At 65.0% G+C, this 55,949-nt stretch carries 55 protein-coding genes (2 of these 55 running past the window's edge); 14 read left to right on the top strand and 41 right to left on the bottom strand.

All coding sequences use genetic code 11. From position 1 onward, the window contains the following. Window positions 1–221, bottom strand: partial view of a hypothetical protein gene (locus Q0894_RS04195; RefSeq protein ID WP_299231802.1) — the 5' portion only. Its footprint begins 403 nt before the window's first position; the window shows 221 of its 624 coding nt (coding positions 1–221); it begins with the start codon at window positions 219–221; the stop codon falls past the left edge of the window. A 164-nt stretch (window positions 222–385) separates the two neighbouring features. Between Q0894_RS04195 and yejK the strand changes: the two genes are divergently transcribed. Further along, window positions 386–1,399, top strand: coding sequence for a nucleoid-associated protein YejK (yejK, locus tag Q0894_RS04190; RefSeq protein WP_299231800.1), 1,014 nt, complete (start codon window positions 386–388; stop codon window positions 1,397–1,399). Between the two features lie 10 nt (window positions 1,400–1,409). After that, window positions 1,410–3,185, top strand: a complete 1,776-nt coding sequence (locus tag Q0894_RS04185; RefSeq protein WP_299231798.1) for an ABC transporter transmembrane domain-containing protein — start codon at window positions 1,410–1,412, stop codon at window positions 3,183–3,185. 12 nt (window positions 3,186–3,197) lie between these two features. Here Q0894_RS04185 and Q0894_RS04180 read toward each other — a convergent pair whose 3' ends face one another. Continuing rightward, window positions 3,198–3,968, bottom strand: a complete 771-nt coding sequence (locus Q0894_RS04180; RefSeq protein ID WP_299231797.1) for a metallophosphoesterase family protein — start codon at window positions 3,966–3,968, stop codon at window positions 3,198–3,200. Window positions 3,969–4,049: 81 nt separating this feature from the next. Beyond that, a complete protein-coding gene (locus Q0894_RS04175; RefSeq protein ID WP_299231795.1) occupies window positions 4,050–4,370 on the bottom strand; it encodes a cupin domain-containing protein in 321 nt (106 codons plus the stop codon). A 185-nt stretch (window positions 4,371–4,555) separates the two neighbouring features. On the opposite strand from Q0894_RS04175, the gene Q0894_RS04170 reads away from it, so the two are divergent. From Q0894_RS04170 to Q0894_RS04155, 4 genes are all read left to right on the top strand, one after another. Next, complete coding sequence (locus tag Q0894_RS04170) at window positions 4,556–5,410, top strand: MoxR family ATPase (RefSeq protein WP_195687661.1); 855 nt, start codon at window positions 4,556–4,558, stop codon at window positions 5,408–5,410. Window positions 5,411–5,413: 3 nt separating this feature from the next. After that, window positions 5,414–6,604 (top strand): VWA domain-containing protein, encoded by a 1,191-nt coding sequence (locus Q0894_RS04165; protein WP_299231792.1) that lies wholly within the window; start codon window positions 5,414–5,416, stop codon window positions 6,602–6,604. A 101-nt stretch (window positions 6,605–6,705) separates the two neighbouring features. Then, window positions 6,706–7,368: a hypothetical protein gene (locus tag Q0894_RS04160; protein ID WP_299231791.1), complete on the top strand. Its 663-nt coding sequence runs from the start codon at window positions 6,706–6,708 to the stop codon at window positions 7,366–7,368. 2 nt (window positions 7,369–7,370) lie between these two features. Beyond that, window positions 7,371–8,132, top strand: a complete 762-nt coding sequence (locus Q0894_RS04155; RefSeq protein WP_299231789.1) for a DUF3307 domain-containing protein — start codon at window positions 7,371–7,373, stop codon at window positions 8,130–8,132. Between the two features lie 48 nt (window positions 8,133–8,180). On the opposite strand, the gene Q0894_RS04150 is transcribed toward Q0894_RS04155, so the two are convergent. Continuing rightward, window positions 8,181–9,725: an acetyl-CoA hydrolase/transferase family protein gene (locus tag Q0894_RS04150; protein WP_299231787.1), complete on the bottom strand. Its 1,545-nt coding sequence runs from the start codon at window positions 9,723–9,725 to the stop codon at window positions 8,181–8,183. Window positions 9,726–9,966: 241 nt separating this feature from the next. Here Q0894_RS04150 and Q0894_RS04145 point away from each other — a divergent pair, with 241 nt between their 5' ends. Then, a complete protein-coding gene (locus Q0894_RS04145) occupies window positions 9,967–11,691 on the top strand; it encodes a proline--tRNA ligase (RefSeq protein WP_299231785.1) in 1,725 nt (574 codons plus the stop codon). Between the two features lie 109 nt (window positions 11,692–11,800). After that, on the top strand, window positions 11,801–12,340 hold the full coding sequence (locus tag Q0894_RS04140) for a lytic transglycosylase domain-containing protein (RefSeq protein ID WP_299231806.1): 540 nt from the start codon (window positions 11,801–11,803) through the stop codon (window positions 12,338–12,340). Between the two features lie 107 nt (window positions 12,341–12,447). On the opposite strand, the gene ccoM is transcribed toward Q0894_RS04140, so the two are convergent. The 3 genes from ccoM to rfaH form a co-directional block, all read right to left on the bottom strand. After that, a complete protein-coding gene (gene ccoM, locus Q0894_RS04135) occupies window positions 12,448–12,558 on the bottom strand; it encodes a cytochrome c oxidase subunit CcoM (RefSeq protein ID WP_299231783.1) in 111 nt (36 codons plus the stop codon). A gap of 129 nt (window positions 12,559–12,687) precedes the next feature. Beyond that, window positions 12,688–13,194: a peptidylprolyl isomerase gene (locus Q0894_RS04130; protein ID WP_299231781.1), complete on the bottom strand. Its 507-nt coding sequence runs from the start codon at window positions 13,192–13,194 to the stop codon at window positions 12,688–12,690. 47 nt (window positions 13,195–13,241) lie between these two features. Then, on the bottom strand, window positions 13,242–13,775 hold the full coding sequence (rfaH, locus tag Q0894_RS04125) for a transcription/translation regulatory transformer protein RfaH (RefSeq protein WP_132043956.1): 534 nt from the start codon (window positions 13,773–13,775) through the stop codon (window positions 13,242–13,244). Between the two features lie 137 nt (window positions 13,776–13,912). On the opposite strand from rfaH, the gene Q0894_RS04120 reads away from it, so the two are divergent. After that, on the top strand, window positions 13,913–15,280 hold the full coding sequence (locus Q0894_RS04120) for an MFS transporter (protein WP_299231776.1): 1,368 nt from the start codon (window positions 13,913–13,915) through the stop codon (window positions 15,278–15,280). Between the two features lie 62 nt (window positions 15,281–15,342). Here the strand turns inward: Q0894_RS04120 and Q0894_RS04115 are convergent, their stop codons facing one another. Then, window positions 15,343–17,175 carry an SEC-C domain-containing protein gene (locus tag Q0894_RS04115; RefSeq protein ID WP_299231774.1) on the bottom strand — a complete coding sequence of 611 codons (1,833 nt, stop codon included), beginning with the start codon at window positions 17,173–17,175 and terminating at the stop codon, window positions 15,343–15,345. 238 nt (window positions 17,176–17,413) lie between these two features. After that, window positions 17,414–18,664: an AarF/ABC1/UbiB kinase family protein gene (locus Q0894_RS04110; protein WP_299231771.1), complete on the bottom strand. Its 1,251-nt coding sequence runs from the start codon at window positions 18,662–18,664 to the stop codon at window positions 17,414–17,416. A 119-nt stretch (window positions 18,665–18,783) separates the two neighbouring features. Between Q0894_RS04110 and Q0894_RS04105 the strand changes: the two genes are divergently transcribed. From Q0894_RS04105 to Q0894_RS04095, 3 genes are all read left to right on the top strand, one after another. Beyond that, the gene (locus Q0894_RS04105; RefSeq protein ID WP_299231769.1) at window positions 18,784–20,715 is read left to right on the top strand and encodes a DNA topoisomerase III; all 1,932 of its coding nucleotides are present in this window, start codon (window positions 18,784–18,786) and stop codon (window positions 20,713–20,715) included. Next, the gene (locus tag Q0894_RS04100; RefSeq protein ID WP_299231767.1) at window positions 20,715–21,620 is read left to right on the top strand and encodes a 2-dehydropantoate 2-reductase; all 906 of its coding nucleotides are present in this window, start codon (window positions 20,715–20,717) and stop codon (window positions 21,618–21,620) included. Before Q0894_RS04105 ends, Q0894_RS04100 begins: the two co-directional genes overlap by 1 nt. A 266-nt stretch (window positions 21,621–21,886) precedes the next feature. Further along, window positions 21,887–22,513 (top strand): hypothetical protein, encoded by a 627-nt coding sequence (locus Q0894_RS04095; protein ID WP_299231765.1) that lies wholly within the window; start codon window positions 21,887–21,889, stop codon window positions 22,511–22,513. Window positions 22,514–22,747: 234 nt separating this feature from the next. Here the strand turns inward: Q0894_RS04095 and ppc are convergent, their stop codons facing one another. Genes ppc through cysM form a run of 5 tightly spaced genes read right to left on the bottom strand, consistent with a single transcriptional unit; the run spans window position 22,748 to window position 30,960 of the window. Beyond that, window positions 22,748–25,396, bottom strand: coding sequence for a phosphoenolpyruvate carboxylase (ppc, locus tag Q0894_RS04090; protein ID WP_299231763.1), 2,649 nt, complete (start codon window positions 25,394–25,396; stop codon window positions 22,748–22,750). Continuing rightward, window positions 25,393–26,316, bottom strand: a complete 924-nt coding sequence (mazG, locus tag Q0894_RS04085; protein WP_299231761.1) for a nucleoside triphosphate pyrophosphohydrolase — start codon at window positions 26,314–26,316, stop codon at window positions 25,393–25,395. The genes ppc and mazG overlap by 4 nt, the downstream gene beginning before the upstream one ends. Further along, on the bottom strand, window positions 26,313–28,595 hold the full coding sequence (gene relA, locus Q0894_RS04080) for a GTP diphosphokinase (RefSeq protein WP_299231759.1): 2,283 nt from the start codon (window positions 28,593–28,595) through the stop codon (window positions 26,313–26,315). The genes mazG and relA overlap by 4 nt, the downstream gene beginning before the upstream one ends. Beyond that, entirely contained in the window at window positions 28,588–30,060 is a 1,473-nt protein-coding gene (locus Q0894_RS04075) for a TRAM domain-containing protein (protein WP_299231757.1), read from the bottom strand. The genes relA and Q0894_RS04075 overlap by 8 nt, the downstream gene beginning before the upstream one ends. A gap of 3 nt (window positions 30,061–30,063) precedes the next feature. Beyond that, window positions 30,064–30,960 carry a cysteine synthase CysM gene (gene cysM / locus Q0894_RS04070; protein WP_299231755.1) on the bottom strand — a complete coding sequence of 299 codons (897 nt, stop codon included), beginning with the start codon at window positions 30,958–30,960 and terminating at the stop codon, window positions 30,064–30,066. A gap of 110 nt (window positions 30,961–31,070) precedes the next feature. On the opposite strand from cysM, the gene Q0894_RS04065 reads away from it, so the two are divergent. Beyond that, window positions 31,071–33,791 carry an ATP-binding protein gene (locus Q0894_RS04065; RefSeq protein WP_299231753.1) on the top strand — a complete coding sequence of 907 codons (2,721 nt, stop codon included), beginning with the start codon at window positions 31,071–31,073 and terminating at the stop codon, window positions 33,789–33,791. Here the strand turns inward: Q0894_RS04065 and acpS are convergent. The 13 genes from acpS to Q0894_RS04000 form a co-directional block, all read right to left on the bottom strand. After that, the gene (gene acpS, locus Q0894_RS04060) at window positions 33,731–34,108 is read right to left on the bottom strand and encodes a holo-ACP synthase (protein WP_195687687.1); all 378 of its coding nucleotides are present in this window, start codon (window positions 34,106–34,108) and stop codon (window positions 33,731–33,733) included. The genes Q0894_RS04065 and acpS overlap by 61 nt on opposite strands. 3 nt (window positions 34,109–34,111) lie before the next feature. Continuing rightward, window positions 34,112–34,909, bottom strand: coding sequence for a pyridoxine 5'-phosphate synthase (gene pdxJ, locus Q0894_RS04055; RefSeq protein WP_299231748.1), 798 nt, complete (start codon window positions 34,907–34,909; stop codon window positions 34,112–34,114). Window positions 34,910–35,059: 150 nt separating this feature from the next. Then, window positions 35,060–35,761: a DNA repair protein RecO gene (gene recO, locus Q0894_RS04050; RefSeq protein ID WP_299231745.1), complete on the bottom strand. Its 702-nt coding sequence runs from the start codon at window positions 35,759–35,761 to the stop codon at window positions 35,060–35,062. A gap of 6 nt (window positions 35,762–35,767) precedes the next feature. Then, complete coding sequence (gene era, locus Q0894_RS04045; protein WP_299231743.1) at window positions 35,768–36,667, bottom strand: GTPase Era; 900 nt, start codon at window positions 36,665–36,667, stop codon at window positions 35,768–35,770. After that, window positions 36,664–37,353 carry a ribonuclease III gene (gene rnc / locus Q0894_RS04040; RefSeq protein WP_299231741.1) on the bottom strand — a complete coding sequence of 230 codons (690 nt, stop codon included), beginning with the start codon at window positions 37,351–37,353 and terminating at the stop codon, window positions 36,664–36,666. Before rnc ends, era begins: the two co-directional genes overlap by 4 nt. A gap of 48 nt (window positions 37,354–37,401) precedes the next feature. After that, a complete protein-coding gene (lepB, locus tag Q0894_RS04035) occupies window positions 37,402–38,205 on the bottom strand; it encodes a signal peptidase I (RefSeq protein WP_299231739.1) in 804 nt (267 codons plus the stop codon). 28 nt (window positions 38,206–38,233) lie between these two features. Further along, window positions 38,234–40,051: a translation elongation factor 4 gene (gene lepA / locus Q0894_RS04030; RefSeq protein ID WP_299231737.1), complete on the bottom strand. Its 1,818-nt coding sequence runs from the start codon at window positions 40,049–40,051 to the stop codon at window positions 38,234–38,236. A 315-nt stretch (window positions 40,052–40,366) separates the two neighbouring features. After that, window positions 40,367–41,362, bottom strand: coding sequence for a hypothetical protein (locus Q0894_RS04025; protein WP_299231735.1), 996 nt, complete (start codon window positions 41,360–41,362; stop codon window positions 40,367–40,369). Window positions 41,363–41,379: 17 nt separating this feature from the next. Further along, window positions 41,380–42,132: a DUF1566 domain-containing protein gene (locus Q0894_RS04020; protein WP_299231733.1), complete on the bottom strand. Its 753-nt coding sequence runs from the start codon at window positions 42,130–42,132 to the stop codon at window positions 41,380–41,382. Further along, window positions 42,132–44,132, bottom strand: coding sequence for a hypothetical protein (locus Q0894_RS04015; RefSeq protein WP_299231731.1), 2,001 nt, complete (start codon window positions 44,130–44,132; stop codon window positions 42,132–42,134). The genes Q0894_RS04020 and Q0894_RS04015 overlap by 1 nt, the downstream gene beginning before the upstream one ends. Window positions 44,133–44,141: 9 nt before the next feature. After that, window positions 44,142–44,609: a hypothetical protein gene (locus tag Q0894_RS04010; RefSeq protein ID WP_299231729.1), complete on the bottom strand. Its 468-nt coding sequence runs from the start codon at window positions 44,607–44,609 to the stop codon at window positions 44,142–44,144. 95 nt (window positions 44,610–44,704) lie between these two features. Further along, a complete protein-coding gene (locus Q0894_RS04005) occupies window positions 44,705–45,226 on the bottom strand; it encodes a hypothetical protein (protein ID WP_299231727.1) in 522 nt (173 codons plus the stop codon). Between the two features lie 57 nt (window positions 45,227–45,283). Continuing rightward, window positions 45,284–45,514 carry a hypothetical protein gene (locus Q0894_RS04000; RefSeq protein WP_299231725.1) on the bottom strand — a complete coding sequence of 77 codons (231 nt, stop codon included), beginning with the start codon at window positions 45,512–45,514 and terminating at the stop codon, window positions 45,284–45,286. A 31-nt stretch (window positions 45,515–45,545) separates the two neighbouring features. Between Q0894_RS04000 and Q0894_RS03995 the strand changes: the two genes are divergently transcribed. Continuing rightward, window positions 45,546–45,845 (top strand): hypothetical protein, encoded by a 300-nt coding sequence (locus Q0894_RS03995; protein WP_299231723.1) that lies wholly within the window; start codon window positions 45,546–45,548, stop codon window positions 45,843–45,845. Here Q0894_RS03995 and Q0894_RS03990 read toward each other — a convergent pair. The 14 genes from Q0894_RS03990 to Q0894_RS03925 form a co-directional block, all read right to left on the bottom strand. Further along, the gene (locus Q0894_RS03990) at window positions 45,842–48,190 is read right to left on the bottom strand and encodes a phage tail tape measure protein (RefSeq protein WP_299231721.1); all 2,349 of its coding nucleotides are present in this window, start codon (window positions 48,188–48,190) and stop codon (window positions 45,842–45,844) included. The two genes, Q0894_RS03995 and Q0894_RS03990, sit on opposite strands and share 4 nt — an antisense overlap. Before the next feature lie 8 nt (window positions 48,191–48,198). Further along, the gene (locus tag Q0894_RS03985; protein ID WP_299231719.1) at window positions 48,199–48,387 is read right to left on the bottom strand and encodes a hypothetical protein; all 189 of its coding nucleotides are present in this window, start codon (window positions 48,385–48,387) and stop codon (window positions 48,199–48,201) included. 53 nt (window positions 48,388–48,440) lie between these two features. After that, entirely contained in the window at window positions 48,441–48,794 is a 354-nt protein-coding gene (locus tag Q0894_RS03980) for a hypothetical protein (protein WP_299231717.1), read from the bottom strand. Window positions 48,795–48,834: 40 nt separating this feature from the next. Continuing rightward, entirely contained in the window at window positions 48,835–49,251 is a 417-nt protein-coding gene (locus Q0894_RS03975; protein WP_299231715.1) for a phage tail tube protein, read from the bottom strand. A gap of 66 nt (window positions 49,252–49,317) precedes the next feature. Beyond that, entirely contained in the window at window positions 49,318–49,710 is a 393-nt protein-coding gene (locus Q0894_RS03970) for a phage tail terminator-like protein (RefSeq protein WP_299231713.1), read from the bottom strand. Then, window positions 49,707–50,135, bottom strand: coding sequence for a hypothetical protein (locus tag Q0894_RS03965; protein WP_299231711.1), 429 nt, complete (start codon window positions 50,133–50,135; stop codon window positions 49,707–49,709). Before Q0894_RS03965 ends, Q0894_RS03970 begins: the two co-directional genes overlap by 4 nt. After that, a complete protein-coding gene (locus Q0894_RS03960) occupies window positions 50,135–50,491 on the bottom strand; it encodes a glutamate 5-kinase (protein WP_299231709.1) in 357 nt (118 codons plus the stop codon). The genes Q0894_RS03965 and Q0894_RS03960 overlap by 1 nt, the downstream gene beginning before the upstream one ends. 1 nt (window position 50,492) lies before the next feature. Next, window positions 50,493–50,876 carry a DnaT-like ssDNA-binding protein gene (locus Q0894_RS03955; RefSeq protein ID WP_299231708.1) on the bottom strand — a complete coding sequence of 128 codons (384 nt, stop codon included), beginning with the start codon at window positions 50,874–50,876 and terminating at the stop codon, window positions 50,493–50,495. A 171-nt stretch (window positions 50,877–51,047) separates the two neighbouring features. Further along, window positions 51,048–51,209, bottom strand: coding sequence for a hypothetical protein (locus Q0894_RS03950; RefSeq protein WP_299231707.1), 162 nt, complete (start codon window positions 51,207–51,209; stop codon window positions 51,048–51,050). Between the two features lie 48 nt (window positions 51,210–51,257). Beyond that, window positions 51,258–52,265, bottom strand: coding sequence for a major capsid protein (locus Q0894_RS03945; RefSeq protein WP_299231706.1), 1,008 nt, complete (start codon window positions 52,263–52,265; stop codon window positions 51,258–51,260). Window positions 52,266–52,288: 23 nt separating this feature from the next. Continuing rightward, complete coding sequence (locus tag Q0894_RS03940; RefSeq protein WP_299231703.1) at window positions 52,289–52,942, bottom strand: hypothetical protein; 654 nt, start codon at window positions 52,940–52,942, stop codon at window positions 52,289–52,291. Between the two features lie 89 nt (window positions 52,943–53,031). After that, window positions 53,032–54,048 carry a phage minor head protein gene (locus Q0894_RS03935; RefSeq protein ID WP_299231702.1) on the bottom strand — a complete coding sequence of 339 codons (1,017 nt, stop codon included), beginning with the start codon at window positions 54,046–54,048 and terminating at the stop codon, window positions 53,032–53,034. Then, entirely contained in the window at window positions 54,048–55,445 is a 1,398-nt protein-coding gene (locus tag Q0894_RS03930; RefSeq protein ID WP_299231701.1) for a DUF4055 domain-containing protein, read from the bottom strand. Before Q0894_RS03930 ends, Q0894_RS03935 begins: the two co-directional genes overlap by 1 nt. A 9-nt stretch (window positions 55,446–55,454) precedes the next feature. Further along, window positions 55,455–55,949, bottom strand: the final stretch of a protein-coding gene (locus Q0894_RS03925; protein WP_299231700.1) for a terminase family protein. It continues 822 nt past the right edge of the window; only the last 495 of its 1,317 coding nucleotides appear in the window; the start codon falls outside the window, past its right edge; the stop codon is at window positions 55,455–55,457.

Below are 55,949 nucleotides of genomic sequence, written 5' to 3'. Positions count from 1 at the left end.
TCGGGAGGGTCGGGAAAGGTCTCGGCGATTCGCGACGACATCAGCTTGCGGATATCGCTGATGGCGAACTCAAGCTCGGTGATCGCCGCGCCATACTCGTCACCCTGGTAGAGCTCCAGGCCCAGCTCGATCTGCTCCGTGACCTCATCGGCCAGGGCCTGTGTCGCCCAGCCACTCAGGCTCAGCGCACCTGCTGCAAAGAGTGTCATGCTGCGTTTCATTTTGGTTTCCTCGTCCATGCGGGGCCCATGCTATCGATATTGAGGGTAGCTCACCCACGGCTCGATGACCGCCTGCCTCGACGGACGCTGGCGGGTGGTCGCCTATCGGCAGAAGGCAGTGGCGGGTATCATGCCTGCCCTCGTCCACCATCGCGGGAGGTCCCATGCCCATCCTCAACGCCATCGTTCATCGCATCGAAAAGAGCGGTGACACACCGGCCCGCCTGCTGCCGGCAAGCGCCCCCCTGCCCGAGTCGGAGGCCCTGGAGTCCATGCTCGAGGGGCTGACCCGCGCCTACCACGCCAAGAACAAGGCATGGGGTCATTTCGCGGAGAGCGACCAGGTCGATGAGGGTAATGCGGGCCCCTCAGCACTGGCGACGGAGCTCACCGCCTACCTCGAGGAGCAGCACGACTTCGTTGCCTTGACACGAGACCTCGCCGAACGTCTCGCCAGGCTGCTGGATGCCCACCTCTCCGTTTCCGGTGACCTGATGGTGCTGGACACGCGTTTCGGCGATGCTCGCTTCCTGACCCTGGCCGTGCTGCACCATCGAGAGGGATTCGCCATCGACGACGACCTGCAGCCGACGCCGGCGCGCCAGCTCAATATGACCCAGATGAGCCTGGCCGCTCGGCTCGATATCAGCCAGTGGCAGCGCGGCGACTCCCGACAGTATCTCTCCTGGAGCCGTGAGCGCGGCGGCAAGGCGCTGGCCGAGGGCTTCGCGGCCCTGCTGGGTGCCGTGGAGGGCGTCGATGCCCCGGGGGAGACCCGCACCCTGCTCAAGGCCTTCAGCGACTACGTGGAGCAAGAGGACCTGCCCGAAGAGAGCAGCCGAGAGAAGACCGAGACCCTGGTGGACTATGCCAGCGAGCAGGCCAGCCGGGGCGAGCCGATCACCCTGGAGGAGCTCTCGGGGCTGCTCGACGAGCAGCAGCCCAAGGCCTTCTACGACCATATCCGCAATGCCGACTACGGGCTGTCGCCGGAGATCCCGCCGGATCGCAAGACCCTGAACCAGTTCAAGCGCTTTACCGGGCGCGCCGGCGGCGTCTCGATCAGCTTCGACTCCCATCTGCTGGGTTCCAGCGTCGAGTACGACGAGACAAGCGACCGCCTGATCATCAAGCAGGTGCCCAAGCAGCTCAAGGAGCAGCTCAAGGGTCAGGGCTAGGGAGGCTGTGATGTCATCACGTCCCGACCCTCGCGTACTGCTGCGCCTGCTGGGCCTGCTGGCCCCCTACCGATGGCGCCTGCTGCTCGCCGCCCTGGCCCTGCTGCTGGCCTCGGGCAGCGTGCTGCTGCTGGGCCAGGGGCTGCGCCTGGTGATCGACCGCGGCTTCATGGATGCCGACAGCGCCGCCCTGGGACGCACCCTGGGCATGATGCTGGTCGTGGTCACGGTGCTGGCGATGGCCTCGGCACTACGCTACTACCTGGTGTCCTGGATCGGTGAGCGACTTGCCGCGGACCTGCGCCGTCGGGTCTTCGACCACCTGTTGACCCTGGAGCCCGGCTTCTTCGAGAGTGCCCAGGCACCGGGCCAGGCCGCCGGCGAGATCACCTCGCGACTCACCGCCGATACCAGCGTGTTGCAGAGCCTGTTCGGCTCCTCGATCTCCCTGGCCCTGCGCAACCTGCTGATGCTGATCGGTGCCGTCATGCTGATGCTGGCGACCCAGCCATGGCTGTCGGCCATCGTGTTGGTGGGCATCCCGGCCACGGTGCTGCCGATCCTATGGTTCGGCAGGCGGGTGCGGGGGCTCTCCCGGGCCAGCCAGGACCGGGTGGCGGAACTCGGCCGCTATGCCGACGAGGCGCTCTCCGGCATCCGTACCATCCAGGCCTTTACCCATGAGCGGCTCGATCGGCGCGACTATGCGGGCCGCGTCGAAGAGGCCTTTGCCAGCGCCATCGCGCGCACCCGCCAACGCGCCTGGCTGACCGGCATCGCCATGCTGGTGGTCTTTGCGGCGGTGGGCCTTATGCTATGGCAGGGCGGCCTGGCGGTGCTCGCCGGTGAGATGAGCGCCGGCGAGCTCTCGGCCTTCGTCTTCTATGCCGTCCTGGCGGCCGGCGCCGTGGCCACACTCGCCGAGGTGGCCGGTGATGTGCAGCGCGCGGCGGGGGCCGCCGAGCGACTGCTGGAGCTGCTCGACACCCGCCCTGGCATCGCACCACCGAGTCGGCCGACACCCCTGCCTCGGCCACTGGCCGGGGAGATTCGCCTGGAGGGAGTGAGCTTCACCTATCCGGGCCGGGAGACCCCGGCGCTCGAGGCCATCGACCTGACCATCCGCCCGGGCGAGCGGGTGGCGCTGGTCGGCCCCTCGGGTGCCGGCAAGAGCACCCTGCTCGCGCTGCTGCTGCGCTTCCATGACCCGGACCGCGGCACCCTGCGCCTCGACGGCATCGACCTTCGCGACCTGGCCCCCTTCGAGCTGCGTTCGGCCCTGGGCCTGGTGGCCCAGGAGCCGGTGCTGTTTACCGGCAGCGTGGCCGACAACCTGCGTTACGGGGACCCCGACGCCTCTAACCAGGCCCTGCGCACGGCGACCGAGGCGGCCAATGCCCTGGCCTTTATCGAGGCGCTACCCAAGGGCTTCGACACCCCGCTGGGTCCCGGGGGCGTGCAGCTCTCCGGCGGCCAGCGCCAGCGCCTGGCGATTGCCCGGGCGCTGCTCAAGGATCCCCGGGTGCTGTTGCTGGACGAGGCGACCAGCGCCCTGGATGCCGAGAGCGAGCGCCTGGTACAGCAGGCCCTGGACCGGCTGATGGTGGGACGCACGAGCCTCGTGATCGCCCACCGCCTGGCCACGGTGGTCGCCGCCGACCGACTCCTGGTGATCGACGAGGGACGCCTGGTGGCCGCCGGGAGCCATGATGAACTGCTCGACTCGAGCCCGCTCTATCGCCACCTGGCCGAGCTGCAGTTCGGACGGCAGGCAGCACAGGAGTGACGTGCGACAGCCTCATGCCCCCGGCACCTCGACGACCAGATGAGGATTAAAGAGCGGCGGGTCGAACTCTCCCGGGTAGCCGCCTGGGTTGGCGATAACGCGGGTCCCCGCGATTTCGATATCGACCGGCTCGTGGACGTGGCCGTGGATCCAGAGGTCCATGCGCCCCATCAGCTCGGGCAGATGAGACGCGAAGGCCGGCGAGGCCGCATCGCCCCGATAGCCGGGCGGAATGCACTCGGCCAGCGGCGCATGGTGGCTGATCACCACCCGGGGGCCACCGAAGGGCTCGGCGAGCGCCGACTCCAGCCAGCCCCGTGCCTGGGCATGCAGGCGGCGGCTCTCCGCCGGGGTGAACACCACGCCTTCCGGCTGCTCGACGATGCGAAAGTCCGGCATAAAGGCCAGTACCCTCTCCTCGGTAAGCGCCGGGTCATGATCGGGCTCTCCGGCGTAAAGGTCGAAGTCGGTCCACAGGGTGGTGCCATAGAAGCGCACGCCGTCCAGGGTCAGTGAGCGGTTGTCGAGCAGGTGGATGCCGAGCCTTGCCGCCTCGTCGGCCAGCTCCTGGCGTAGCACCGGCATGCGGGTCCGGTAGAACTCATGGTTGCCGGGGACATAGAGAATCGGCGTGCCGGCGAAGCGCTTGGCCGCCCACTCGAGCCCTCGGGTCCTGCGCGAGACATCACCGGCCAGAATCACCGCGTCACACTCCACATCCGGCAGCTCTCGCCCTTCATCGAAGCACTCGAGGTGCAGATCGGAGAGTATCCTCAATCGCATGGTTCAGATCCCTTTGTGGCACGCCATTTCGGACACAGTTTGATACAGGCTCCAGGCGAAGGCCATGCACCCAGACGAAGGCTATCCCTCATAGTGCACCGCCAGCCAGATGGTCGTCTGCTCCGGATCCGACCACGTCACGCGGTGTCGGCAGTGTGCCGGAATCACCAGATGATCGCCCGGGCCGAGCTCTCGCTCCTCGCCCGTCGCGAAGGCCAGTACCGCACGCCCCTGCAGCACCGCTACCCACTCGTGCTGGGGCTGATCGTACCATCCCTCTTCAGGCGAACTGTGGCCGCGCGAGACGATGCGCTCGATGCGCACCCCCTGGCCGGCGGCCAACTCATCGAACTGCTCTTCTTCCAGCTTATCGGGAAGTGATGCATAGAGGTTGCGAAGCATGTTTCCTCCCTTGAAGATTCCTGGGCCACCCTTTCACAAGTCTACAGATAAACCATGAAACCCTGGCCTGGCTGTTAACTTGGTAATCCTTCTTGCATAACAGTGCTGGGTTTGTCCCTGCTGGCGCCCTTCCGTACACTTGTTTGATCCCTTTACCCCTCTGATGACAAGTCGAGGCATGACTCATGGCGTTTGATTCCACTTCCACCTATGTGGCTACCGAGGCACTCAAGCAGGCGGTCAACGCCGCGGTGACCCTGGAGCGTCCGCTGCTGATCAAGGGTGAGCCGGGTACCGGCAAGACCCTGCTCGCCGAGGAGCTGGCGGCCTCGCTGGGCACCGAGCTGCACACCTGGCATATCAAGTCCTCCACCAAGGCCGCCCAGGGGCTCTACGAGTACGATGCGGTAAGCCGCCTGCGTGACTCCCAGCTGGGCGTCGAGGGCGTGGAGAACGTCGCCAACTACATCAAGCCCGGCAAGCTGTGGGACGCCTTTACCGCCGACAAGCGGGTGGTACTGCTGATCGACGAGATCGACAAGGCGGATATCGAGTTCCCTAACGATCTGCTCCAGGAGCTGGATCGCATGGAGTTCCATGTCTACGAGACCGGCGAGACCATCACCGCCCGCCACCGCCCGATCATCATCATCACCTCCAACAACGAGAAGGAGCTGCCCGACGCCTTCCTGCGCCGCTGCTTCTTCCACTACATCGAGTTTCCCGACCGCGACACCATGCAGGCGATCGTCGATGTGCACTTCCCCGATATCGCCCCAAAGCTGGTCAGCGAGGCGCTGGAGGTGTTCTTCGACCTGCGTCAGGCCCCGGGCCTCAAGAAGAAGCCCTCCACCTCGGAGCTGGTCGACTGGCTGAAGCTGCTGATGAGCGACGAGCTGGCACGCGAGGCGCTCTATCAGCGCGACCCGGTCAAGGCGATCCCACCGCTGGCAGGCGCGCTGGTCAAGAACGAACAGGATACCCAGTTACTGGAGCGGTTGGCCTTCATGATGCGCCGCCAGGGCAACCAGAGGCGCTGAACCATGTTTATCGGCCTGTTCGAGACCCTCAAGCGTGCCGGCGTCCCGGTATCGCTGCGCGAATTGCTCGACCTCCATGCGGTGGTGGAACGCGGCGTGGTCTTCGCCGACATGGAGGCGTTCTACCAGATTGCCCGCACCGTGATGGTCAAGGATGAGCGCCACTTCGACCGCTTCGATCGCGCCTTTTCCGCCTGGTTCGAAGGTCTCGAGAACCTCGACGCCGCCATCGAGGCACTGATCCCCGATGACTGGCTGCGCCGCGAGTTCGAGAAGCAGCTCTCCGATGAGGAGAAGGCCCGGATCGAATCCCTGGGCGGCCTCGAGCAGCTGATCGAGACCTTCAAGAAGCGTCTCGAGGAGCAGAAGGAGCGCCATGCCGGGGGCAACAAGTGGATCGGTACCGGCGGCACCAGTCCCTTCGGTGCCTACGGCTATAACCCGGAGGGAATTCGCATCGGCCAGGATGGCTCCCGCCACCGGCGTGCGGTCAAGGTGTGGGATGAGCGCCGCTTTCGCGACTACGACGACTCCCTGGAGCTTGGCACGCGCAATACCAAGATGGCGCTGCGTCGGCTCAGGAAGTTCGCGCGCCAGGGGGCCGCGGAGGAGTTCGATGTCGATGCCACCATTCGCGAAACCGCGCGGGATGCCGGCCTGCTCAATGTCCAGATGCGCCCCGAGCGCCATAACGCGGTGAAGGTGTTGCTGCTGCTCGATGTGGGCGGCTCCATGGACGACCATATCCGCACCTGCGAGGAGCTGTTCTCGGCGGCCCGTTCGGAGTTCAAGCATCTGGAAGCCTACTACTTCCATAACTGCATCTACGAGGGGGTGTGGCGAAGCAATGCCGGCACCCAGACTCGCCGTCATGCCGAACGCATCCCGACCATGGAGTTGCTGCACACCTATGGCGATGACTATCAGGTAGTGATCGTTGGCGATGCGGCCATGTCGCCCTACGAGATCACCCATCCCGGCGGCAGCGTGGAGCACTTCAATGACGAGGCCGGTGCGGTGTGGCTAAAGCGCGTGATCGACAAGTTCCCGCGTCTGGTGTGGCTCAACCCCATGCCACGTAACACCTGGGACTTTACCCACTCCACCCAGCTGATCCGTCAGCTGATCGAGGATCGCATGTACCCCATGACACTCGAGGGGTTGGAGAACGCCATGCGAGAGTTGGCCAAATAGCCCTAAAAAGCTATAAATCTACGTAATAGCCCTTTCGGGCTATAAGCTGGCGACATAGCCACAGGCGGCTATACTGAGACGCATGCTCAAGGAGTGTCTGCGTGTTCGAGAAAACCGCCCCGCCCCAACGCATCGCCGTGCTGACCGGCGACGTGGTCGACTCACGCAAGGTGAGCGACCGCCGTCGCCTCTATCGCCTCCTGGACGACAGCCTGCAACGCCTGGCAAGACAACAACAGGGTCATGCCGAGCGCTTTCGCGGCGATGGTTTCCAGATCGCCCTGCCACAGGCTCGGCATGCCATGACGGCGGCCATCGCCTTGCGTGCGGCGCTGATCGAACACTCCGAACCCGATCAACGTTGGGATGCCCGTATCGCGGTGGCCGTGGGGCCGGCCAGATGGCAGGCCGACCTGCGCATCGCCGAGGCCGATGACGCGCCCTTCGTCGCCTCGGGGCGCCGACTGGATCGCCTGGGAGAGGGCGACGAGCATCTCGCGCTGACACTGCTCGACGACCCTGACGATGGCAGCCTGGCGTTGCTGATGCGTTTCCTCGATGACCTGCTCGCTGGCTGGTCCACCTATTCGGCGGAGGTGGTCCAGCTGAGCCTCGAGCGGACCCTGTCCCAACAAGCCATGGCGACGCATCTCGGCATCAGCCAGCCCAGCGTTTATAAACGCCTGAAGGCGGCACGTTGGCCCCTGCTCAGCGATACCCTCGCCTATCTCGAGACCCGCCTGGCCGACAAGGACGCTGACTGACCATGACGTCGAACGAACTCTCGCTGCTGCTGGGCCTGGTGCTCGCCCATCTGGTCGGCGACTTCCTGCTGCAACCGCGTCACTGGGTCGAAGAGCGTTTTCGACTACACCACCGCTCACGCCGCCTCTACTATCACAGTGCCGTGCATGGAGGACTCACCGCCCTGGTGCTGGTTGTCGCGACCCGGCTGATGCCCGACGCGCCGGGGCCGGCAGGAGTACTCGGCGGCGCCTTGGGGGTGGGAGTCAGCCACTGGATAATCGATCTGGTGAAGGCCCGGCTACCCGGCACCTTGCGCTGGTTCCTGCTCGATCAGGCGCTGCACCTGGGCGTGCTCACCCTGATCTGGCTGGCCTGGCTCGGCAGCATGGCACCGCTGGAAGCCCTCGGTGCCTGGCTGCTCTCACCCGGGGTGCTGGGCATGGCGGCGGCCTACCTGATCGTGACGCGCCCCCTGTCGTTTGCCATCGCCATGGTGTTGATACCCTGGAGCCGCCAGGTCGAGGAGACCGGTACGCTGGACCAGGCCGGAGCACAGATCGGCATGCTCGAGCGCCTGCTGGTGCTCTCCCTGGTGCTTCTGGATCAGCTCGCCGCCGTGGGCTTTCTGCTCGCGGCCAAGTCGGTATTGCGCTACGGCGACCTGCGTGAGGCGGGGGATCGCAAGCTGACCGAATACGTGCTGCTGGGCACCCTGGTCAGCGTTGCCACGACGCTGGTGCTGGGCCTGACGCTGCGACTTCTGCTATCCAGCCCCACATAGGGGGTGCGATTCGACGATGGCATTGAGATCACCGCCATCGTCGATAAATCAGGCACTCAGGGCGTCGACCTTCTCCTCCTGAAGGCTGCGCATATGACCATCACGCTCCACCGCCATATGCCATGACAGCGCTTGCTCCAGGCAGTGCGGCGTATGGCCACCGCGTCGGCAGGCCTCCTCGAAGTAGCGACGCAACGCCGGACGATAGAGCGGGTCGGCGCACTGCTCGATCACCCTGACCGCACGCTCTCTGGGTGCCAGCCCACGCAGATCGGCCAAACCATGCTCGGTCACCAGGATATCGACGTCGTGCTCGGTATGGTCCACATGGCTGGCGAAGGGGACCACGCTGGAGAGATCGCCACCCTTGGCCACCGACTTGGTGACGAAGATCGAGAGCTGGGCGTTGCGGGCGAAGTCGCCGGAGCCGCCGATGCCGTTCATCATCTTCGTCCCCCCCACATGGGTGGAGTTGACGTTGCCATAGATATCCACCTCAAGGGCGGTATTGATCGCGATGATGCCCAAGCGACGCACGATCCCCGGATGGTTGGAGAGCTCCTGGGGGCGCAGGATCAGACGGTCGCGATAGTCATCCAGACGAGGCCACACCCGCTCGCCACAGGCCTCGGAGAGGGTGATGGAGCAGCCGGAGGCGTAGTCGAGCTTGCCGGAGTCGAGCAGGTCGAAGGTCGAGTCCTGAAGCACCTCGGAGTACATGGTCAGATGCTCGAAGGGCCCCTCGGCAAGCCCACTCATCACCGCATTGGCCATGGTGCCGATGCCGGCCTGCAGGGGCAGCAGCGAGGGCGTCAGTCGTCCGATACTGACCTCATCGGAAAAGAAGCTGATCAGATGATCGGCGATTCGCTGCGTATCGACATCCGGCGGCAGCACCGTGGAGGGGCTGTCCTTGCCCTTCGTCACCACGATGGCGGCGATCTTCTGCGGGTCGATCGGGATATAGGGGGTGCCGATGCGCGAGTCCGGCGCCACCACGGGAATCGGCGTGCGCGTGGGCCGCATCTGGGGAATATAGATATCGTGAAGCCCCTCGAGCTCGGCGGGAGCGTCGAGATTGAGCTCGATGATCACCTTGTCGGCAAGGATCGCATAGCTGGCGGAGTTGCCCACCGAAGAGGTGGGCACGATGCCGCCCTCCTCGGTGATGGCACAGGCCTCCACCACCGCCACATCGATCTCCGCCAGCTGACGATTGCGCAGCAGCTCCACGGTCTCGGAGAGATGCTGGTCGATGAACATCACCTCGCCGGCATTGATGGCTCGGCGCAGGGTGGCATCGACCTGAAATGGCATGCGCCGCGACAGCACCTTGGCATCGGTCAGCACCTTGTCGAGGTCATTGCCCAGCGATGCGCCGGTCATCAGGGTGATCGAGAGCGGACTCCGTGCGGCACGCTCGGCCAGGGCATGCGGCACCTCCTTGGCCTCACCGGCCCGGGTAAAACCGCTCATGCCCACCGTCATGCCATCCTCGATCAAGGCCGCGGCCTGCTCCGCGGTACGCCGCTTGTCCTGCCAGCCGGCCCAGCGGCAACGCGCCTCGATCGAACTTGTGTCGCTCCTATCCAAGATCATCTCCTTTTACGGTCGGCGTGGAGGCCGAAAGACAGAATGGATCATGTCATGATGCTTTCATGCTCTTATTTAGCACGCTAGTTGTAAGAACAGTCAATTTAACCTTGGTCATGAGTTATCTGTGCCTCCCTGGAAATGGCCTCCTTTTGCCGCGCCCGTGGCTTGGCCGTACAATGCCACCATCATCGCCGCCCTTGCGGCCCCCCTGTTTGACTACCGAGGAAACGCCGGACCCATGCGCGCTACCCAGATGCTGATTTCCACCCTGAAGGAAACCCCCGCCGATGCAGAGGTCATCAGCCACCAGCTGATGCTGCGGGCCGGCATGATCCGCCGCCTCACCTCCGGCCTGTACACCTGGTTGCCGCTGGGGGTGAAGACCCTGCGCAAGGTCGAGCGCATCGTGCGTGAGGAGATGAACCGGGCGGGCGCCCAGGAAGTGCTGATGCCGGCGGTTCAGCCTGCCGAACTGTGGCAGGAGTCCGGCCGTTGGGAGCAGTACGGACCGGAGCTTCTGCGCCTCAAGGATCGCCACGACCGCGACTACTGCGTGGGCCCTACCCACGAAGAGGTGATCACCGACCTGGTCCGCAAGGAGATCTCCAGCTACAAGCAGCTGCCGGCCAACTTCTATCAGATCCAGACCAAGTTCCGCGACGAGATTCGCCCGCGCTTCGGGGTCATGCGCTCCCGCGAGTTCATCATGAAGGACGCCTACTCCTTCCATGTGGACGAGGACTCCCTCAAGGAGACCTACCAGGCGATGTATGACGCCTACACGCGGATCTTCACCCGCCTGGGGCTGGACTTCCGCCCGGTGATCGCCGACAACGGCGCCATCGGCGGCACCGGCTCCCACGAGTTTCATGTGCTGGCCGAGTCCGGCGAAGACGACATCGTCTTCTCTACCGACTCCGACTACGCCGCCAACATGGAGAAGGCCGAGGCACTGCCGGCGCCGCTGGGCAGCGATGTTCAGCGCGCCGCCCCCGGCGAGGAGCTGCGCCTGGTCGACACCCCGGATGCCAGGACCATCGCCGCCTTGGTGGAGCAGCACGGCCTGCCCATCGAGAAGACCATCAAGACACTGATGGTTCACGCCGCCGAGGGCGGCCTGATCGCCCTGCTGGTGCGTGGCGACCACGAGCTCAACGAGGTGAAGGCCGAGAACCTGCCCGAGGTGGCCGCCCCGCTGACCATGGCCAGTGAAGAGGAGATCCGCGCCGCGGTGGGCGCCGGTCCCGGCTCCCTGGGGCCGGTCAACCTCGAGATGCCGGTCATCATCGACCGCAGCGTGGCGCTGATGAGCGACTTCGGTGCCGGCGCCAACATCGACGGGAAACACTACTTCGGCATCAACTGGGAGCGTGATGTGGCGCTGCCCAGGGTGGCCGATATCCGCAATGTGGTCGAGGGCGACCCCTCGCCGGATGGCAAGGGTGTGCTCGCCATCAAGCGCGGCATCGAGGTCGGCCATGTCTTCCAGCTGGGGCAGAAATACTCCGAGGCCATGAACGCCAACGTGCTGGGTGACGAAGGCCGTGCCATCCACCCCTGGATGGGCTGCTACGGCATTGGTGTCACCCGTGTGGTGGCCGCCGCCATCGAGCAGAACCATGACGACGCCGGCATCATCTGGCCCGACGCCCTCGCCCCCTTCCATATCGCGCTGGTGCCCATGAATGCCCACAAGTCCCAACGCGTACGCGAGGAGTCGGAGAAGCTCTACGCCGAGTTGAGCGCCGCCGGTTTCGAGGTGCTGCTGGACGACCGCGACCTGCGACCCGGCGTGAAGTTTGCCGACCACGAGCTGATGGGACTTCCCCACCGCCTGGTGGTGGGCGATCGCGGACTGGACAAGGGTGAACTGGAATACAAGGGACGCCGTGACAACGATGCCACCATGGTGCCGGCCGGGGAGATCCTCGACTTCCTACGTCAGAAGGTTCAGCTGGGTTAACGCGCAGCGCCCGCTTGTCGCCCTGGTGATAGGCGGGTGGCTGGCCACGGCGTCAGCGGCCGACGAGCAGGGCTTCCTGAGCGCGCTCGCGGCCGACGGCAAGCCGTTGCTGGTCCAGCCACTGCCGCCCGCGCCGCACACCCTGCGCACCACCCTCGATGAGGCGCTCTCCCGCCCTCGCCCACCGGCCGAGGTATGGGCCGCGCGTCAATGGCTCAACGCCATGGAGCCCTCGCTCGAGCGCTATATCAAGGAGCCGGGGCTGCGCCGCGAGCTGCTGCGCCGGGTCTATCACGAGGCAACGCTGGCGGGCCTGCCTCCCGAGCTGGTGCTGGCCCTGATCCAGGTGGAGAGCGCCTTTCGAATCGACGCGGTCTCCTCTGCCGGGGCGGTTGGGCTGATGCAGATCATGCCATTCTGGATCCGCGAGCTGGGCCTGCCTGCCGATGATCTCAAGGACCCCTGGCGCAATCTGCGCTATGGCTGCACGATTCTAGCCCACTATCTGGCGGTGGAGAACGGTGACCTCACCGACGCACTGGCCCGCTACAATGGCAGCCTGGGCAAGACCTGGTACCCGGAGCGGGTGATGCGCGCCTGGCAGCGCCACTGGCGCCCCGCCGAGGAACGCCTGGCGATCACGCGCTGATCGGCGAAGAGCCAAAATCGAATAAGCAAAAAAAGGCCGACCCGTGAAGGTCGGCCCACTGGGGGGATGACTCCCCCCTCCCCTGACGACTCGTGCCGTGACTGACTTCAGCGCTTCTTGCGGTGATCCCGCACGATGAAGGTGATCCAGCCACCCATGAAAGCGATCATCATCGCGACGGTAACTAACCCGAAGACGACAGCGTCATCCAGATACATGTTGATCTCCTCCCCGCCCTGATGTGTTGAGCCCACTGTAAGCCGGAACGGCAGGGGGAATTCTGATCTGAATCAAGTTACGCTCCTACGCCTGCCGGGAGCCATCAGGCAATTGATTCAGGTCAGTTTTCAGAGCAACTTCTTGTCCTCGACCTGGGTGTGATCCGTGTCGGGGGGCAGCGGGTGTCCCTTGGCGAGCTCGGCACGGGTGGCATCGCGAACCGTCAGCACCTCGAGTTCATAGCGCAGGGTTTGACCGGCCAGGGGGTGGTTGGTGTCGATCAGCACGCTGTCGTCGCGCACCTCCAGGACGGTGACGATCTGGGGGCCATCATCGCCGGGGGTCTGGAAACGCATGCCAGGCGATAGCTCGGGCACCGGGAAGGCGTCCCGCCCCACCTCGCGCTTGAGGGCCTCGTTACGCAGGCCATAGGCCTCGGCGGGCATCAATGTCACAGTCAGTTCGGCCCCTTCTGCCTGGCTATCCAGGGCACGCTCCAGCCCGGCGACGATGTTGTGATGGCCGTGCAGGTATTCGAGGGGCTGCTGACGGGCGCGGGAGTCATCGAGGACCTGGCCGCCGGCATCAACCAGCACATAGTGCAGCGTGACGACACACTGGGGAGCGATGGTCATGGGCTTCTCCTGAGTGGGAGGGGATAACGTGACTGGGCGAGGGCGACCTAGCCGCGCCGTAGATTGGCGACCGGCATCTCCAGGCGCTGCTGACGCTGCAGCATGTTGAGCAGCACGATGGCGCGCTCCTCCCCCTTGTGGCTCTCGAACACCGCCTGCAGCTCCTTGAAGGGCCCTTCAGTGATCTGCACCACCTCGCCGGCCTGGAAATAGAAGTTGGCATCCTGATCGCGCTCGTTACCCTTGTCGCGCAGGGTCGCCACCAGGCTGTCATCCACGGCGACCGGCGTATCGCCGAAGGTGACCAGTTTCAATACGCCCCGGGTGGAGCGGATCGGCCGCCAGTTGCTGACCAGCCGGTCGAGGCGAATAAACAGATAGTAGGGAAACAGCGGCTCGGTGACCCAGGTCAGCTTGCCGCGGCGCTTCTTCTGAACGTCGAGTACCGGATGGAAGACCTCGAAGCCCTGGTTGAGCAGATTCTCGGTGGCGCGAAAGGATTCGCCCCCCTTGCACTGGATCACATACCAGCGCGGCACGGCCGCATCCTCTTCCTGGCGGATCGTATCGCTCTCCTTCATGGGGTCTCCCGTCGCTCTGGATGCTGGTATCACTGCCGGGGCTCTGCAACAATCGCTCGTTGCTTGTGCGCCCCGCTTGCGGGCCGGGCGCCCGGCGAAAGAGGCAAGGATTCTAACACCGTTGCAAGGAGAGCCCCATGCCGACGCCTACCGTGCAGAGAAGCTGGCGAGATGCCCTGGCGATCTATCTGCGTGCGCCTGTCATCACCATGCTGTTCCTGGGCTTCTCCGCCGGCCTGCCCTTCCTGCTGGTGTTCTCCACGCTGTCGGCCTGGCTGCGCAGCGACGGAGTCGAGGTGGCCGCGATCGGCTTCTTCGCCTGGATCGGCATGCTCTATTCGATCAAGTTCTTCTGGGCGCCTGTAGTGGACCGCCTACCACTGCCGTTGCTGACTCGCCGCCTCGGCCAGCGCCGCGGCTGGATGCTGCTGGCTCAGGCGATGATCGTCGCCGGACTGGTGGGGCTCGCCGGAGTCAACCCGCTCGGGCAGCTGCCCCTGGTGGCCGCCTTCGCCCTGCTGGTCGCCTTCGGCAGTGCCACCCAGGATATCGCCATTGATGCCTTCCGCATCGAGTCGGCGCCCGAAGACATCCAGGCGGCCATGGCCTCCACCTATATCATCGGCTACCGTGGTGGCCTGCTGGCGGCCGGTGCGGGGGCGCTCTATGTCGCCTCCTGGCTCTCCTGGGAGGCCGCCTATCTGACCATGGCGGCGCTGGTGGGCATCGGGATCATCACGGTGCTGGTGCGCCCCGAACCCGAGCGGCTCTCGCTGAGTACCCAGCTGGTGCGCGAGCCGCGGGTACGGGCCTTCCTGCGGGCCAGCCGCGGAAGACCCAAGCTCCTGCGGCGCCTGGGTGCCTGGGTGATCGGCGCCATCGTCTGTCCCTTCACCGACTTCTTTGCCCGCTATCGGCACAAGGCCCTGTGGCTGCTGCTCTTCGTGGCGGTATTCCGCATCAGCGACCTGGCCATGGCGTCCATGGCCAACCCGCTCTATATCGACCTGGGCTTCACGCTCAAGGAGATCGCCAACGTCACCAATGCGTTTGGTATCGCCATGAGCATCGGTGGGGGCATGCTGGGGGGGCTGCTGGTGGCACGCTACGGCATCGGGCCGCTCCTGGTGCTCGGCGCCACGGCCGCCGCATTGACCAATCTGCTGTTCAGCGCCCTGGCGCTGACCGGCCAGAGCCTGCCCATGCTGGTCATGGCCATCGTCGGGGACAACCTGGCCAACGGCCTGGCAAGCGCGGTCTTTATCGCCTTCCTCTCCAGCTTGACCTCGAGGGCCTACACCGCGACGCAGTACGCGCTGTTCTCGTCGCTGATGACCCTGCCAGGCAAGTTTCTGAGCGGCTTCGGCGGGCTAGTCGTCGAGGTCGAGGGCTATGCCACCTTCTTCCTGATCTCCGCCGTCATGGGGATTCCGGCGGTGCTGCTGGCACTCTGGATCAGCCGCGACCGTGAGCTGATGCCAGCCCCTGAAGCATCGAGAGCATGAATACCGGGCGCCTGGCGGCGCCATTCGCCCGGCAGGGCCGGCCTCCTACATGGCAGAATGGCTCAGCACCGGCTGAGCCACTCCTGCAGCCACGCCAGGGCCCCCGGTGTGGCCCGCCACTGATCGCGCATCAGGGTGCGATACTGCCAGGCCTCGGCCCGGCTGCCCGGCTCGACCGGGCCATCCTCGCCCACTGGCGTCGGCGGCGCCGAGCTGTCGCCGCACATCAGCTTCACCGCGTGAGCATTGTGGGCATGAGTCTCCTCCAGCGCCTGGGCCGCCTCCTCGAGCCGGTCGAGGCGATAGAGTGCCAGGGCACGGCCCATCAGCACGCCCAGCACCGGCCCCTCGGCCTCGGCTTCCGGTGGCTGCTCACTGAGTGCCAGCGCCTCGCTGTCGCGTCCGTCCCGCAACAGCTGGTCGAGCACCAGCTCGCGAAGCCCCAGGCTGTCATGGCTATCCAGGGCCAGCAGGCCTTCGGCGAGCCGTCGTGAGCGCTCCCGCGCCCCGCGCTCCATGCCGACCACCAACGCAAGCCCCGTCCGCAATAGCAGCGTGTTGTCGGCATCTTCCCAGGCCAGGGTGCCCGGCCCCTCGGCCGCTACCTGCTCCAGCCAGCGCTCCACCCGAACGGCAAGCGGCACGAACAGACTCGGTGCCATCCAGGGCAGGCTGCCGAAGCGCGAGGTCAGCGCCAGGGTCAGTTCCTGGACGACTGCCGGCGCATCCAGCCACTCCGGATGGCGACAGAGCTCGGGCAGCCACTCCGCGGCAGCGGGCCAGGGATCATCATCGAGCCCCAGGGGGGAGTCGGATACCCCCGATACCGGAAAGACCCGACGCCAGGCGGCGTGCAGGGTGTCCTCGCGGGCAGTGGTGTGATATTCGAGCCGTCCCTCCCCGCTACATGACACGGCCAGGCGCGGGGCGGTCGGGAGCTCCTCGAGAAGCGCCTGCAGCGATGCCAGCGGCTCGGCCAGGTCTTCCTCGGCATTGAGCAGCTGCTCGGCCAGGGTGGCACCGGGGTTCTCGGCCAGGTCGGCGAGGAACTGCAGCTGCTCCGGCGCCAGATCCCCCTGGCGTGCCAGACGACGAAACCAGAAACTCGCTCGCTCGGCGGCCTCCTGCTCGTGCCCCTCGTGCAGCAGCAGCATGGCCTCGATATAGGCCAGGGTCGGCGAGTCCGGCAGCGCCTGCTGGGCACGCACGAAGGCCGCCCGGGCACTGTCCAGGTCGTCGTTGTCGAGATGCATCAGACACAGGCGCTCCAGCGCCACTCCGCGCAGGAACAGCGGGCCATGCTCGAGCACCGCATCGAGAAGCGCCTCGCGCTTGCGATGAAACCCGCGCTCCTGGAAGAGGTCGATCAGGATCTCGAAGGCGGGCTCGGCCTGCTCAGGCAGTCGAGACCAGTCACCACGTTCGAAGAGTGACTCGAGAATCTGCTGGGCGCGGCCGCGCTGGCCGGTCTCGGCCGCGATCAGCCCCGCCTCGAGCAGCGCCTGGGCGGGGGCACGGCCGCTGTCCAGCGCCGCCTTGAGGGTATCGCCCTTCCAGTCGCGCAACGAGAGCATCCACATCAGGTGCTCGGGCACCGAGCCGGGCAGCGACACCGAGCCACAGCAGTGTTTGGTCTTGCGACCGGAGTCACACCAGCAGGGCTCGTTTCGCCCGGGGCGCGCCAGCGGTTCGCAGCGGAAGTCCAGGCGCGCCAGGGGCGTCTGTGACCACAGCTCCGGCGCCAGCGCCTGGGCCAGTGACAGATCGCCGCCCACCAGTCGGGGCCCCTCTTCCCGCGCCCAGACCATCAGCGCCGGATAGCGCTCATCCTGGCGAATCGCCTTGAGCGCCCCCGAGGCAAATCCCAGCAGCTGTTCCACCCATACCGCCAGCATTGCGCACTCCACCGTCCGGAAAACGGCACAGTCTACCAGCCCGCCGGGGGGCTTGGCAGCCGCTAGCACCTGCCTAGGCGGCCGTCTAGCTCAAGTCCGGCGACGGGCCCCGGAGCGCCGGACCGCCGAGGGGGGTGCTGTGAACCCTTCCCTGGGCGCTACCGATGCCTTCCCTGGCATAGGACCCCCTCTACGACCTGTCCCCGGCGCCTTTCGCTATCGCAGCGGGCTAAGAGTGTCACCCCTGCTGACGCGCCCAGGCTAACAGCGGTGCGGTGCGGGCCTGCATATCGAGCCGGGCGCCGAGGCGCACCAGGTTCCAGTAGTGACCGTTGAGGGTTCGCGACAGCAGTAGGGTATCGGCGGGCGGCTGCAGGCGATCCATGGCCGCCCATACCTTGGGTGATAGCTCACGCAGGCGACGATGCACGCGCACATCGCCAAAGTCCTGCTCGCCGGGGGCGAAGAGCGCCGAGACGGCCTCCGCCGCCTCTCGGTAAAGCGACAGGGGCGCGCCCTGCCCCTGACGGCCACCCAGCTCGAGCAGGGCACTATCCATGGCCATGGCATTCCCCTGCAAGGTGGCGTCGAGCAGATGCATCATCGCCTTGAGCCGCTCGTCAGGCACCGGGATCACCGCCCCCAGGTCGTAGATCACCAGCCGAGCCTGGTCATCGGCGGCGAAGTTGCCGGCATGGGGGTCGGCATGCAGCTCGCCATGTGTGAAGAACTCCTCGGTGAGCCAGTCGGCCAGGGTGGCGGCGATGCGCTGACGCGTGGCGTCATCCGCCGTCTCCAGGTCACGCAGCGGGATGCCCGGCACATGGCGCATGGCCAGCACGCGCTCACCGGAGTAGGCCGGCAGAGGCTCGGGAATCACCACGCCCGGCCAGTCGGCATAGCGCTGTCGATAGCGCGCCAGTGCCTCGGCCTCGGCGCAGTAGTCCAGCTCTCCGCGCAGGCTCGCCGCCAGTTCCTCGAACAGCGCATCGAGTCGCGCCTGAGACACCTTGAACCACCGCCCGAGACGCATCAGGCGGCGGACCTGAGCGAGATCTCCCTCCAGCACCTCGGCGAGCCCCGTATACTGCACCTTGAGCACCAGCGTCTCCCCCTCATGCGTCACCGCGCGATGCACCTGGCCCATAGAGGCGCTGGCGAAGGGGCGTGTCTCGACCTCGCGAAACACCTTGTCGATATCGCCATAGTGATCATCCAGGGTGTGGCGGATCGACTCCCAGGGCATCGGTTCGGCCTGGCGCTGCAACCTGGCCAACTCCTCGGCAAGGTCTGGAGGCAGCAGGTCGTCCCACTGGGACATGATCTGGGCCAGTTTCATGGCCGGCCCTTTGAGTTCGGAGAGCCCCTCGAACAGCGCCTCTCCCAGGGCCCGCCAGTTGGCCTGCCCGCCCAGGCGAGTCCGCAACAGCGCGCCACCGGTGCGCGCTCCCAGCCCCATCAACCGGCGTGTTCTGCCTCGCTCGCGCATCGCCCGGACCCCATGAGAATAATGATACAACAATTGTACACCACAATCGCAATGCAACACCTAGCCAAGCGTCGGTAACACTGGAAGAATCCTCAATTCTCACCGCAAGCGAGGCTGCCATGCGCCTGATCATCGCCGAGAAGCCCAGCCTGGCCCGGGCCATCGCCGACGCCCTGCCCGGCTCCCCCCGCAAGCAGGAGGGAGCGATCGTCGTGGGCGACTCCACCGTGACCTGGTGCCTCGGCCACCTGCTGGAGCAGGCGCCTCCCGACGCCTATGACCCGGCCCTCAAACAGTGGCGGCTGGACACCCTGCCGATCCTGCCCAAGCACTGGAAGCTCACCCCTCGCCCCAAGGCTCGCGGCCAACTGGCGGCGATTCGCAGGCTGCTCAAGACCGCCAACGAGGTGGTGCATGCCGGTGACCCCGACCGCGAAGGCCAGCTGCTGGTTCAGGAGGTGATCGAATACCTCGGCTGGAAGGGCAGGGTCTCACGACTGCTGATCAGCGATCTCAACCGCCCCGCCGTTCAGCGGGCCCTGTCGCGACTGGAGGACAACCGGCGCTACCAGCCACTCTACCGGGCCGCCGAATCACGCTCCCGCGCCGACTGGCTATATGGCATCAACCTGACCCGGGCCTGGACGCTTACGGGCCGTCAGGCCGGTCATGACGGTGTACTCTCGGTAGGCCGCGTACAGACACCGGTGCTTGGCCTGGTGGTGCGCCGGGACGCCGAGATCCGTGGCTTCACGCCCAGGCCCTTCTTCGTATTGTGGGCCGATCTTGCAGTGCCCCGGGGCGAGCTGCGCGCCTGGTGGGTACCCGGTGACCAACATCCGCTCGACGACCAGGGACGCCTGCTGGCCCGGGAGCCCGCGGCCAGCCTCGCCGAGCGCCTGACCGGGGCCGAGGGCCGACTGATGGCGCTGGAGACCCAGCAGAAGCGCCAGCCCGCTCCCCTGCCCTACTCACTGTCGGCGCTGCAGGTCGATGCCGCCAGGCGCCATGGCATTTCCGCCAAGATCGTGCTGGACACCTGCCAGTCGCTCTATGAGCGCCATCAGCTGATCACCTACCCGCGCTCCGACTGTCGCTATCTGCCCGAGGAGCATTTCGCCGCCGCCCGAGGCACCCTGGAAGGTGCCTGCCGTGAAGATGCCATCCTGCGCAGCTGGTTGGCCGGGGCCGACTTCACACGCCGATCGCGAGCCTGGAGTGACAGCAAGGTGGGCGCGCACCACGCCCTGGCGCCCACCGGACGCCCGGCGGACATGGCACGCCTCACGGCCACCGAGGCGAACGTCTTTCGGCTGATCGCCCGCAACGTGATCGCCCAGTTCTATCCGCCGCTCTCCGTCCGCGACGTGAAGGCGGAGTTCTTGATCCTCGGGGAAACGTTCCGTGCCCGGGGTCAGGAGATCCTTGACCCCGGCTGGAAGCCGCTGTTCACCACCCGCGACGAGGCACCACCGCTGCCGCCGCTCAGCGAGGGCGAGGGGTGTCGCGTCCAGAACAGCGGCGTGGAGGATCGCGAGACCCGTCCGCCGGAGCCGTTCAATGACGCCAGCCTGATCAAGGCGATGATGAACATCGGCCGCTACGTCGACGACCCCACCGTGAGACGCACCCTGCGAGAACACGATGGCCTGGGCACCGAGGCGACTCGCGCCGGCATCATCGAGACCCTGGTGGAACGCGGGTATCTGGTGCGTGATGGCAAGGCCCTGCGTGCCACCCGCCTGGGCAGCGCACTGATCGCCTCACTGCCCGAAGCGGTCAGCCGCCCCGAACGCACCGCGCTATGGGAACAGCGCCTGGGGGCCATCGCCGAAGAGGACGCCGCCCCCGCTCCCTTCCTCGAGTCGCTGGTCGCCGACCTGCGCACCCTGCTTGGCGCGGCCGATGCCGGACGCCTGCGCCAGGCACTGCACAACGCCGAAGGCGCCGAGGCCAAGGCGTCCCGACGCACCAGCGGTCGCCGCAGCACCGGACGCTCGGCCAGGAGCGGCAAGCGTCGCACCCCCCTACGTCGCAAGGAGAGCCGCTGATGGGGCTTCAGACACACTGGATCGTGGGGCCAGGTGCCATCGGCCGCCTGCTCGCCCTGCGTCTGTCCCAACATGGCCAGCGGGTAACACTGCTCGGCCGCCGCCCCCTTCCCGCACTTCAGACACTGATCACCCCCCAGGGCGATGCTCTGGCCATGGAGGTGGTCACGCGGACTCGTCCCACCGGCGGCTCTCCCGACCTCCTCCACCTGACCACCAAGGCCTACGCCGCCGAGGCGGCCTATCTTGAGCTCGCTTCCCGACTTCCCGCCGACCTCCCGCTGGTACTGTGGCAGAACGGCTTTCATACCCAGCCACGACTCGCTACACGTCATCCAGGCCCGGTGCTCTGCGCCACCACCACCGAAGGGGCCTATGTTGCCGCGGATGATCGAGTCGTCCACGCCGGCCAGGGCAACACCCTGATCGGCTCTCTGGAGGGTGGCCATGGCGATCTGGCGAGGGCAGTTGCCAGCGTGTTGAGCACAAGTGGCCTATCGGCTCAGGCGGTGCCGGACATTCGGCGACGGTTATGGCACAAGCTGGCCATCAACGCTGCCATCAACCCCCTGGTTGCCCACCACAGGATTCGCAATGGCGAGCTTCGCGAAACGCCGTTTCGTGAGGAGGTGGAGGTGGTGATCGGTGAGGTGGCGAGGGTGATGCAGGCCGAGGGCATCGCACCGCCCGAAGGCAGCGGCCTCGATGGCTGGCGCGCCCTGGTCTGGCGGGTGGTGGAAGCCACCGCCGCCAATCGCGCCTCGATGCTCCAGGACGTGCTGGCAGGGCGTCCCACGGAGCATGTCGCCATACTCGGCCCGCTTTGCCAGGCCGCCAAACGCCACGGCCTGGCGACACCCAGGCTGGATTCATTGCTGAAGACCCTGGCTGGTGATCCCCCATAGCGCAAGGGACACGTCCCGGCCGAGCCCCCATGCCAGTCCTTATGCATTGCGCCAGCAGCCTCGACACTGCTTGGGAGTGTCCCCGCTATCGCCGGACCAAATGCATTGCGCCAGCAGCCTCGACACTGCTTGGGAGTGTCCCCGCTATCGCCGGACCAAATGCCTGGCGAACCGGGGGTGGGCTTGCTAGCCTATATGAATATAATCGCTACTCGCCCTGCGGTCTGGATCGAGCGAATCAGGCCGCAGCGCAAGGACAGGGACCCATGTCATCCCGTCACACCTCATCCAGTCATACCATTGCCGCGCTACTGGCTGGTCTTGCCCTCGGTACATCCCTTGGTGCAGTCGGCGCCGAAAAAGGCTCTCTCGCCGAAGAGGTGGTCAGGCAAGCCGATCCCCATATCCCCGCCTACGCCAATCAGCCGGACAATCTTATGCGGCTGGAGAACGGAGTTATCATCGACGGTCATGACATCGAGAGTCCCGACGGCTACACTTCCGGCTTTCGACTGATTGCCGGCTTCAGTCCATTTCAGCTCCCCAAGCTGGATCTCGGTGCCGAATTCCGCTACCACCATAGCGACGAGATGCCGACCCGCCTCGAGAACCAGCAACTACTGGTCAATACCGTCAGCCTCGGCGGCAGCCTGGTGGCAGGAATACGCCTGGGAGATTTCGGGCTCTATGCCAAGTCAGGCCTGGTCGGCTGGGAGGGCGATGCCGTGATTCCACGCGGCGAGGGCGAGGAGACCGGCACCACCAGAGTTCGGGGTTTCGGCGCCCGCCTGCAGCTCCCGGGCTTTACCAGCCGCCTCGAGCTCGAGGAGTACGATGCGCCCGACATGGCGCATCTCAACCTGCTGACCGCCTCGATTCATATTCCCTTCTAGAGCTTGAAGAACGCCCGCTACGCGGGCATAAGCCTGAGGCTGGAAGAAAACCCAAATCATCTGAGTCCGGGTTTTTTCTGGTTCATCGCAAACTGGCGTGAATCAGTCCGGCAGTGAGTACCGGGAGGCTGGAGTTCATTGTGGCTGGCCAGCTTCACGCTGATGTGCGAAGAATCTTTTTCTTCCAGCTTCCAGCCGCGAAGCGGCGCTCTTCCAGCTCCCGACAAAGCCGGGTTACCCCGTATTTCGCAGCCCCGCGGCAATACCCGCCATGGTGACCATCAGCGCCCGCGACAGATCGGCGCTGATCGCCCCGTCGGCGTCGCGGTTACGCTGCAGAAGCTCCGCCTGCAGCCCATGTAGCGGGTCGATATAGGGATTGCGCACGGCTATCGCCTGGTGGATCAACGGCGTCTTCTCCAACAATTCCTGCTGTTCCAGCATCTCCAGCAGTACCTCATTTAGCCGCTCGAAACGCTGCCGCAGGCGCTGCCCCAGCGCCTTGAGACTCGGCTCGTCGACGAGGCGATGCTCGTAGTAGGCAGAGATGCCCACATCGGCCTTGGAAAGCAGCATTTCCAGCATATCCAGGTAGGTGCCGAAGAAGGGCCAGCGGTCACGCATCTCCTGAAGCACCTCACGCCCCCCCTCCTCTTTGAGGCGGGTGGCGAAGGCCTCGCCACTCCCCAGCCAGGCTGGCAGCATCAGGCGGACCTGGGTCCAGGCAAAGATCCAGGGAATCGCCCGCAGAGTCTCCACCCCACCATCCTGACGCCGCTTGGTAGGCCTCGAACCCAGGGGCAGGCGCCCGAGCGAACCCTCCGGTGTCACCGCACGGAAGTAGGGCACGAAATCGTCATCCTCTCGCACCACCCCCACGTAGGCCCCGTGGGCGATCTCGGCCAGGCGATCCATCTCATCGCGCCAGTGGGGTTCCGGGTCGGGTGGCGGCAGCAGCGTTGCCTCCAGCACCGCGCAGGCGTAGATCTCCATGGAGCGCAGGGCGATCTCCGGCTGACCGAACTTGAAGCGGATCATCTCGCCCTGCTCGGTCACCCTGAGGCTGCCATTCACCGAACCAGGCGGTTGAGAGAGAATCGCCGCATGGGCCGGGCCACCACCGCGCCCCACGGTCCCACCGCGTCCATGGAACAGCGTCAGGTCCACGGCGTGACGACGACACACCGTCACCAGGCTCTCCTGGGCACGGTACTGGGCCCAGGCGGCGGCCAGCTGACCGGCATCCTTGGCCGAATCCGAGTAGCCGATCATCACCTCCTGCCGGCCGCCGATCAGACGGCGATAGCCGGGCAGGGAGAGCAGGCGGTCGATCGCCTCGCCGGCATGATTGAGGTCGTTGAGGGTCTCGAACAGCGGCGCGATCGGCAACTTGACCTCGCCGCCCACCTCCTTCATCAGCAGTGCCACGGTCAACACGTCGGAGGGCTCTGCCGCCATGGAGATGACATAGGTCCCAAGCGCTTCGGCCGGCTCACTGGCGATGACCCGGAAGGTATCGATCACCTCCCGCGACTCCGTCGAGCACTCCCAGCGCCGCGGTATCAGCGGTCGGCGCGACTCGAGTTCCTCGAGCAGGAAGGCCTGGCGCTGCTCTTCGCTCCAGTCACGATAGTGCCCCAGGCCAAGCCCGGCGGTGAGCTCCTCCATCACCTGGGCGTGGCGACTCGCCTCCTGGCGAATGTCGAGCTGGGTCAGGGTGACACCAAACACCGCCACCCGCCGCAGGGTATCCAGCAGTGCACCATTGGCGATGGTGTCGAGGCCCACATCGCACAGTGAGCGGTAGCAGGCAAGCAACGGTGAATAGAGCTGGTCACGACTCTCGATGATCGCCCCCCCGTCGTAGGGCTTGCCATCGAGGCTCGCCTTGGCCCAGTCACGGGTGGCCTCGACTCGTGCCAGCAGCTGGCGAAGCAGCTCGCGGTAGGGCTCCGGTGCGTCGCCGACCTCGGCCTTGAGCGCGCTGTTGGCCTTCCACATGGAGAGCTCGGCCTTGAGCTGTTCCAGATCGCGCAGGTAAAGATCCGCAGCCATCCAGCGCCCCAGCAGCAGCACCTCGCGAGTCACCCGGGAGGTCACGTTGGGATTGCCGTCGCGATCGCCCCCCATCCAAGACGAGAAGCTGATCGGCGCGGCATCCAGAGGCAACCGCTCGCCGGCGGTATCCAGCAGCAGGTTGTCCAGGTCCCGATGAAAGTCCGGCACCGCTTGCCACAGCGAGTTTTCGATCACCGCGAAGCCCCACTTCGCCTCATCCACCGGCGACGGTCGTTCGTGGCGGATCTCGTCGGTATGCCAGGCCTGGCTGATCAGCTCCTCGAGACGCCCCTTGGCCCGGGCGCCACGCTCGGGATAATCCCCGGACGATTCGATGGCGGTCAAACAGTCGTCGATGGCATCGTACTTCTGGATCAGGGTGCGCCGAATGACCTCGGTGGGGTGGGCGGTCAACACCAGTTCGACACGCATGCCGGCCAGGCTCTCGACCAGCTTGCGTGGTGAGTGGCCTGCTTGGCGCGCCCGCTCCACCAGCTCGGAGAGCACCGGTTGCGTACCCGGCCGGTAATCCTCGACGCGACGAAAGCGGGCCCGATAGTGCTGTTCGGCGATATTGGCCAGGTTGAGAAACTGGTTGAAGGCGCGGGTCACCGGCAACAGGTCGCGGTCCGGCAAGCGACGCAGGTACTCGATTAGCTCACGCTGAGCCTGCTCGTCGCCCTGACGACCTCGCTTGGCGAAATCGCGAATGGCCTCGATCTTGTCGACGAAGTCGCCCCCCAGGTCATCGGCAATGGTGCGCCCCAGGCTGTCGCCAAGGATACGAACATTGTCACGCAGGGATTCGTGAAGATCATGGCTCATGACAGGGGGTCTCCGGATGAAGTGGCAGCATCGTTGTATTCGTTACGCTTGGCGGCCTGCCAGTGGCGCTCCATGGTCGCGAGGTCGGCATCGGCGGGGCTACTGCCCGTCGCCGCCAGGGCCGCCTCCACGTGACGAAAGCGGCGCTCGAACTTGTTGTTGGTGGCTCGCAGGCACTGCTCGGGGTCGGCCTTGAGGGTGCGGGCGAGGTTGGTCACGGCGAACAGCAGGTCACCCACCTCCTCGGCGGCATGCTCCCGACTCCCCTCGGCCAGCGCCTCCTCGACCTCGTCTAGCTCCTCGCGAATCTTGGCGATCACCCCGCGGGAGTCGGGCCAGTCGAACCCCACCCGGGCGGCACGCTTCGAGAGCTTGGCGGCTCGCGACAGTGCCGGCAGTGTACGCGGCACATCATCCAGAACCGAGGACGCAACGGAGTCGCTCCCCGAGGCATCGGGGGCCTCGTGGGCCTCACGCATCCGCTGTGCACGCTCCTCGGCCTTCAGGGCCTCCCAGCGGCGATTGATGCCTTCAAGTTCGGGGACCTGGCGTGCTTCGCTATCCGCGGCATCAACGTCGGGGGGGCGCCGTGAGGCCAGGCTGCCATCGGGGAAGACATGGGGGTGGCGACGCAGCATCTTGGCGGTCAGGGTATCCACGACCGTGTGGAAATCGAAACGCCCCTCCTCACTCGCGAACTGGGCGTAGTAGACCACCTGAAAGAGCAGATCACCCAGCTCACCGGGCAGCTCCTCCCAGGCGCGGCGCTCGATGGCATCGGCGACCTCGTAGGCTTCCTCCAGGGTGTGGGGCACGATGGTGTCCCAGTCCTGCCGGAGGTCCCATGGACACCCCTGGTCGGGGTCACGCAGCACCGCCATCAGGGTCAGCAGATCATCCAGACCATGGCGCTGGCTCATGTCTTCCTCTCCCTTCCCTTGCGCTTGCCGGGTTTGCCGCCGCTGCGCAGGCGTCTCACCTCGATAACGTTGGGCAGCTGCTGGATGCGGGAGAAGAGCCGCCCCAGCGACTCCAGACCATCCACTTCGACGGTAATGGTCAGCCGCGCGATGCCATCATCGGTATCGGTGAGGGTATTGACCGCCAGCACGTTGACCTTCTCGTTGCCCAGCACCCCGGTGACATCGCGCAGCAGGCCGGAGCGATCCCACGCCTGCACCTCGATATTGACCGGATACTGGGTTCGCGCCCGCTCGCCCCACTCCACCTCGATGATGCGCTGGGGCTCGTCCACACTCAACTGCAGAATATTGGGGCAGTCCTCGCGGTGCACCGTGACTCCACGCCCCTGGGTAATGAAGCCGACGATCGGCTCACCCGGCACCGGATGACAGCAGTTGGCCATGCTGGTCTTGAGGTTACCCACGCCCAGCACGGTGATATCGCTCTTCTCGCCCTTGCCCGTGGTGCGCCTGGGCTTGGCCAGCAGGCGGTCGAGCTGCTCCTGGTCATCGTTCTCACCGAACAGCTGCTGAGCCTGGTTCAACACCTGACCGATGCGCAGATCCCCCGCTCCCAGGGCAGCGTACATGTCATCGGGCGTTGCGTAGTTGACCTTGCGAGCCAGGGTGTCGAGAGCCATGTCCTCGAGGTCGAGGCGCTTCATCTCGCGCTCGAACAGGGCGCGCCCCTCCATGATGTTCTGATCACGGGCCTGGTATTTGAACCAGGCCTGGATCTTGGAACGTGCCCGGGAGGTGCGCACATAGGCCAGGCTGGGATTGAGCCAGTCGCGACTGGGCCCACCCTTGCTGGCGGTAAGGATCTCCACCTGCTGGCCGGTCTTCAGCGTATAGGTAAGCGGCACGATACGGCCATTGACCTTGGCCCCACGGCAGCGATGCCCCACCTCGGTGTGTACCCGATAGGCGAAGTCGATGGGGGTCGCGACACGAGGCAGGTCGATGATATGGCCATCCGGGGTGAAGACGTAGATGCGGTCCGGGGCCACGTCGCTGTTGAGGCCCTCGCTCAGGTCACCAAGATCACCGATCTCCTCCTGCCACTCGAGCACCTGCCGCAGCCAGGCGATCTTGTCCTCGTAGCTGGTACTCTTGGCCCGGGTGTCATGCCCCTTGTAGCGCCAGTGAGCACAGACCCCCAGCTCCGCCTCCTCATGCATGGCAAAGGTGCGAATCTGAATCTCCACGACCTTGTTCTCGGGGCCGAGGACCGCGGTGTGCAACGACTGGTAGCCATTCTGCTTGGGGTTGGCAATATAGTCGTCGAACTCGTTGGGTACGTGATGCCAGCGCGAGTGCACAAGCCCCAGCACGGTATAGCAGTCGGTGACTTCGGGCACCAGAATGCGCACCGCCCGGATATCATGGACCTGGGAGAAGTCGATGCTCTTGCGCTTCATCTTCCGCCAGATCGAGTAGATGTGCTTGGCCCGACCATCGACGTCGTAGCGGTGGATGCCCTGGGCATCCAGCAGACCGTTGAGGATAGCGACGATCTCGGTGATATAGCGATCGCGATCCAGGCGCTTTTCGGCCAGCTGCCGTGCGATGGCCTTGTAGTCATCCTCATGGAGATAGCGGAAGGAGAGATCCTCGAGCTCCCACTTGAGGTGACCGATCCCCAGCCGATGCGCCAGGGGGGCATAGATATCGAACACCTCACGGGCCACGCGTTGCTGCTTCTCTCGGGGCGCTTCCCTGACCTGGCGCAGCGCACAGGTTCGCTCGGCGATCTTGATCAGTGCCACACGAACATCGTCGATCATGTTGACCAGCATCTTGCGCAGATTGTCCTGCTGGTCATGCTGACCCATGTCGCGGCTGGGCAACTGGGTCGCACTGATCGCCGCCATCTGCAGCACGCCATCGATCAGTCCGGCCACCTCCTTGCCAAACTGCTTGCCGACGGCCTCGAGGCCGACCAGTCCCTCGCGCACCGCGCGATAGAGTACCGCGGCAACCAGCGCCACCTGGTCGAGCTTGAGCTCACCCAGGATATCGGCCATCTCCAGGCCCATGCGAAAACTGGACCCTTCCGCCATCCAGGCCCGATGGGGGCGCTCCGACTCACCCTCCAGCCGCTCGGCGAGCCGACAGGCCTCGATCATCTCGGCCGGGTCGCGCAGCCTCACATCCTCCTGCAGACGCTCCACCCAGCGTTCGATATCCACCTTTCCCGTCGCGGTGAGAGGCTGGTCCTCACGTACTTTAACCATCGGCCAAGGCTCCTTGCCGCCGTTCTTCCATTCCTGAATGTTCAAACAGCAGCATCGATTCCAGGTGCGAGGTGTGCACGAACATATCGGCCACGGCGATGCGCGTGACCCGATAACCTCCCCGCACCAGATGTGCGGCATCCCGAGCCAGGGTCGCCGGGTCGCATGCGACATAAAGCACGCGTGGCACCGGCGCCGCCGCCAGGGCCCAGGCGGCACCTTCGGCCCCCTCGCGTGGCGGATCGAGCACCACCACCTCGGGGCCGATCTCCTTCAAGAGCGCTGCCACTGTCCCCTGACTCGCCAGATTGGCCTGGCGAGCCGACAGCTGCAGCTCCCCACCGTTGGCACAGGCATTGGCACGCGCGTTGGCACCCAGGCGCTCGACCATCGACGGACTCCCCTCCACCGCGACCACCCGTGCCCCGGCGGAGGCCAGCGGCAGGCTGAAATTGCCGACACCGGCAAACAGGTCAAGAACCACGCTCCCGGCAAGATCATCGAGCCAGCCGAGTGCCGTCGCAACCATCTGTCGATTGACCTCCTCATTGGCCTGAAGGAAGTCACTGGGAGCGATGCCCAGCTCGAGGTCCTGTTGGACCCCGGGCACTCGGTAGCTCAGCCGCGGGGGAGGCGTCAGCCACTCCAGGGCGGGGGTATCTCGCCCTGCCAGCCAGCCCAGGTGGATCCCATGTTCACGGGCGAAGGTACGCCAGGCCTCGCGATCGACGGCGTGCTCCTTGAGCTGGCGGATCACCAGGGTGCAGCCCTGGTCACTGGCCAGCAGCTCCAGGTGACCCACCTGGCGTGGCGCCTGCAGCGCCATCAATTGACGGTGCAGGGGGGCCAGCAGGGCATCGAGCTCAGGCATCAGGATGGTGCAGTGCGCGATATCCACCAGACGATGGCTATGGCGTGCGCGGAACCCGAGGTGCAGACGCCCCTCGGCATCCAGTTTCACGCCCAGCCGAGCACGGCGCCGATAGCCCTGACTGGCACCGGCCAGCAACTCTGGTTCCCCGGCGAACTCGACTCCCTGACGCGACAGCAGATCGACGAGGACCGCCTGCTTGTGGCGACGCTGGGCGGGCACTGACAGATGCTGAAGGTCACAACCGCCACAGCGCTGGTAATAGTCGCAGGGCGGCTTGACGCGCTCCGGCGACGCCTCGAGCACCTCACGCACATGGGCTTCATCGAAACGCTTGCGGGTCAGATGGACCGCCACCTCGACTCGCTCTCCGGGCAGCGCGCCGTCGACGAACAGCGTCTTGCCGTCGGCGTGATGGGTGACACCACGGCCATCATGGGCCAGGCGCTCGATCTTCAGGCCCTGCGCCTCGCCCTCACTCGAGGGCGCCCCCCCCCTGACACTCGAGTATGGCGGCGAGTGTGGCTGTCGGCCCTGCAGGCCGGAAACACCCGACCGCTCGCGACGCGGTCGCCGCTTGCCCAGCATCGCCATGACTCATCCCTCCGGGGCGTAGAGACCGGTGGAAAGGTAACGGTCGCCACGGTCGCAGACGATAAACACGATCACCGCATTTTCGACCTGCTCGGCGACTCGCAGGGCGCCGGCCAGGGCCCCACCGGAGCTGACGCCGGCCAGGATGCCCTCCTCCCGAGCCAGGCGTCGCATATGCTCTTCGGCCTCGTGCTGGCCGATATCGAGCACCCGATCGACGCGACTGGCATCGAAGATGCTTGGCAGATACGCCTCGGGCCAGCGGCGAATTCCGGCTATACTGGCGCCGTCCTCGGGCTGCAGGCCGATGATCTCGACGTCGGGGTTGCGCTCCTTGAGGGCCTGGGAAACCCCCATGATGGTACCGGTGGTGCCCATCGAGCTGATGAAGTGGGTCACGCTGCCGGCGGTCTGCTCCCAGATCTCAGGGCCGGTGCCACGGTAGTGGGAGAGCGGATTGTCGGGGTTGGCAAACTGATCCAGCCGCTTGCCCTCACCACGCGCGAGCATGACCTCTGCCAGGTCACGGGCCTCCTCCATGCCGCCCTCCTGGCTCACGGTGATCAGCCTGGCACCGTAGGCCGCCATGCACTGCTTGCGCTCCTCCGAGGCGTTATCGGGCATGATCAGCACCATGCGATAGCCCTTGATGGCCGCCGCCATGGCGAGGGCGATGCCGGTGTTCCCCGACGTCGCCTCGATCAGGGTGTCGCCCGGGGCGATCTCGCCGCGTGCCTCGGCCTGCTCCAGCATGGCCAGGGCAGGCCGGTCCTTAACCGAACCCGCAGGGTTGTTACCCTCGAGTTTGGCCAGCAGCACATTGTTGCGACCGGCCCCGATGCGCTTGAGGCGCACCAGCGGCGTCTGGCCGACAACGTCCTCGATGGTCGGAAAGTGCATGCAAGCTTCCTTCTCCAAAGGTATTTTCACCATTATATCCGTGTGGCTCCGGGGTGGACAGGCACTCCACTCGGCCATGAACCTCATCTCACTCTTCGCCGGAAACCTCCATGCCTCTGAAGCTGCGACTGCTGCTGACCACACTGGTTCTCCCCTTGCTGCTGATGCTCGCCGTGGCGGTCATCATCCTGTCCCTGCACCGTGATGATCATGACGCGGAGCTGGAGGCGGAACTGAACCAGGCCACGGCACTGGTCGAGCCTAGCCTGCTGGCCGCGTTGCACGCAGAGGATCTGCCGACTCTGAGGACACATACCGCCAACCTGCTTGGCCTGCGGGAGGTCACGGCCGCCGCCATCATCGACGCCAGCGGCATGCCACTGGTGGAGGTCGGCCGCCTGACCCAGGGAGCTCCCCGGGTACACACCAGCGGCATCGTACGCCAGAACAACGGCCACTGGCGCATGACCCACCCCCTTTCAGACGACAACGCCACACGCCTGGTGATGGATGTCGATGCCTCCGGGCTGCTGCTGGGCCACTACCGACAGCTGGGTGCCAGTGGTCTGCTGCTTGTCCTTGGCGCCGCCATCCTGGGGCTTGCCACCGCCAGCACCTATCGGCGCCTGCAGCACCCCCTGGGGCAGATCGATGCCACGCTGTCGCAACTGGCCCGAGAGGAGAGCACCCAGCCCCTGCCCCCTTCTCCCCCCGAGCTGCCCCCGTTGGATACCCATATCAATGTGCTGGCCTCGCGCCTGCAGGAGTCACGCGAAGAGATGCAGCGCCAGATCGCTCAGGCCACCATGGAGCTGGAGGAGTCGATGGAGACCGTCGAGATCCAGAACATGCAGCTCGACATGGCACACCGACGCGCCGTGGAAGCCAACCGGGTGAAATCGGAGTTCCTCGCCAACATGAGCCACGAGATCCGCACGCCCCTCAACGGTATCATCGGCTTCTGTCGTCTGCTGGGGCGCTCGCCCCTGGATAACCGTCAACGGGAGTGGCTGGAACATGTCGACCGGGCCTGTGACAACCTGCTGATGCTGGTCAACGATATTCTGGACTACTCCAGGCTCGAGGCCGGCAGGCTGGAGCTCGAGCGAATGCCGGTGGAGATGGTGGAACTGGTCGACGAGGTCCTGGCACTACAGGCTCCCACGGCCCAGCAGAAGGGGCTGGAACTGCTCGGCATGGTCTATGATGACGTGCCATCGCTGCTGCAGGGCGACCCGATGCGCATTCGCCAGGTGCTGACCAACCTGGTCAGCAATGCGGTGAAATTTACCGAGCATGGCGACGTTCTGGTCCGGGTCATGATGGAAGAGAGCGAGGCGGACCGCGTCACCCTGCGCATCAGCGTGACTGACACCGGTATCGGGCTATCGAATGAGCACAGGCAGCGCCTCTTCGATGCCTTCCATCAGACCTCCCCGAGCCACTGCCGGGAGTTCGGGGGCAGTGGGCTTGGCCTCTTCATCTGCCGCCAGCTGGTGGAGCAGATGGGAGGCAAGATCGAAGTCCAGAGCGAGCCGGGCCACGGCAGCACCTTCTCGTTTACGCTGCCACTGGCCGGCGAGCCCGAGTCGCAACGACCACCCGAGCTGCACATGAAGGGCGAGATCATCCTGACGGAGGAGCCTCACACCCCCAGCCGGCACGCCCTGCTGCACCTGCTGCGCCGCTGGGGGGCCACGCCGCTGCCGGCCGACACCGCCTCGCCGCCTCCCCCGAGCCTGCTGATCGTCAGCCTGGGTGCACCGCCCTACGCTCCCGAGCTTCTTCACCACTGGCAAGAACGGATCGTCGAGCTGCAGTGCCCCGCGCTCGTGCTGTGCACGGCCAGCCCCCTCGAGCTGCCCGACCTCATGCTGCCCGCCGGGGGCGAGATGCTGGCCAAGCCGCTAGCCCGGCGCACATTCGCCGATGCCATCGAACGCATCCTGGCAAGCGGTCAGCACGTCGTAGCGGCCGCCACCGAACGCTCGGCGGACACGCCCGACACCGGCCTGCGGCTACTCGCCGTCGACGACAACGACTCCAACCGCCGCCTGTTGAGCGAGCTGCTGACCGGCCCCGGCGTGGAGGTCACGCTGGCCAGCAGTGGCGAACAGGCCGTTTCGCTGGGCCGTGAGCAACACTTCGACCTGGTGCTGATGGATATCCGCATGCCGGGCATGGATGGCCTCGAGGCGACCCGAGCGCTGCGCCGCCTGAACCAGAGGTGGCGACGCACCCCGATTGTCGCCGTGACGGCCCACGCCCTGGAGGATGAACGCCGTCGGCTGCTGGCCAGTGGCCTGGATGATGTGCTGATCAAGCCGCTGGGAGGCAAGGACCTGGCAGCCCTGTTGAGTCGCCACCTGGGGAGTGCTCCCGACCACCTCATGACAACCGACACTTCACCGGCGGACGTCCGGTCATCGGAGCTGGCCGCGGTGGATCTCTCTCTAGGCGCGCGACTGGCCGGTGGACGGGAGCAGCTGGCGCACCAGCTGCTCGTCCAGCTCGCCGACTCTCTCGACGCGAGCGAGAAGGCGATATACCAGGCCTATGAGGATCGGGACGATGAGACGTTACTGGACGCCATACACGCCCTCAACGGTGCCTGTCGTTACTGCGGTGCACCACGCCTGGGGCTGCTCGCGGAGACCATGGAAACGCGCCTGCGCAGCCGCGGACGCATGGCCATGGCCCCGCTGATGGGGGACCTGACCGACGCCATGGAGGAGCTGCGCCAGTGGCGCAAGGCGCAGCTCGACGAGGCTCAATCCTCCAGCACCACGAAGGCGACCGCGAACTCCTCCTCATCGGACAGGGTCAGATGAGTGGCCCGCACACCGGCGCTGCGCGCCAGCTCATGGGCCTTGCCGGCCAGCAGCAACGAGGGCCGACCGAGGCTATCATTGACCACCTGGATCTCGGTCCAGCGCATGCCGTGACGCAGCCCGGTGCCCAGCGCCTTGACGAAAGCCTCCTTGGCAGCAAAGCGCTTGGCCAGGAAGGCTGCGGGCCTTGGGTGTCCCTGGACACGCTCGCGCTCCACCTCTCCCAGCAGGCGACGGGTAAAGCGCTCGCCCCTGCGTGACAGCGCCGCCTCGAAACGCGCCACCCGGGCGATATCGGTGCCGATCCCCAGAATCATGACTCAGTGCACGTGATCATCGTGGTCATGGTCATGGTCGTGCTCCTCGAGGGCGGCGACGAAGCCTGCCTCCTGGCCGGCGATCGCCAGACGCTTCATCTCGGCAACCGCCTCCTTGAGGCCCACGAACAGTGCCCGGGCGATGATGGCATGACCGATATTGAGCTCATGGATCCCCGGAATGGCGGCCACCGCCTCGACGTTATGGTAGTGCAGGCCATGACCGGCATTGACGACCAGCCCCAGCTCGAGGGCCATTTCGGCGGCCGCGGCGAGTCGCGCATGCTCACGGACGGCCTCGTCTCCCGAGGCCTCGGCATAACCACCGGTGTGCAGCTCGATGACCGGCGCGCCGGCCCTGGCGGCGGCAGCGATCTGCTCCGGCTCGGGGTCGACGAACAGCGAGACCTCACAGCCCGCCGCGGCCAGGCGTCGACAGGCGTTGCGAATCGTCTCGAAACCACCGACCACATCGAGCCCTCCCTCGGTGGTAAGCTCTTCGCGCTTTTCCGGCACCAGGCAGACATGGGCCGGGCGCACCTCCTCGGCCAGGGCCATCATCTCCTCGGTCACCGCGATCTCGAGGTTCATGCGGGTGTTCAGCACGTCCGCCAGCAGGCGAACATCACGCTCCTGGATATGCCGGCGATCCTCACGAAGGTGGATGGTGATGCCATCGGCACCGGCCTCTTCGGCGAGCAGCGCTGCCTGGAGCGGGTCCGGGTAGCGAGTGCCTCGAGCCTCGCGCAGGGTGGCGATATGGTCGATATTGACGCCAAGCAGGATACGCGGGGGATGCATAACAGAGTCTCCTTGAAATGAGCCGTAAGCCAGTATGTCGACGCCAAGCCTTGCGGCAAGTGGGTTGCTTGAAACTTATAGCTTCTAGCTTCTAGCTTCTAGCTTCTTAAAGCTTATAGCTTACAGCTCCGACGAAGCCGGGCCCAGCTTCTAGCGAAGCCCGGCACGCCGGGTCTCGGCAAGCTCGCGCATCAGCTCCCGGGAGCGCAGCGGGCGGCTGCCCAGCAGTGGCGCCAAGGCGGCGCGAGCCACCGCCTTCGCGGGGCCGGCGAGTCCCGGCGCACTCCACTCACCGGCGGCGAGCAGGCGCAGGGTACGACCATCGATCCCCGGCTGGCCGAGGCGGAAGGCGCGGCTGGCAGCGTCGTAGACATAGCGAGCCTGGGGGTCGAGCTCGCCACCCTCGGTCGCAACGAAGCGCGGGGCGGCATCCAGCGACTCGAGCAGGGTAAACTCCAGGCGTCGAAGGGCGCCGGCGCGTGAGCCGGGCCTGGGAAGGGCCTCGAGCAGCGAGGTATAGAAGGCAAACACCTCCGCTACCGGAAACTCCACCGGGAGGGTGCGTGTCAGCAGTTCGTTGGCATAGAGCCCGCACAGCAATCCTTCGCCCGCCAGCAGCGCCACCCCACCACGACTCTCCATCAGCCTCAGGCGCTTGAGCTCGCCTTCGCCGACCCAGGTCACATGCAGCGGGGCGAAGGGCTGCAGCCTGCCGCGAGACCGAGACCCGGGCCGCTGCACGCCCTGAGCGACGGCCCGCACCCGACCGTGGCGGAGTGTCAACAGCTCCACCAGCGCACTGGTCTCGCGATAGGGGCGCTTGTGCAGCAGGAAAGCCGGCTCGGGGGTCATGTCACCTCAATCGAGGTCGTAACCCAGGCTCTTGAGCGCTCGCTCGTCATCGGACCAGCCGCGCTTGACCTTGACCCATAGATTCAGCATCACCTTGGCCCCCAGGGCACGCTCCATATCGAGACGCGCCTCGCGGCCGATGCTCTTGATGCGTTCGCCATTCTCGCCGATCAGGATCTTCTTCTGGCCCTGGCGCTCCACCAGGATCAGGGCGCTGATATGCACCACCCTGCCCTCGTCACGGAACTCCTCGATCTCCACGGTCATCTGGTAGGGCAGCTCATCGCCAAGCTGGCGCATGACCTTTTCGCGTACCAGCTCGGCCGCCAGGAATCGCTGGCTCTTGTCGGTGATCTGATCCTCGGGGAAGAAGTGCACACTCTCCGGCAGGTGCTTGGCCACTTCGACCTCGAGCTCAGGAACATTGGTGCCGTGCTTGGCGGAGATCGGCACGATGGCGGCAAAGTCCCTGCGCGCGCCGACCGACTCGAGCCAGGGCAGGAGCTCGGACTTGTCCTGCAGGCGATCGACCTTGTTGACGGCCAGAATCACCGGCGCGTTGACATGCTCGAGGCGCTGCAGAACGATCTGATCCTCATCGCTCCAGCGAGTGCGGTCGATGATGAACACCACACAGTCGACATCGCGCAGCGCCTGCACGGCCGCCTGATTCATGAAGCGGTTGATCGCCTTGTTGCGATCCTTGGCCATGATATGGATGCCGGGCGTGTCGACATAGATGAACTGGGTCTCCTCCTCGGTCTTGATGCCCATCACCTGATGACGGGTCGTCTGGGGCCGCCGCGAGGTGATCGACACCTTCTGGCCGAGAATACGGTTCATCAGCGTGGACTTGCCGACGTTGGGGCGGCCGACGATGGCCACGAAACCACACGTCTGGGTCATGACCGGACTCCTCTTGGCTCAAGCTGTTTCAGGGCCACCTCGGCGGCTTGCTGCTCGGCATGACGGCGGCTGGAGCCAATGCCGGTGGTATGATCCTGCAGCAGTTCCACATGACACTCCACGGTAAAGGTCTGGGCATGGGCCTCGCCCTCTACGCTGACCACCTCGTAGCGGGGCAGGGGCTCCTGACGCGACTGCAGGAACTCCTGCAGGCGTGTCTTGGGGTCCTTCTGGGTATGCTGCAGACTGGTGTCTTCCAGGCGTTCCGCATACCAGGAGAGAATCCGGGCGCGCACGGCTTCCATGCCGGCATCGAGATAGATGGCACCGATCACCGCCTCGACCGCATCGGCGAGGATGGAGTCACGACGATGCCCACCGCTCTTCATCTCTCCGGACCCGAGCCGCAGGTGCTCTCCGAATTCCATCTCGCGAGCCAGCTCCGCCAGGGTCTGGCCCTTGACCAGACGCGCTCGCAGACGGGAGAGCTGCCCCTCTCGCGCCTCGGGGAAGCGACGGAACAGGGCCTCGGCGATGACGAAATTGACGATGGAGTCACCCAGAAACTCGAGGCGCTCGTTGTTCTGGCCACCATAGCTGCGGTGGGTCATGGCAAGCTCGAGCAGCGTGTCGTCGCCGAAGTCGTGGCCGAGACGTCGGCTGAAGGCGTTGAGGGTTTGGCTCACGAAAATCCTGTTATCTGATTCTGTCGTCTTGAAAGTACAACGAGACACTTAATGAATGAGTCGCATGCTGGTGAAGCTCGGCAGGCCGCCATCCCAATGCATCCATACGGCAAAGGCACGTCCCACCACGTTGTCTGCCGGCACAAACCCCCAGTAGCGGCTATCGTTGGAGTGGTCACGATTATCACCCATGGTGAAGTAATGCCCCTCCGGCACGACCAGCTCACGCATCTGGGGACCGAGGTCTCGCGGATTATTGTAGATGCGGTGCTCCACTTCGCCCAGCTGCTCGGCATACATCAACTCTCCCGGCGCCTCGGCCGGCCCTTCGGCCAGCAGCGACTTGAGCACCGGCTCTCCGTTGACATAAAGCTGCTTGCCCTCGTAACGGATGCGATCACCGGGAAGACCAACCACGCGCTTGATGAAGTTGACCGAAGGCTCGCTGGGGAAGCGAAACACCATGACATCACCGCGCTCGGGTTCACCCAGATCGACGATCTCGGTATGCACCACCGGCAGGCGGAGCCCATAGGCGAACTTGTTGACCAGGATGAAGTCACCGATCTCCAGTGTCGGGCGCATGGAGCCTGACGGGATCTGGAACGGCTCCACCACGAAGCTCCTCAGCACCAGCACCACCAGCAGCACCGGAAAGAAGGAGCGAGCGTAGTCCACCGGCCACGGCTCCTTCAGTACCTGTTCGCGGGCATTGGACGGCAGGCCTTCGGTGGTTCCGGCCTCGGCGGCTTGCAGTGACTGGCGACGCGCCGGACGCCACCAGAGATAGTTGAGCAGGGTTATCACGCCGGTGACGGCAACGGCAATCACCAGCAGCAGTGAGAAGTCCATGGCGGTTCGTTGTCCCTAGCTGGTGGAATCAGTCGTTGACCCTGAGCACGGCAAGGAAGGCGTCCTGGGGAATCTCCACCCGGCCCACCTGTTTCATGCGTTTCTTGCCCGCCTTCTGCTTCTCGAGCAGCTTCTTCTTGCGGGACACATCGCCGCCGTAACACTTGGCGGTCACGTTCTTGCGCAGTGCCTTGACGGTGGAGCGGGCCACCACCTGGCCGCCGATGGCCGCCTGAATCGCCACGTCGAACATCTGCCGCGGGATCAGCTCCTTCATCTTTTCCACCAGCAGGCGCCCGCGACTATGGGCATGATCGCGGTGAATGATCACCGCCAGGGCATCGACCTTGTCGCCATTGATCAAAACATCCAGGCGCACCAGCTTGGCGGCTTCGAAACGCTCGAAGTTGTACTCCAGCGAGGCATAGCCCTTGGAGATCGACTTGAGGCGGTCGAAGAAGTCCATCACCACCTCGGACATCGGCAGCTCGTAGGTAAGCTGGATCTGGCTGCCCAGGAACTGCATGTCCTTCTGGGTACCGCGGCGCTGCTCGCACTCGGTGATGACATTGCCGACGAACTCCTGGGGCACCAGGATGCTGGCGCGCACGATGGGCTCGCGCATCTCCTCGACATCGGCCATATCGGGCAGCTTGGAGGGGTTGGCAACATAGATCACCTCGCCATCCTTGAGCACAAGCTCGTAGACCACGGTGGGCGCGGTGGTCAGCAGGTCCAGATCATACTCGCGCTCGAGACGCTCCTGAATGATCTCCATATGCAGGGTGCCGAGGAAGCCGACCCGGAAACCGAAGCCCAGGGCATCGGAGTTCTCCGGCTCGTACTCCAGGGAGGCATCGTTGAGCGCCAGCTTCTCCAGGGCGTCGCGGAAATCCTCGTAGTCATCGGCACTGACCGGGAACATGCCGGCATAGACCTGGGGCTTGACCTTCTGGAAGCCGGGCAGGCGAGCCACATCCGGGGTCTTGGTATGGGTGATGGTATCGCCCACCGGCGCCCCCTGGATCTCCTTGATGCCGGCCACGATGAAGCCTACCTCCCCGGCACGCAGGACATCGGTCTGATGGCGCTGTGGGGTGAAGATACCCACTTCGTTGACCTGCCAGTCACGACCGGTGGACTTGATACGGATCTTCTCACCCTTCTTGAGGGTGCCGTCGAAGATCCGCACCAGCGATACCACCCCCAGATAGTTGTCGAACCAGGAGTCGATGATCAGCGCCTGAAGCTGGCCACCCGGGTCCCCCTTGGGCGGCGGGATATCGCGCACCAGGCGCTCCAGCAGGGCGTCGATGCCCAGCCCGCTCTTGGCCGAAACCTGACAGGCGTCGGTGGCGTCCAGGCCGATGATCTCTTCGATCTCGTGGGAGACCTTGTCGGGGTCGGCCTGGGGCAGGTCCATCTTGTTCAGCACTGGCAACACCTCGAGCCCCTGCTCGATGGCGGTGTAGCAGTTGGCCACCGACTGCGCCTCGACCCCCTGCCCGGCATCCACTACCAGCAGGGCGCCCTCACAGGCATACAGGGAGCGCGAGACCTCATAGGAGAAGTCGACGTGCCCGGGGGTGTCGATGAAGTTGAGCTGGTAGGTGTTCCCGTCCGGCGAGTGGTAGTCGAGGGTGACCGACTGTGCCTTGATGGTGATGCCCCGCTCGCGCTCCAGGTCCATGGAGTCCAGCACCTGCTCCTTGAGCTCGCGTTCGGTCAGGCCGCCGCAGGTCTGGATCAACCGGTCGGCCAGTGTGGACTTTCCGTGATCGATATGGGCGATGATCGAGAAATTCCGTATGTGGCTGAGCTGACTATCTTTTTCGGTGTTCGACATTCGCTAAAATCCGCTTCATGTACGCGCCCCTGTACAGGTCTGCAGAGTTACCCCTGTCGAGCGCGCGTGTAAGATGCGCGCATTGTAGCGTGACAAGGGCTCGGTGTCGTCAGTCGGCGGGTGTAGCTCAATGGTAGAGCCGCACCAGCGCGAATTTTCCTTTCCTATCAACACCATTCACGCCTCCTTGTCTCGCTCAGAGCGATTCGTCTCACGGTTTGCGCGCCATCTGTTGATTGATACCAGGCACCCAGGCACAGAAAAACGCCCCGACCGCATGGCCGGGGCGTTGTCGCATGAGTGCCAGATAGACACTCACCTCGTCGCGGTATCGCTGTACTCAGCCGGCGAGATGCGCCGGATGCGCTCGCCGCTGGAGGAGTACAGATAGCCGTCTTCATTGGGGCGCAGCTTGTCGATGCTCTTCCAGCCACCATCGGGCGTGGGCTTGAGCCCGATCTTATTGCCGTGCTCGTCGCAAAGCTCGATCTCGGCCATCGGCCTGGAGTAGCTGCCATCGTTCTCGGGGTCGTACTTGCTGCCGACCAGGCCGCTCGGCGTCGACTTGAGGTTGACACAGCCATCGGCTGGCCAGTGGTCACGACAAATCAAAACCTCATCATCGGTTGGTGGGTCGCAAGCGCCAGAATCGACAGCCTCTTGCTGATCTTGTGACGATTCTGAGCAATCACCGCGCATCAGCATTGGCTGAAAGATGAAGATAACGCCCGATACTACTATCTTGCACTGACTGCCAGGGCATGCCCCTGTGGAAGGGGTGCAGTCATTCAGCCAGTGGGTAAGATTGCTGTACCCCTGGGCCGACTTCCAACACTCTATGGCACCAGATGACGTCTTCGAGTAGCACCAGGAGCCGGCATGTGATACATACCAGTAACAGCCAGCCGCATACGTCTCGTCCTCATAGCAGCTGGCAGCCGGGGTGTCCCAGCCCTCCGGTGGCACCCAATCGCTACCCTCAAAGCACACAGGCTCTCCGGTGGCGCAGTCTGTCAACCCTGTCAGCGACCCACCGCCCAGGGCGTCCAGGTTTGCCGGGTCGTCGCTGTCTAGCCCCTCGTCGGCATCCTGCCCACCCTCATCAGGATCTCGCACCACTGTGCCGGGGTTTGTGCCACCTCCTGGGCCGTCACAGCACAGGCTGTCTCGCTCGGCATCAGACACACCCACGCCAGCAGAACCCGCCTGATCGCCGCGCGCCTGCGCCTCATCAAGCAGGCTGCGGATGGCGGCATCCTCGCGGGCGATTCGCTGTATGGCCGACGTAATGCGGCGTCGATCTGCGCTCATTCTCGTTCCCCGGTAAACTAAATCAGCACGCGTCGCACTGCGCGCACGTAGCCGCTGTTGGTCTTGCTGGTGCTGTACTCGCTGCCATTGACGAAGCTCACGTCCCACGCGTACGAGGACGAACTCTCCGTCGCTGACCAGTAGTAGCTCGCGACGAAGGCCTCCGGGCCGCCGCTCTGGAATTCGGCCAGGGTGGTCTGGGTAGGGTCGCCGCTGGTGTAGTTGCCCAGCGCGGGGTCTACACGGTCTGTTGCGCCATAGCTGGTATTGTTGCTATGGGTCGAGGGCTTGAAGGCGCGGTAGAGGATGCGCATCTCGTCGAGGGTCGGCAGCGCCCAGTCGGTGTGCCCGGCGATCGACAGCCCCGCGGCGAAGTCCCGGGCGCTTTGCCAATTCAGTTTGCCGCCAGGGTCGCCCTCCGCCTTTGGTGATACGATCAGTGCATAGTCGGCGTCCATCTCATCCAGCATGATGCCCGCAAAATAGCCGCCACCGATCTCGTCCCCGATCTGGGCTGCGGAGTAGTTATCGCCTATCAATAAGCTCTGCTCATCACTCACCGCCGACACCTCCTGCCCACTGTAATCCTGCACGCGGTAGTAGTAGGTGCCATCTGCCAGCTCCTCGCCGTCGATGTGCTCGGTCGTGCCGGCGGCCACGGTGGCGAGGGGCGCCGGCAGGGCCTGCGGGTCCATGGGCGCGGTGGCGCGATAGATGCGCGTGCCGTCATGGCCGGTGCTGTTATTTGTCCACGAGATGCGTCGTGCCATCAGGGCACCTCCACTTCAAATTGGTTGCGGGGAATCTTGACGGGGTATGTGTGCTTGCGCGTGCCGATGATCTCGTCGACATGCTCGCGCCCGATGGAGGGGGCAACGACGTAGACGCTACCGTTATCCTCGATGCGGCTCTCGCCCTGCTCCGTGTCCTGCCCCTCGACCTCGGGAATGGGGCAGGATGGTGTTTCGAGCTGATTGTCCGGCGCGGGCGTGAGCCTGTAACCGCTCGGCGGCGCGGGTAGGCTCCAGTCCTCGCTGACGCTTTGCGAGCTATCCACCCGGCTGATCGACAGCCGCACATCGGTGTAGCGGTCGCCATGGGCGGTGACGACATGGCGCAGCTCGGTGACGTAGCCCGTCGCGCTGATCTCGCTGTTGCTCACCGCGATGGTGTCGCCAATCTCCACCGGCAGCAGGTCGCCACCGCGCGGTTTGTAGCGAAACGAGGCGTGGTTCTTGCGGTGGCCGGACCTGATCTCCTTGGCCGCCATGCGCTGCATCGCGGTGATGGCCTGGTCGACATCGCCCCGCCGGTCGTCTGGGTTGGCGACGATCACACAGCCGCGCTCCTCGAAGATTGACGGGTCAACGCGAGTCTCTGCCGCCAGGCGCATGGCACTGCCGGCGATCTCACCGAACTGGTCGATCGACTCGGGTGCCTCGACCTTGATCTCATAACGCTCGCGTTTTGGCTGGCTGATGTAGCGGGCGATTGTGGCCGAGAATCCCATGCCATAATTCGCCCTCGCCCCCTCGTTCGCGTACCACGACGTTTTGTCACTAGGTTTCACGCCGGTCTTGTACCACCCGTTAGGCGGCAGCCCGGAGACGACAAAGGAAACAAGATGCCACCCGCTGACGCCCTCTGCGGCGGCTCTCATGTCGGAGCGCGAGGGGATCTTGGCGCCCGGATGTGGCAACTGGCCCGTCTGCGACCCGATGGCGCCGTTATATGACCGACGCATCCCGAGCGTGACGCTATGCTCGAACGTATTGCGCCGGTAGTAGCGATACTCCAGCACGCCGGTCACGCGGTTGACGATCTCGGAGCGGGTAGCGAACTCCAGGTTGATTTCCCGGTGGTGGATCTTGTCGGCGGTGAGCGTATAGCGTGGCGTGCCGATGGCCCACGGGCGATAGCGCAGCGACCCGCTGCCGGTGTAGTCGAGCGAGCCCTCGACGGTCTTGAGCAGCTCGCGTACCCACTGCTCGCCCTCGGCGTCTTCGCGCTGAGCGATATTGCTATATACACCGCCGGTCAGGCGCTTGAGGCGGTCTCGACTCTCACGCCCCAACCGCTCGGAGCGCAGGTCGGAGCAGGCGAGTTGCAGGGTGCGCGTGTCGCGGCGGTAGGTCGGCACATCGACCCAGCCGGTAAACAGCGTCACCCAGGTGCCGGCGATCTTGCGCTGGATCTCCACCGGCCTGCCCTGGTAGCCGGTAATGCTGATGGGGCCGGAGGGCGGGCGGTAGATGATCTGGGCCGTGCGGTTATCGCCCTCGCTCGCCTGCACATCAAACGCCGGGGCGCAGCGGGCGGTGATGTCCTGGCCATCGAGGAGGATCAGCGTGGTGATCTCAGCGGCCTGAGCGACGGAGTGCACCACCTGGCGCAGCGATACCAGCGCCTGGGCCGAGGCGTGACGCTCGACCGCCTGGTTGATCGCCACCAGCGTCGAGGCCGGCTGGTCGCTGTAGGTAACGACCTCCTGCTCCAGCGTAGCCAATGTGGCGGCTGGCCGGAGCGTGGCGCTGTCGTCCACCAGTTGCGTGACACCCACCAACGTGCCGGCGGGGCGAATCACCGCGCTGTCGTCGACGAGCTGCGTGATGCCGATGCGAACGGCGGGCGCCAGGCTGGCCGTGTCGTCGATATATTGATGCACCGGCACCAACGGGCCGGCGGCCACATAACGCTCGACGGATTGCGCCACCCCGACCAGCGGCTCAAGCGTCTGCACCTGCAAATTGGTCGGCTTTGATAGCGCCATGTCGGCCCCTTATACGCTCGTGTCGCGGTCGATGGTCTCGACGATCTCGATGCTCAGCTCGGTGGAGCTGCCCGGCGTGGTCACCGCGTTCTCGACGCGGATATTGACCTCCTCGGCAGCGCTTGCGCCGGAGAGGATGCGCACCACGCCGATGGAGGCGTCGTCTTGCCCAAGATCGAGCGAGGCGCCAGCGGTGGCGGTGCCCAGCCCGGCGGCGGTCTTGGCCAGGGTAATCTCGGTCGCCTCGTGGCCGGAGCCCGGGGTGGTGTCGACGATGCTCAGGGTGATCGGGTTGGTGCCGGGCGCGGTCGCCTCGACTTTTTCGAGGATCTGGTTGTCGCCGGGGTCGTCATCGACGTTGGCGTACCAGAGCTGGGTGTCCTGCGGGTTGTCGGACAGGTCGGTCTTGTGGACGAGCGTCAGCGTGCCGCCGAATTCTTGACTACAGGCGGCGTCGGTGTAGAGCTTCCAGGCCATAGGGGTCTCCAGATACGCAAAAGCCCCGGCGAGTGCCGAGGCCATCATGCAAACGCCCCGCTCGAAGCGGGGCGTTGGTGTTGGGTGGTGTCGAGCTAGCGGCTGTCGGCGCCGTAGCTAGTCAGCTTGCCGTTGCACATGGTGATCCGGGTATGCCAACCGCGGCGGCTGTCGCGGTACCACAGGTTGTCGCAGCGACGGCCCGAGTTGACGTAGGTGTTCACATCGTCCGGCGAGCCCATGATGTGATCCACGTCCCTGCGGCTCATGCCCACCAGCAGTTGGCCGCGATTGCGCGCACGCACCAGCTCGTTGCGCGAGAGCCCCGCCGCTCGTGCCCGCTGATGAGTGGAGCGCGGCCCATCCAGCGACTGGCTGCTGCGCGTCGCCTCCCCGGCACTCCGGTAGCGGCGTGAGTCCTGACTGCCCCGGGTGTTGAAGCGCAGCGGCGGAAGGGCCTGCGGCGAAGGGCCCTCATAGGTGGAGAGATTGCCACTCACCCCCTGCCCTCCTCCACCGGGACAGCTATGCCGATAGGAGCCATCGGGGCACTTCATCTGAGCTTCAGCAGCCAGCGGCACCAGGCACAGCAGCGCCAGCAATATGATTCCCCTCATCCTGACCTCCTTGTAGGTTGTGGCCGATCAGGATAGCGCAACACCAGGGGGATTTGGTCACCACTTGCCCTCGGGGCAGTGCACCTCACCGTAACCGGGGATGCGCTTGAATCGAGTGCGCGAGGCCAGCGGGCAGCCGCACGAGCCGCACCTGGCGACATCACGCCCGGCGATGCGGGTGACGATGGCATGCGGGCACTGCTCGCATATCTGCAAGCGGCGCAGGCGCTCTTCGGGGCTTGCCTCGACCCGCGAGCGGGCGCGGGCAATTAGCTGTCTTGGGTTCATGTGCTAGGCTCGTCGAAAACAGGAGGCAACAATGAAACGATGGGTGGCATGGGTGGCAGCGATGGCCCTGGTGCCGGCAGTGGCGTCGGCGGACTGCTTTACCGCACAGGATCGCGAGGCTTTCACCGACCTTGCGCTGATGATTGCCGACCTTCACGCCGACGGGGTCAGCGAGAGGCGCGTGCTTGAGGTGGGCGCCGGCATTGGCGACGCGCCCGCGAAGGCGGCCTTCTATGAAGGAGTGCGCCTGATCTACAGTCCCATGCCCGCCAACCTGTCCAGCATCGTCTCGCTGATGCAGGCAGAGTGCAGCGCCGAGGCCAGTCGTTAGCGGGCGCTTGCCCCAGCGGCCGCCTGCTCCAGTAGCGCAACCAGCGACTCGCTGACCTCGCCCTCGGCAGCCTGCTCGCCCGCCTCGGTGGCCAGTGATAGCCGAATGTTGGCCACTCTCGGCGCCCCAGCTCTATCTGGAACACCCTCTTGCTCGCCGGTCGGCACCAGCTTGGTAACAGCAGACTCAACACTGCCGGCGATCTTCTCGCCCAGCGCCTCAAGCCCTGCCGTCATATTCTGCTCGGCAGTGTGGGCGGTGAGCTGGTCCTTGACTTGGGCCTCAAGCTGACGCTGTAGCGTCGGGATGAAGTTGCCCCAGGCGTCGCGGATCTGCCCCTGGCCGTCGATGGTGGCGCCAGGCCCCGCTTTATCGAGGATTCCCTGCACATCGCTCGTCAGCATCGGCTGGAACTTGGCCACGAGGGAGTCGGCGGTGGTGCCGAGGCGGTCGAGGGCATTGCCCGCCCGGTCGCCCGCCTCGCCGGTTTCGCCCAACCCCTCCTTGAGGCCGCGCAGCTCGTCCATGGCCTCGGTAATTGCTTGGGCGCGGTTGCTCAGCTCTTGCTGCTGCGCCTCGGCCCTGACGATGCCCTCACTGATATCACCCTGCTGGCCCTGGCCATAGCTGTGCGGGCTGCTGGCAGTCTTTTTCAGCGACTCGATACGGGTGGCGAGGCGATCAGCCTGGAGGCCTATCTGCACCAGCTCCGCGCCGAAGGCGGCCACTTGGGTGTCGAGCATCGCCTCGCTCAGCCCCTCAAGACTTGAGGTGATCTCGTCGACGTTCTCGGCCACGCTCTTGGCCGGGCCTGGCACCAACCCAAGCTCCTCGCGGAAGGTGTAGATTCCGGCGCCTGCCGCCAGCAGGATGCCCGGCCACCCGCCCACGGCCGCCTTGAGCGCCGTCGCTGCCCCGGTGGCGGTGACCATGCCAGCAGTAGCAGTGCCCAGCGCTGCCACCAGGCGCCCGCCAATCAGCGCGGCGGCAATCTCGACCGCCGTGGCTGTCGCCTCCACCGTCTGCATGTATTCGTCGGTCACGCCATTGGCGGTCTGGAACTCGCGCCCCATGCCATTCCACACGCTGATGACGCCAGTGGCACCGCGAACGGCGGACTCCAGCGCACCGGCCAGGCCGCTATCACCCATTTGCAGGGTGGCCTCGGAAATGGCCGAGCCGAGCGACTTGAAGGCCGGCCCCAGCCCCTGGTTGAGGGTGTCGGCCATGCGCTGTGATTCGCCCTCGGCCCCGGTGATCGCCCCGGTGTAGTCGCTCACCAGCACCTGCGCAGCGGCACCCGCCTCGGAGCCGAATATCTTGATGGCGTCGGCAGACGACAGGTTGGCACCACGCAGCGCCTTCAGCACCGGCTGAAGGCCGCGAGCCTCGATGTTGACGTCTTCGATGGAGAGGCCAGCGGCGTTGAGCGCCTTCTCGGCAGCCGGGGTAACGTTGGAGAGCTGGCGGATAACGCCGAGCAGGCCGGTACCGGCACGACTACCCTGAATGCCGGCGTCGGACATGACACCGATGGCGGCGGCGGCTTCTTCCAGGCTGACATTTGCCGCACGAGCGAATGGCGCCGCGTAGGAGAGCGCATCGCCAAGCTGCTCGATGCTGGTATTGGAGCGCGAGGCGGTTGCCGCCAGCACATCATTGACGCGCCCGAGCTGGCTGACCTCCAACCCCATGCCGCCCAGCACGTTGGAAGCAATGTCGGCGGCGGTGGCCAGGTCTAGCTGTGCAGCGGTGGCGAGCTGGAGAATGCCAGGCGTGGCGCTCAGGATCTCGTTCACATCGAGGCCAGCCTGGGCGAGGAATCGCTGCCCCTCGGCGGCCTGTTGTGCGCTGAATTGCGAGGTGGCACCCAGTGTGCGCGCCTGCTGTTCCAGTGCGGCCAGGCTATCGCCCGTGGCGCCCGACACAGCAGACAGGCCGTTGATGGCGGTCTGGAAGTCGGCGATCTCGCGAATGGCCGAGGAGACACCGGTGGTGACACCGATGGCGGCCAGTGCGCCACCCACGGCGACCGCAACCGTTCGCAGCCGTGCCAGGTCTGCCGCAGCAGATTGCGCGCTGCTTGAGATGCCGCTGGTTGCGCCGGAAAACGACTGCGCGCCGGCCACGAAGCGGCCATTGGCTTCACGCATCTTGCCGGCTGAGTCGACATAGCGACCAGCAGCCCGGTCGGCATCCGACAAGGCCGAGGAAATACCCTCGGTGCCGCGAATGGCCGAGCGAGATGACCGCTCGACGCCTTCCAGCTCGTCACGCACACGGCGTACATTGCGCTCGGCGCCACGACTGTCGACGACGATTTCTAACCGGCTTTGGTCCGCCATGGTGGCTCCTATGCTCTGCCGCGTAGCACGGCCTTCTGGATCTTGACGCGCTCGGCGGGCGGCAGTTGGGCGATGCGATCTTGCTCGATCTCTTCGGCCAGCTCCTCGCGCCACTTGCTGTCTTTCAGCGCGGAGGCGGCCAGTTGCTCGGTGATCTCGGCGGCGGTGAGAGTGGCGAGCATTTCGCGCAGGTGCATTCCCAGGTCACGGGCCAGCCAGATGTATTGCAGCCGCCGCTGGCCCGGCTGGGTCAGGAGTTTTTTGCCGCACCCTTGGTGGCGTCTGGCGCCATGCCGTTGAGTCGCAGCGCGGCGTCATACACTCGGTGCAGCGCCTGGCTGGACTTGCGCCCCAGGGCGTCAACGTCGGCCTTGCTGAACAGCAGGGCGCCCTCCTCGTCCACCACGCTGGCGGCCACCAGGCAGGCCCGCAGGCTCTTGTCTGATACCAGCTTGCCGTTGCGGTCGAAGATGATGCGCTCGTACTCCTCACGGGCGGTGCCGAACATCTCGGAGACGATCACCTCGCCGCCCCACTCGGGAACGTCGACGCGCTCGGTCTTGAGGTCGGCAGCGCCGAGGATCTGGTCACGGGTCAGGGTCATGGGTACATCCTTGATGGCGCCGTCCGTGGCGCCGCGTTGATTACGGGCCGGCAGCTTCGGTCACTTCGCCGGAGATACGGATATTGAGCGTGCCGGTCATCTGGCCGCCGCGCTCGCCGGTCTTGGACAGAGACTTGACGTAGGCGTTGAAGGTGTCAGTCGAGCCATCCTCGTAGGTGATGACAAATTCGCGGGTCGCCTGGGCGGCACGCGCGGTCAGACACTCCTGCTGGCCGGCGTCAGCAGCATCACGGAACAGCTCGAAGCTGACGTTGCCGTTGTCTTGCAGGCCAGGGCGATACTCCTGCGCGGTGGATGCGAAGGTGGTGATGTCGTTGTCCGGCGCCTCACCATCGAAGCCACTCATGGAGTAGATCTCACCAATAGGAACGGGGGTGCCGGGGCTCCCTCCGTCACTGATGGTTACGGTGGTGCCTTGCATGTCGACGATTGCCATGCGGGGAACTCCTCTCGCTTGCACAAAAAAGCCCGCGCATGGCGGGCAGGTTGGGTCAGGGGTGGGCTAGTAGGCGCTGAAGGGGATTTGCAGCGTCATCATGTGCCAGTTGTCGTCAGGCGGGCCACTGCCCGGATTGCCTTGACGTAGGCGCACGCCATCGGCGCGGTAGTGAGCCAGGTGAGCGCGTAGGCTATCCGCTATCAGGATGCCGGGGCGCTCACCGACATTGCGCGACGTGAAGATTTGCAGAGCCAGCAGACCGGAGTCGATCACGCTGTCATCGAAAGCGGCAAGCTGTGCATCGCCTGGCAGCAAGGTGGCGCGCACCCACGGGCTGCCGGCATCCTGAGCGGCCTTCACTGAGGGCGAGGCCGGCAGGTTATTCCAGGCGATAGGCGCGTCATGCCATTGAGCAAGGCGCGTGGCGACAGTGAGGCGGATTTGCTCAAGCGTCATCGGCTGGCCTCACGCAGGTTGCTGAAGGTGATGGCGTACACGCCTGCCGGTGCCTGGCCGGAATAGCCGCTCTCAAGCCGTTCGGCATACGGCAAATTGTTCTGCACATAGATCACCGTGAACGGTGCGCCTCGCGTAGCGGCAATAACGGCGGACCCCATAGCAAGCGCTCGCTGTCCATCTGGATCGATGGCGCTTTCATCCGCTGAGTAATCCGGGGCTGACACGCTGACCACGTTGTTGCCACGGAAAGCTCCGCCAACATAGCCCTCAGGGGCCGGCCTTTGCCAAAGATCAGGGTTGCCCACTGGGCTGCGCTCGATCACGCCTGACAGCGCCTGCATAGCAGCGGCACGAGTGCGCTTGCCCACCTCGGCTGGGATCTTCTTTCCAAACGCGCTGGGCCTGGTGCCTTTCCACGCCATCAAGACCTCCTGAGCTGAATGCTCCACGTTGCCGACGCCGGGTCTTTGCCTACATTGATCACGCGGTAGCCGTCCAGGGTGTCGCCTATCTTGGGCGCGTCGGTCAGCTCGTTTTGCAGTGCGGTGAGCTTCACATCGGTGGCAAGGACATGCTGTCCATCGACCTCCTGAGCCGAGTAGCCGCCGAACACGCCGCGCCCGGTGTAGGTCTCGGTCGTGCTGGGATAGGTGCCGGTCGTCGGGTCGAACACGCTGCCGGGCACCTCACGGCTTGCCGAGAATGCCCGCACTGCATCGGCAAGGTCGGCGTCGAAGGCGGCGGCAATGTCCGCCTGAATGTCGTCACGCAGGCCCATGTCACGCCCTCCGCACAGCGAAGGTGGAGCCGGTGCCGCCACTCATGAAGGGACGCAGCATGTCGGTGGCGAGGCGAAGCTGCCCGGGCACACTGGTGGTGCCGGCGCTGTACTGCGTCTCGCTCTCTACCGTGTCAGCCTTCACGCGCTTTCGGATCACCGAGCCGCCTGTCGAAGAGTCGGCATAGAGCTTGCCCTGGGCCGCAAGCTGGGCAATCAGCGAGCCAGCGTTGATGATCTCGCTCTCGACGGGATCACTGGCGGTGATGCCCTTGGCGGCAAGCCAGGTGTTGGCCTCCAGCACGGCGCGGTCTTTGTCGCCGGAGCCTTCCCAGCCGGCGCCCAGCACGCCCTCGACATCGGCGGCGGTGATGTATGTCGCCATGTCAGACCTCCGTGACGGTCAAGTTCGTGGGCTTGGCGAGGATGACGGGGGTCTTCGCAGATTGCTGTCGGCGCTGCTGATTCCAGACGTGGAACTGCTGCCGCTGAGTCAGTGGCCCCACAGGCTTGAGCAGACGAACGCCTGTCGGGCGGATCTGTGGAGCGCGCGCCATCACCCCTCCCCGAGGCGCTTGCGTGCCTCCTTGAGCGACATTCCGCTAGATACAAGATTGGCCAGGGCGAGTGATACCTGCTGGCCGGCTGTTGGCTTATCAGCGGGCTTCTGATCGGCTTCGGCGCCCCGCTTCGCTTGAGTGGTCTTGGCTTCTGCCATGCTCGAATCTCCTCGGCATAGGCCCGCCAGAAGGCGGGCCATTAGGTATTAGTCGTTGACCTGCAGGAAGGCGAGGGGCACGTTCTTGCGGTTCCAGACGCGATTCCAGTTGGCGGCGGCCTCCAGCTCGGCCAGGGTGGCGGACTGACCGGCCACGCTAGAGGAGGTGAAGGAGAAGCCCAGCGGGTGGATCAGGTCGGAGCGGCGCGAGTAGATGATCTCCTCGCCACCACCGTTGCCAGCATCCGGATTGCGCTTCATCTCGGAGGGGGTGTTGACGCGACCGCTTGCAGACACCACCGCACCCGCGCCGAACAGCACGCAGGTGTAGGTGATGCGGTTGGTGCCAGCCACTGCAGGCATGGAGTCGTCGACGATCACGGTGTAACCGAGGTAGGTCGGGATGACCACCTCTCCGCGAGCATTGGGGATATAGACGATCAGGTTCTGCTTCTGCAGTCGGGTATAGATCACCGAGTGCATGGCGATCGCCTGCAGGCTGGAGGCGTGATCACCCATGGTCTGCTTGGCATCCAGCACCACGTCAGCATTGATGCGCTCGTCATCCGTGACGGCGCCGGCGGCATCAGTGGCCACGCTCTTGAGCATGTCACCACCATCGTTGGCCACGTTATCGGCCAGAATGCCCAGGCAAGAGCGGATCAGGCGCTTCTCGTTGGTGGTTGCCCAGTACTCGCCAACGCGCCCAGTGATGGCCCCGACTGGATCCTGCAGGGCCAGCTCCCGAGACAGGTCCATGGTGGACCAGCTCTGGTTCTGCGCGGCCAGGCGGAAGGTCATTTTCTGGCTCGACACCTTCTTGGGGGTCGAGGTGTTTGCCGGGTTGTCGTTGCTGTAGTTCGGCTCCTGAGTGCCGAGCGGCGCGAACTGGGTCAGCTCGCCGATATTGCCGCCCTGGGCGATCTGCGCCTGGACGGACGGGTCTTCGACCATCACGCCGGAGCGAATGAAGTTGTTCAGCTCGAGCTGGGATTCCTGCTCGCGACGGGCAAAGGTCAGCGGATTGTAGATGTCCGCCAGTTGTACGGTGGCCATGTGAGGCTCCTTTTACGGTGGGGTCAGGTTCGCTCGAGCATGCGCTGGTATTCCTCGGGATTTTCCCGGGCGAATAGCGCTTCCTCGGTTGCGTTCATGTCTTTAAGTGACTTCGTAGCGGGGCCTCCGCCTTGGCTACCGGGGGAGCCTCCACCCGATGCCTGAGAGCCGGCCAGGTAGGCGTCATAGCGCCCGGATTCCTGAACGGTCTTCTTCAACTGGTCCAGCGAGGTGATGCCGTCACCTGCGACAGTGACCTGGCCAGACTCGTTGTCGTAATCGAACTCGAAGCGCGTTTTCAGGAGGTCTCGCAGATCCTCGTTGCGGGTGCCGCCCGCGCCTAGCTCGGTGACGATGTCGTTGATCGCGTTGCCGACCTTCTCCTTGCGGATGTCGGAGATCAGCTTGTCGTAAGCGCGGCGCTGCTCGTCGGCCTTCTCGTCCATCAGGCGCTGGAGCTTCTCGAGGTCGCCGTCGGCGCGGGCCTTGTCTTCCTCGGCCTGGCGCTTCTCCTCATCGACAGCCTTGAGCTTGTCGGCCAGCTCCTTCTTCTCGTCCTTGAGGTTCTGATTCGTGACCTTGAGGCCCTTCACCTCATCGTCGACCTTGGCGGTGACTTCGTCCTCGGTGTAGACGGTGATCGTCTGGCCTTCGTGCTCTACCTGAATCGGCATCATCAGCTCCTGTGTTGATGCGTTCGCCCGCTGCCTGCGGGCAAAAGAAAGCCCCGCTCGATGGCGGGGCCGTGGTAATCGGTGTAGGGGTGCTACTGCATCGTAAGGTCGTATCTCTGCCGGAGCTGGTCCAAGGTCAGCGAGCGCCCCATGTCGTCCACGAACTGGTCAATGCGAACCTTGCCGGCGAGAAAAAGGCCGGCCTTCTCTTTGCCCAGCACATCCTCGACGAACTCTCGTGGCTGACGCTTAAGCCAGCCGCCATACGTCACACGAGAATCCACCGGCCCATCCATCGAGGCGCGATCGCCAACGGCTGCGATGCGGTACTCCTCTTTGATAACGGGGCGCATCAGGCTGCGGCAGTTGTAGTGAGCAGGTGGTCGAGGCCCACTGTTGAGGGAGTACACGACACCATCACGAGCTCGGCATACCGCTGATGTGCGCCCGTCGAGTGTGCTGGTCCACTTCTCGCCTTCGAGGATGTCGCTGTTGGCGGTGTACACCTCGTTGCGTGCTGCCCCGCTTATTCCGTTGACCGCTGTACGAATCACCGCCTCGGCTTGCCGGCGGCTACGGGTCTGCACCAACTCCGCCACACCTCGGGCCAACTCCTGCTGTGTCTTGCCCTCCAGCACTCCGGCCCTTACGAGACTGAGAGCATCGCGACCCACCGCCTCATCGAACTCCTTGAACATCTGCGGGATGGTCAACCGCTTGATCTCGTCACCGGCCACCAGCGTCAACTGCCGGCGGGTCATGACGGCGGCCACCATGTCGGCCTGAACACCCTGGGCGAGGTCGACGGTCACAGAGGCGCCCAGCAGGCGCTCGGCAAAGTCGACCTCCTGTGTGGCGATCTCATCCAGCTCAAGGCGGCCTTGCAGCGACTCGACGCCCTCGGTCACCAGTACGCGAATATCGCGCTCCAGCTCCAGCATGCGGCTCATGCCGAACTCGGTAGCGTCGGCAGCCGCGATACGGCCTCGCAAGTCCTTTGCGAGTTGACGCAGCACCGGCAAGGCGCGCTTGATCTGGCCGCTGCTGAGGCGTTGAAGGAGAACCTGATGCCTCACAAGCCTTTCCAACAGCTTCCATTCAGCGGTCATTACAGCGCTCCGATGGTGGTACCGCCGGCCTGGGCCTCGTCATCGATTTCCTCATCCGTCCGCTTGGGGTCAATGCCCCCCGTGCGACGACGCCAGTCGCGGTAGTCCTTCTTGGCGATCAGGCCGCGATCCAGCTCCTGAATGCGAGCGATGACCTCCTGAGGGTCGGCATCTTCAGCGTAGAACTGCTGGTTGAGTTGATAGCTGACGTTGCCGGTACCACCCATGAAGCCCAGGGCCCAGCGTAGAGCCTTCTCAAGACCATTGCTGACATTGGTAGCCACGCTGGACAGGCTCGCGTTTTCGGCGCCGCTGCGAGCCCTGACGGCCTCGGCTGTTTCATTCTGGCCACGCTGCTCGATCAGCCGAGCGCCGATGGCCAGCATCTGCCGCTCTTTCTGCTCCATCAGCGAAAGCGGGAGATTGCGCTCCTCAGCCTGAACCATGGCAATGCTGCCACCCTTGGTCTGGATACCGCGGCGGCTACCGACCTGCACGCCGTTCGGGTTCAGCTCTTGCCACTGATTCGAGTCCATGTCGCCGATATCAACGTGGAGCATCGGCTGGCCGCATAGAAACGCTGCTTCCTCGAGGTCGGCACTGTTGCGGTAATGAGCAATGTTCAGATCAGCGATGTCGAGCAGCAGCGGCTTGTCTGGAATCTCATCGTTATTCTTGGCGCCCAGGAACTGGAACGGGATCTCCCGCCAGGCGTTGCCGGCAGCATCGCGAGGCGTGACCTTATCGCCGGCCGGCTTGCTGTCTCGGTACACCTCCTGGGTGTAAACGCCATCCTCGAGCCGAAGAACGCGGTACTGCTTCTCCCAGTTGCGCTCGAACTCATCGATCTCATCCTCGTAGGCCTCTTGCAGCACCACGAGTGTCAGGGCCTCGCCCTCGCGACGCCAATTGATGATGCTCTGGCTGTCGTAAAAGCGAAGCGTGGCCTTCATGCCGCGAGTCTGCTCACGGGTCAGGCCGTCCTCGGCCTCGGGGTAGTCCACCAGGACGCCGGCGCGACCCGATTGCTCCAGGGCGGAGACGCACAGCTTGGCGAACTGCTCCAGGGCCATGCCGGAGCCATCGGCGTCCTCGAGCATGTAGTCGATGCTCGCCGGCAGGTCAGCAGCCGGCGGCTTGCGGAAGACACCGCCCAGCATTCCTTCATGAGTGCGGCCAGTGACCCCCAACCAGGAGGCGCGCTGTAGGTAAGCAGCATAGCGCTCGTCAGCCTCTTGCTTGAGCTCTCCTGCCAGCCGCTCATAGCCACTCACAGGATGCGGCAGGTAAGCCGTGCGGGCGCCCTTGATGGCGTCCGTACCCGCCACGGCATCGCGCACGCGCTGGGCTTTCTTTTCATGCGCGATGTACGCGGGATGCGGTGTTTCGACGGGCATGGTGGCTCCTCAGAAACGGATATGGCCAATGCTGGCCGGCTTGTTGATCGGGTAGTCCTTCACGATGAAGTAACCGGCTGCGTCGTTCGGGTGGTCCTTGTCGTTCTCTTTGTCAGGCTCGCCTTGTTTGCTCCAAGCCTGCTGCTCCAGGGCGTCGGTGTAGGTTGGGCAGGCGTACGGATTCACCTTGTACCGACGCTCTCCCTTCGCATTGCAGAACGCCGCATTCATCGAATTAACCCGGTCTTTGACTGGGGGGTTGCTGGCATTCACCACCACCCGAAATCCGGCGTCTCGAAGTTGTGCGATGTCGGTGGTAGAGGCATTGACCGATCGGCGCGAGTCGCCCGAGGCGTCAGGGTAGACGTGGATCTCGCAAGTCTTGGTGTAGTCGTTGCCGTCATAGCGCCAATAGCGCTCTTTAATGCGGCGGATCATATCGGGCGTGTCATAGCCGCCCATGATCTCGTCCACCGCCCTGGGATGGCCGTCACGCTTCACATG

The sequence above is a fragment of the uncultured Halomonas sp. genome, assembly GCF_947501415.1.
Lineage (GTDB): Bacteria > Pseudomonadota > Gammaproteobacteria > Pseudomonadales > Halomonadaceae > Halomonas.
Note: the sequence above shows the minus strand (reverse complement) of the source record. Positions and strands in the feature narration are given on the sequence as shown.

What these genes read in the sequence shown, in the direction of transcription:
- yejK (WP_299231800.1), top strand. Translation starts at nt 386, where the DNA reads ATGCCCATCCTCAACGCCATCGTTCATCGCATCGAAAAGAGCGGTGAC.
- Q0894_RS04185 (WP_299231798.1), top strand. Translation starts at nt 1,410, where the DNA reads ATGTCATCACGTCCCGACCCTCGCGTACTGCTGCGCCTGCTGGGCCTG.
- Q0894_RS04180 (WP_299231797.1), bottom strand. Translation starts at nt 3,968, where the DNA reads ATGCGATTGAGGATACTCTCCGATCTGCACCTCGAGTGCTTCGATGAA.
- Q0894_RS04175 (WP_299231795.1), bottom strand. Translation starts at nt 4,370, where the DNA reads ATGCTTCGCAACCTCTATGCATCACTTCCCGATAAGCTGGAAGAAGAG.
- Q0894_RS04170 (WP_195687661.1), top strand. Translation starts at nt 4,556, where the DNA reads ATGGCGTTTGATTCCACTTCCACCTATGTGGCTACCGAGGCACTCAAG.
- Q0894_RS04165 (WP_299231792.1), top strand. Translation starts at nt 5,414, where the DNA reads ATGTTTATCGGCCTGTTCGAGACCCTCAAGCGTGCCGGCGTCCCGGTA.
- Q0894_RS04155 (WP_299231789.1), top strand. Translation starts at nt 7,371, where the DNA reads ATGACGTCGAACGAACTCTCGCTGCTGCTGGGCCTGGTGCTCGCCCAT.
- Q0894_RS04145 (WP_299231785.1), top strand. Translation starts at nt 9,967, where the DNA reads ATGCGCGCTACCCAGATGCTGATTTCCACCCTGAAGGAAACCCCCGCC.
- ccoM (WP_299231783.1), bottom strand. Translation starts at nt 12,558, where the DNA reads ATGTATCTGGATGACGCTGTCGTCTTCGGGTTAGTTACCGTCGCGATG.
- Q0894_RS04130 (WP_299231781.1), bottom strand. Translation starts at nt 13,194, where the DNA reads ATGACCATCGCTCCCCAGTGTGTCGTCACGCTGCACTATGTGCTGGTT.
- rfaH (WP_132043956.1), bottom strand. Translation starts at nt 13,775, where the DNA reads ATGAAGGAGAGCGATACGATCCGCCAGGAAGAGGATGCGGCCGTGCCG.
- Q0894_RS04120 (WP_299231776.1), top strand. Translation starts at nt 13,913, where the DNA reads ATGCCGACGCCTACCGTGCAGAGAAGCTGGCGAGATGCCCTGGCGATC.
- Q0894_RS04115 (WP_299231774.1), bottom strand. Translation starts at nt 17,175, where the DNA reads ATGCTGGCGGTATGGGTGGAACAGCTGCTGGGATTTGCCTCGGGGGCG.
- Q0894_RS04110 (WP_299231771.1), bottom strand. Translation starts at nt 18,664, where the DNA reads ATGCGCGAGCGAGGCAGAACACGCCGGTTGATGGGGCTGGGAGCGCGC.
- Q0894_RS04105 (WP_299231769.1), top strand. Translation starts at nt 18,784, where the DNA reads ATGCGCCTGATCATCGCCGAGAAGCCCAGCCTGGCCCGGGCCATCGCC.
- Q0894_RS04100 (WP_299231767.1), top strand. Translation starts at nt 20,715, where the DNA reads ATGGGGCTTCAGACACACTGGATCGTGGGGCCAGGTGCCATCGGCCGC.
- Q0894_RS04095 (WP_299231765.1), top strand. Translation starts at nt 21,887, where the DNA reads ATGTCATCCCGTCACACCTCATCCAGTCATACCATTGCCGCGCTACTG.
- ppc (WP_299231763.1), bottom strand. Translation starts at nt 25,396, where the DNA reads ATGAGCCATGATCTTCACGAATCCCTGCGTGACAATGTTCGTATCCTT.
- mazG (WP_299231761.1), bottom strand. Translation starts at nt 26,316, where the DNA reads ATGAGCCAGCGCCATGGTCTGGATGATCTGCTGACCCTGATGGCGGTG.
- relA (WP_299231759.1), bottom strand. Translation starts at nt 28,595, where the DNA reads ATGGTTAAAGTACGTGAGGACCAGCCTCTCACCGCGACGGGAAAGGTG.
- Q0894_RS04075 (WP_299231757.1), bottom strand. Translation starts at nt 30,060, where the DNA reads ATGGCGATGCTGGGCAAGCGGCGACCGCGTCGCGAGCGGTCGGGTGTT.
- cysM (WP_299231755.1), bottom strand. Translation starts at nt 30,960, where the DNA reads ATGCACTTTCCGACCATCGAGGACGTTGTCGGCCAGACGCCGCTGGTG.
- Q0894_RS04065 (WP_299231753.1), top strand. Translation starts at nt 31,071, where the DNA reads ATGCCTCTGAAGCTGCGACTGCTGCTGACCACACTGGTTCTCCCCTTG.
- acpS (WP_195687687.1), bottom strand. Translation starts at nt 34,108, where the DNA reads ATGATTCTGGGGATCGGCACCGATATCGCCCGGGTGGCGCGTTTCGAG.
- pdxJ (WP_299231748.1), bottom strand. Translation starts at nt 34,909, where the DNA reads ATGCATCCCCCGCGTATCCTGCTTGGCGTCAATATCGACCATATCGCC.
- recO (WP_299231745.1), bottom strand. Translation starts at nt 35,761, where the DNA reads ATGACCCCCGAGCCGGCTTTCCTGCTGCACAAGCGCCCCTATCGCGAG.
- era (WP_299231743.1), bottom strand. Translation starts at nt 36,667, where the DNA reads ATGACCCAGACGTGTGGTTTCGTGGCCATCGTCGGCCGCCCCAACGTC.
- lepB (WP_299231739.1), bottom strand. Translation starts at nt 38,205, where the DNA reads ATGGACTTCTCACTGCTGCTGGTGATTGCCGTTGCCGTCACCGGCGTG.
- lepA (WP_299231737.1), bottom strand. Translation starts at nt 40,051, where the DNA reads ATGTCGAACACCGAAAAAGATAGTCAGCTCAGCCACATACGGAATTTC.
- Q0894_RS04025 (WP_299231735.1), bottom strand. Translation starts at nt 41,362, where the DNA reads ATGAGCGCAGATCGACGCCGCATTACGTCGGCCATACAGCGAATCGCC.
- Q0894_RS04020 (WP_299231733.1), bottom strand. Translation starts at nt 42,132, where the DNA reads ATGGCACGACGCATCTCGTGGACAAATAACAGCACCGGCCATGACGGC.
- Q0894_RS04015 (WP_299231731.1), bottom strand. Translation starts at nt 44,132, where the DNA reads ATGGCGCTATCAAAGCCGACCAATTTGCAGGTGCAGACGCTTGAGCCG.
- Q0894_RS04010 (WP_299231729.1), bottom strand. Translation starts at nt 44,609, where the DNA reads ATGGCCTGGAAGCTCTACACCGACGCCGCCTGTAGTCAAGAATTCGGC.
- Q0894_RS04005 (WP_299231727.1), bottom strand. Translation starts at nt 45,226, where the DNA reads ATGAGGGGAATCATATTGCTGGCGCTGCTGTGCCTGGTGCCGCTGGCT.
- Q0894_RS04000 (WP_299231725.1), bottom strand. Translation starts at nt 45,514, where the DNA reads ATGAACCCAAGACAGCTAATTGCCCGCGCCCGCTCGCGGGTCGAGGCA.
- Q0894_RS03995 (WP_299231723.1), top strand. Translation starts at nt 45,546, where the DNA reads ATGAAACGATGGGTGGCATGGGTGGCAGCGATGGCCCTGGTGCCGGCA.
- Q0894_RS03990 (WP_299231721.1), bottom strand. Translation starts at nt 48,190, where the DNA reads ATGGCGGACCAAAGCCGGTTAGAAATCGTCGTCGACAGTCGTGGCGCC.
- Q0894_RS03985 (WP_299231719.1), bottom strand. Translation starts at nt 48,387, where the DNA reads ATGCACCTGCGCGAAATGCTCGCCACTCTCACCGCCGCCGAGATCACC.
- Q0894_RS03980 (WP_299231717.1), bottom strand. Translation starts at nt 48,794, where the DNA reads ATGACCCTGACCCGTGACCAGATCCTCGGCGCTGCCGACCTCAAGACC.
- Q0894_RS03975 (WP_299231715.1), bottom strand. Translation starts at nt 49,251, where the DNA reads ATGGCAATCGTCGACATGCAAGGCACCACCGTAACCATCAGTGACGGA.
- Q0894_RS03970 (WP_299231713.1), bottom strand. Translation starts at nt 49,710, where the DNA reads ATGACGCTTGAGCAAATCCGCCTCACTGTCGCCACGCGCCTTGCTCAA.
- Q0894_RS03965 (WP_299231711.1), bottom strand. Translation starts at nt 50,135, where the DNA reads ATGGCGTGGAAAGGCACCAGGCCCAGCGCGTTTGGAAAGAAGATCCCA.
- Q0894_RS03960 (WP_299231709.1), bottom strand. Translation starts at nt 50,491, where the DNA reads ATGGGCCTGCGTGACGACATTCAGGCGGACATTGCCGCCGCCTTCGAC.
- Q0894_RS03955 (WP_299231708.1), bottom strand. Translation starts at nt 50,876, where the DNA reads ATGGCGACATACATCACCGCCGCCGATGTCGAGGGCGTGCTGGGCGCC.
- Q0894_RS03950 (WP_299231707.1), bottom strand. Translation starts at nt 51,209, where the DNA reads ATGGCAGAAGCCAAGACCACTCAAGCGAAGCGGGGCGCCGAAGCCGAT.
- Q0894_RS03945 (WP_299231706.1), bottom strand. Translation starts at nt 52,265, where the DNA reads ATGGCCACCGTACAACTGGCGGACATCTACAATCCGCTGACCTTTGCC.
- Q0894_RS03940 (WP_299231703.1), bottom strand. Translation starts at nt 52,942, where the DNA reads ATGATGCCGATTCAGGTAGAGCACGAAGGCCAGACGATCACCGTCTAC.
- Q0894_RS03935 (WP_299231702.1), bottom strand. Translation starts at nt 54,048, where the DNA reads ATGACCGCTGAATGGAAGCTGTTGGAAAGGCTTGTGAGGCATCAGGTT.
- Q0894_RS03930 (WP_299231701.1), bottom strand. Translation starts at nt 55,445, where the DNA reads ATGCCCGTCGAAACACCGCATCCCGCGTACATCGCGCATGAAAAGAAA.